The sequence below is a fragment of the Sphingomonas sp. GW821-FHT03E12 genome (assembly GCF_059420685.1).
Genome location: NZ_JBWKUF010000002.1, coordinates 781,656 through 839,326, shown reverse-complemented (window position 1 = coordinate 839,326; position 57,671 = coordinate 781,656). Strand labels below are relative to the sequence as shown.

The 57,671-nt window shown below is 65.3% G+C and carries 28 protein-coding genes (2 of these 28 cut by a window edge); 13 read left to right on the top strand and 15 right to left on the bottom strand.

Annotated elements, in window-relative coordinates:
• The 5 genes in view from AC07TU_RS09335 to AC07TU_RS09315 are tightly spaced (at most 10 nt apart) and all read left to right on the top strand, a layout consistent with a single transcriptional unit that may run on beyond the window.
• Positions 1-559 carry the 3' portion of a DUF58 domain-containing protein gene (locus AC07TU_RS09335; RefSeq protein WP_495187625.1) on the top strand. It extends 689 nt beyond the left edge of the window, so the window shows 559 of its 1,248 coding nt (coding positions 690-1,248); its start codon lies beyond the left edge, outside the window; its stop codon occupies positions 557-559.
• Positions 556-1,560, top strand: a complete 1,005-nt coding sequence (locus AC07TU_RS09330) for a stage II sporulation protein M (protein WP_495187624.1) — start codon at positions 556-558, stop codon at positions 1,558-1,560. The genes AC07TU_RS09335 and AC07TU_RS09330 overlap by 4 nt, the downstream gene beginning before the upstream one ends.
• 10 nt (positions 1,561-1,570) lie before the next feature.
• Positions 1,571-2,452, top strand: coding sequence for an RDD family protein (locus tag AC07TU_RS09325; protein WP_495187623.1), 882 nt, complete (start codon positions 1,571-1,573; stop codon positions 2,450-2,452).
• Positions 2,453-2,461: 9 nt separating this feature from the next.
• On the top strand, positions 2,462-2,959 hold the full coding sequence (locus AC07TU_RS09320; protein ID WP_495187622.1) for a methyltransferase family protein: 498 nt from the start codon (positions 2,462-2,464) through the stop codon (positions 2,957-2,959).
• Between the two features lie 10 nt (positions 2,960-2,969).
• Positions 2,970-4,058 (top strand): agmatine deiminase family protein, encoded by a 1,089-nt coding sequence (locus AC07TU_RS09315; RefSeq protein ID WP_495187621.1) that lies wholly within the window; start codon positions 2,970-2,972, stop codon positions 4,056-4,058.
• A gap of 3 nt (positions 4,059-4,061) precedes the next feature.
• Here AC07TU_RS09315 and AC07TU_RS09310 read toward each other — a convergent pair whose 3' ends face one another.
• Entirely contained in the window at positions 4,062-4,472 is a 411-nt protein-coding gene (locus AC07TU_RS09310) for an acyl-CoA thioesterase (RefSeq protein WP_066580508.1), read from the bottom strand.
• A 118-nt stretch (positions 4,473-4,590) separates the two neighbouring features.
• Here AC07TU_RS09310 and AC07TU_RS09305 point away from each other — a divergent pair, with 118 nt between their 5' ends.
• Positions 4,591-5,715 carry a zinc-binding dehydrogenase gene (locus AC07TU_RS09305; RefSeq protein WP_495187620.1) on the top strand — a complete coding sequence of 375 codons (1,125 nt, stop codon included), beginning with the start codon at positions 4,591-4,593 and terminating at the stop codon, positions 5,713-5,715.
• 138 nt (positions 5,716-5,853) lie between these two features.
• Here AC07TU_RS09305 and putA read toward each other — a convergent pair whose 3' ends face one another.
• The gene (gene putA, locus AC07TU_RS09300) at positions 5,854-9,453 is read right to left on the bottom strand and encodes a trifunctional transcriptional regulator/proline dehydrogenase/L-glutamate gamma-semialdehyde dehydrogenase (protein WP_495187619.1); all 3,600 of its coding nucleotides are present in this window, start codon (positions 9,451-9,453) and stop codon (positions 5,854-5,856) included.
• A 120-nt stretch (positions 9,454-9,573) separates the two neighbouring features.
• On the opposite strand from putA, the gene AC07TU_RS09295 reads away from it, so the two are divergent.
• The 4 genes from AC07TU_RS09295 to AC07TU_RS09280 all read left to right on the top strand — a co-directional run bounded on the left by AC07TU_RS09295 (position 9,574) and on the right by AC07TU_RS09280 (position 23,251).
• The gene (locus AC07TU_RS09295) at positions 9,574-10,056 is read left to right on the top strand and encodes an Lrp/AsnC family transcriptional regulator (protein WP_495187618.1); all 483 of its coding nucleotides are present in this window, start codon (positions 9,574-9,576) and stop codon (positions 10,054-10,056) included.
• 36 nt (positions 10,057-10,092) lie between these two features.
• The gene (locus AC07TU_RS09290) at positions 10,093-10,497 is read left to right on the top strand and encodes a hypothetical protein (RefSeq protein WP_495187617.1); all 405 of its coding nucleotides are present in this window, start codon (positions 10,093-10,095) and stop codon (positions 10,495-10,497) included.
• Positions 10,498-10,586: 89 nt separating this feature from the next.
• Positions 10,587-10,886: a hypothetical protein gene (locus AC07TU_RS09285; protein ID WP_495187616.1), complete on the top strand. Its 300-nt coding sequence runs from the start codon at positions 10,587-10,589 to the stop codon at positions 10,884-10,886.
• A 365-nt stretch (positions 10,887-11,251) separates the two neighbouring features.
• A complete protein-coding gene (locus AC07TU_RS09280; RefSeq protein ID WP_495187615.1) occupies positions 11,252-23,251 on the top strand; it encodes an autotransporter outer membrane beta-barrel domain-containing protein in 12,000 nt (3,999 codons plus the stop codon).
• Positions 23,252-23,294: 43 nt separating this feature from the next.
• Here AC07TU_RS09280 and AC07TU_RS09275 read toward each other — a convergent pair whose 3' ends face one another.
• From AC07TU_RS09275 to AC07TU_RS09250, 6 genes are read right to left on the bottom strand one after another with little or no spacing between them, the layout of a single operon-like run.
• Positions 23,295-24,461, bottom strand: coding sequence for a CaiB/BaiF CoA transferase family protein (locus tag AC07TU_RS09275; protein WP_495187614.1), 1,167 nt, complete (start codon positions 24,459-24,461; stop codon positions 23,295-23,297).
• Between the two features lie 4 nt (positions 24,462-24,465).
• Positions 24,466-26,001 carry a carboxylesterase/lipase family protein gene (locus AC07TU_RS09270; protein ID WP_495187613.1) on the bottom strand — a complete coding sequence of 512 codons (1,536 nt, stop codon included), beginning with the start codon at positions 25,999-26,001 and terminating at the stop codon, positions 24,466-24,468.
• Positions 26,001-27,839: a glycoside hydrolase family 127 protein gene (locus AC07TU_RS09265; RefSeq protein WP_495187612.1), complete on the bottom strand. Its 1,839-nt coding sequence runs from the start codon at positions 27,837-27,839 to the stop codon at positions 26,001-26,003. Before AC07TU_RS09265 ends, AC07TU_RS09270 begins: the two co-directional genes overlap by 1 nt.
• The gene (locus tag AC07TU_RS09260; RefSeq protein WP_495187611.1) at positions 27,823-29,964 is read right to left on the bottom strand and encodes a formylglycine-generating enzyme family protein; all 2,142 of its coding nucleotides are present in this window, start codon (positions 29,962-29,964) and stop codon (positions 27,823-27,825) included. The genes AC07TU_RS09265 and AC07TU_RS09260 overlap by 17 nt, the downstream gene beginning before the upstream one ends.
• A 12-nt stretch (positions 29,965-29,976) precedes the next feature.
• Positions 29,977-30,924 carry a ribokinase gene (locus AC07TU_RS09255; protein WP_495187610.1) on the bottom strand — a complete coding sequence of 316 codons (948 nt, stop codon included), beginning with the start codon at positions 30,922-30,924 and terminating at the stop codon, positions 29,977-29,979.
• A gap of 30 nt (positions 30,925-30,954) precedes the next feature.
• Positions 30,955-33,126 carry a TonB-dependent receptor gene (locus AC07TU_RS09250; RefSeq protein ID WP_495187609.1) on the bottom strand — a complete coding sequence of 724 codons (2,172 nt, stop codon included), beginning with the start codon at positions 33,124-33,126 and terminating at the stop codon, positions 30,955-30,957.
• Between the two features lie 227 nt (positions 33,127-33,353).
• On the opposite strand from AC07TU_RS09250, the gene AC07TU_RS09245 reads away from it, so the two are divergent.
• Genes AC07TU_RS09245 through AC07TU_RS09235 form a run of 3 tightly spaced genes read left to right on the top strand, consistent with a single transcriptional unit; the run spans position 33,354 to position 37,435 of the window.
• Complete coding sequence (locus tag AC07TU_RS09245; protein WP_495187608.1) at positions 33,354-34,175, top strand: HpcH/HpaI aldolase/citrate lyase family protein; 822 nt, start codon at positions 33,354-33,356, stop codon at positions 34,173-34,175.
• Positions 34,172-36,553 carry a sodium:solute symporter gene (locus AC07TU_RS09240; protein WP_495187607.1) on the top strand — a complete coding sequence of 794 codons (2,382 nt, stop codon included), beginning with the start codon at positions 34,172-34,174 and terminating at the stop codon, positions 36,551-36,553. The genes AC07TU_RS09245 and AC07TU_RS09240 overlap by 4 nt, the downstream gene beginning before the upstream one ends.
• Positions 36,554-36,568: 15 nt before the next feature.
• A complete protein-coding gene (locus tag AC07TU_RS09235) occupies positions 36,569-37,435 on the top strand; it encodes a LysR family transcriptional regulator (protein WP_495187674.1) in 867 nt (288 codons plus the stop codon).
• 68 nt (positions 37,436-37,503) lie between these two features.
• On the opposite strand, the gene AC07TU_RS09230 is transcribed toward AC07TU_RS09235, so the two are convergent.
• The 7 genes from AC07TU_RS09230 to AC07TU_RS09200 all read right to left on the bottom strand — a co-directional run.
• On the bottom strand, positions 37,504-38,040 hold the full coding sequence (locus AC07TU_RS09230; protein ID WP_495187606.1) for a toxin-activating lysine-acyltransferase: 537 nt from the start codon (positions 38,038-38,040) through the stop codon (positions 37,504-37,506).
• 9 nt (positions 38,041-38,049) lie between these two features.
• A complete protein-coding gene (locus tag AC07TU_RS09225; protein ID WP_495187605.1) occupies positions 38,050-53,268 on the bottom strand; it encodes an SPM autocatalytic domain-containing protein in 15,219 nt (5,072 codons plus the stop codon).
• Positions 53,268-53,792, bottom strand: a complete 525-nt coding sequence (locus tag AC07TU_RS09220) for a hypothetical protein (protein WP_495187604.1) — start codon at positions 53,790-53,792, stop codon at positions 53,268-53,270. The genes AC07TU_RS09225 and AC07TU_RS09220 overlap by 1 nt, the downstream gene beginning before the upstream one ends.
• A 218-nt stretch (positions 53,793-54,010) precedes the next feature.
• Positions 54,011-54,445, bottom strand: coding sequence for a hypothetical protein (locus AC07TU_RS09215; RefSeq protein WP_495187603.1), 435 nt, complete (start codon positions 54,443-54,445; stop codon positions 54,011-54,013).
• 392 nt (positions 54,446-54,837) lie between these two features.
• Positions 54,838-55,815: a hypothetical protein gene (locus AC07TU_RS09210; RefSeq protein ID WP_495187602.1), complete on the bottom strand. Its 978-nt coding sequence runs from the start codon at positions 55,813-55,815 to the stop codon at positions 54,838-54,840.
• A gap of 128 nt (positions 55,816-55,943) precedes the next feature.
• A complete protein-coding gene (locus AC07TU_RS09205; RefSeq protein ID WP_495187601.1) occupies positions 55,944-56,303 on the bottom strand; it encodes a hypothetical protein in 360 nt (119 codons plus the stop codon).
• 250 nt (positions 56,304-56,553) lie between these two features.
• Positions 56,554-57,671, bottom strand: partial view of an HlyD family type I secretion periplasmic adaptor subunit gene (locus AC07TU_RS09200; RefSeq protein WP_495187600.1) — the 3' portion only. It continues 277 nt past the right edge of the window; the window shows 1,118 of its 1,395 coding nt (coding positions 278-1,395); the start codon falls outside the window, past its right edge; its stop codon occupies positions 56,554-56,556.

The following is a 57,671-nucleotide window of genomic DNA, read 5'->3' as shown; positions in this document are numbered from 1 at the left end:
CCAGCCGCGTATCGACCGCGCCGTCTCCGCGGCGCTGCTCGCCGCCTTCGTCGCACTCAAATCGGGCGATCAGGTCCGTCTCTTCGGCTTCGCCGGCCGCCCCAGCGCGGATTCGGGCAGCGTTTCAGGCACAGCGGGCTTCGCAACCCTCCACCGCACGGCGGCTGAGATCGACTATGGCACCCAGGAGAGCAACTACACGCTCTCGCTGGTCACCCTCGATCAGCGGCTCCAGCGCCGCAGCCTCGTCATCCTGTTCACCGAATTCACCGATCCCACCGCCGCCGAGCTGATGATCGCCGCCGCGGCACGCATGCTCAAGCGCCACCGGGTGCTGTTCGTCCTGTTCCACGACACCGAACTGGACGCGCTGCTCGACGCGCGCCCGGCAGAGGCGGACGACGTCATTCGCACCAACATCGCCCACAGCCTGATCCGCGAGCGCCGCATCGTCATCGAACGTCTCCGCCGCCTCGGTATCGACGTGCTCGAAGCCGCGCCCGACGATCTCGCCCTCGCCCTCGCCGAACGCTATGTCCGGGACCGCGAACGTCCATGAGCAGCGCAGCAACCCCCGCCTTCGGCGTCCGCCATTTCCGTGCCGAGCGCGAGGCCGACTGGCAGCGGCTCGAAGCGCTGCTCGATCTGGTCGAAAAGAAATCACCGAAACGCCTCACCAACGATGATCTGGTCGAGCTTCCGCGCCTCTACCGCGCCACGCTGTCGGCGCTGTCGATCGCGCGCGAAACCTCGCTCGACGCGTCGATGACCGCCTATCTGGAGAGCCTCTCCACCCGCGCCTATTTCGTCCTCTACGGCTGCCGCGATCCGCTCTGGCGGCAGATCGGCGGCTTCTTCACCCATGGCTGGCCCGCCGCGGTGCGCGGCATGCTCGGCGAGACGCTGCTGATCGGCGCGCTGTTCCTTGCCTGCGCGCTAGCCGGATATTTCCTCGTGGTCAGTGATCCGGCGTGGTTCAACGCACTCGTTCCTGCCGAAATGTCGGGCGGGCGCGACATGAACGCCACTGCCGCATATCTCCGCTCGACCCTCTATGACGCGCCCAATCAAGGCGGGCTTGAGGTATTCGCAACCTACCTCTTCACCCATAATGCGCAGATCTCGATCCTGGCATTTGCGCTTGGTTTCGCCTTCGCCATCCCCACCTTCTTCCTGATCGCCAGCAACGGCGTGCTGCTCGGCGCCATGTATGCGGTGTTCGTGCCCAAGGGGCTGGGCTACGGCTTCACCGGATGGTTGCTGATCCACGGCTCGACCGAACTCAGCGCGATCATCCTCGCCGGTGCCGCGGGCCTGCATATCGGCCGCGCCGTCGCCTTTCCCGGGCAGCGCACCCGCATGGCCGCCGCGGGCGAAGCGGGCCGCCGCGCCGCGCTGGTGATGATCGGTGTGGTGATCATGCTGCTCGTCGCGGGTCTGCTCGAAGGGTTCGCGCGCCAGCTGATCACCGGCGACTCCGCCCGCTACGCGATCGCCGCGACGATGTTCGCGATCTGGGTCGCCTATTTCGCGCTCGGAGGCCGTCGCGCGCATGGCTAGACGTCCTAAGATGAAGCCGACCCGCGCCAGCGATATCGAGCGCCGTACGCGCGCGCTGGTGACGCCGGAGGGGGTGACGCTGCACCTCCGCCTCGCCACCGCCGGGGCACGTGCCGGTGCGTTCACGATCGATGCGCTGATCATGCTCGTGGTGCTGATCGCGCTCACGGCCGGGGCGATCACGCTCTGGGGCAGCACCGGCAGCGGCGGTCCGGCCGCGATCATCTGGCTGCTCGGCTTCTTCCTGCTGCGCAATTTCTACTTCACGCTGTTCGAAAGCGGCACGCGCGCTGCGACGCCCGGCAAGCGCGCGCTCAAGCTGCGGGTCGTCGCGCGCGACGGCGGGCGGCTGACCGGCGGCGCGATCCTCGCACGCAACCTGATGCGCGAGGTCGAGGTGTTCCTCCCTCTCATCTTCCTGATGGTCGCGCAGGCAGAGGGGTTCAGCAACCGATGGCTCGGCCTGCTTGGCCTGGGCTGGACCGCGATCTTCATCTTCATGCCGCTGTTCAACCGCGACCGGCTGCGCGCGGGCGACCTGATCGCGGGAACCTGGGTGGTGGAGAATGAGCGGCCGAAGATCGCGCCCGATCTGCTCGCCGCCAACGATCGCGACGCGATCGACGCCTATGGCTTCACGCCGCAGGAACTGGAAACCTATGGCCAGTTCGAGATCCAGCGTCTGGAGGATGTGCTCCACCGCAACGATCCCGACACGCTCATCACCGTCGCAGGCGTCATCCGCCGCAAAATCGGCCGCCGCGACGAAGGCGGCAGCTGGAGCCACGACCGCGATTTCCTCGAAGCCTATTATGCCGCGGCGCGCCTGCATCTCGAACGCCGCCTGCTGTTCGGTCAACGCAAGCGCGACAAGTTCGATTCCGCCGGTTAAAGGACCGGGATGACCGACACCACGCCCGCCGCCCAGCCCGCACGCGACACTGCGGGCGTCCTCGCGCCGCCCCCGCTGATCTATCTCGGCTTCCTGGCCCTCGGCCTCGCGCTCGAATTTCTGGTGGTGCGCACGCAAGGCCTGGACATGCCCGTCTCGCTGCGCTGGACCGTGGTCACAACCCTTATCCTTGTCGGCGCCGCCGTGATCGTAGCGGCGGTGCTGCGTTTCCGCCGCGCCGGCACCCCCGCCCCGCCCTGGCAGCCCACCACCGCGTTCGTCGCGCAGGGCATCTACCGCTTCACGCGCAACCCGATGTATCTGGGCATGACGCTGATCTATTGCGCGCTCGCCGTCGCGGCCAACGCACCGGTGGTGTTCTGGATGCTGATCCCGCTCTGCGTCACGATCCACTATGGCGTCGTGCTGCGCGAGGAACGCTACATGGCCGCCAAGTTCGGCGCGGCCTATATCGACTACGCCCACAGCGTTCCGCGCTGGCTGTAAGCGGGCGGGCATGACCCGGCGCGAAATCCTCAAGGCGGGTGCACTGCTCGCCGGCGGCGGTGCCACCGCATGCACGAAGGATGCCCCCGCACCGGCTCCACGCTACGAAATGCCGCTCGAAAGCGCGCCGCACAAACGCACGCTGATGCAATGGCCCGCCGCAGTCGGCGTCTATGGCGCGCGCGATCTCGCTGCCGTGCAGTCGGTGATCGTCGGCATCGCCAATGCGATCGCGGCGTTCGAGCCGGTGGCGCTGCTCGCCGCACCCGGCGCGCGCGGCCTCGATCGCGCCCGCTTCAGCCGCGATGTCGAATTCTGGGATATTCCCACCGACGACCTCTGGTGCCGTGACAGCGGCCCCACCTTCGTCCGCGCCCCGGATGGCAGGCTCGCCGTCTCCCACATCCGCTTCAACGGCTGGGGCAACAAGCAGCGCCACGCCAATGACGGCCGGATCGCGGGCGCGGTCGCCACGCGCCTCGGGCTGCCGCTGATCGACAGCGGCGTGGTAGGCGAACAGGGCGGCGTCGAGCATGATGGCGTCGGCACGATGCTCGCCCATGCCAGCTGCTGGGTGAACGACAACCGCAATCCCGGCCTCTCCGCCGATCAGATCGCCGCGCGGCTCGGCACTGCGCTGGGGGCGCAGAAGATGATCTGGGCGCCCGGCGTCAAGGGCGCCGACATCACCGACTATCATATCGATTCGCTCGCACGCTTCGTCGGTCCCGGCCGTGTCCTTATCCAGGTCGACGAGCAGGTCGACCGCGACGATCCGTGGTCGGTCGCCGCGCACCAGACGCTCGCAGTCCTCGAAGGCGCAACCGATGCGCGCGGCCGCAAGCTGGAGATCATCCGCCTGCCCGACCCGGTCGATATCCGCTCCGGCGATCCGGATTTCGTGTCGAGCTACATCAACTATTATGTCTGCAATGGCGCGGTCATCGCTCCGCAGTTCGGCGACGCGCATGCCGACGGCGAAGCGCGCAAAACGCTGGCGGCGCTCTATCCCGGCCGCACGATCGTCCAGTTGAACATCGATGCGCTGGGCGCGTCGGGCGGCGGCATCCACTGCGCGACGCAGCAGCAGCCCGCCTGAAGCTTACCCCTCGCGCTTCCCGAAGAAATGCTCGACGATATGCTCGGCGATCCGCGCCGGGCGCAGCGTCTGCGCATCGACACAGCACCAGCGCGACTTGACCTCGGCCAGCACCTCGTCGCCGCGACGGATCACCGTCTCGTAAAAGGCACTGACACCCTGCACTTTTTCGAGCAGCACCGTCGCCACCACCTCATCGTTCAGAAAGGCGGGTTTGCGGTAGGTGATCTCGTGCTTGAGCGCGACCCACAGATGCTTCGCCACCTCTTCAGCCGGCGCCAGCTTCTGCCAATGGCTCAGAACCGCTTCCTGTACCCATTTGAGGTAGCTGGCATTGTTCACATGCCCCATGAAGTCGATGTCCGCCGGATCGACGGGGATCGGAACATCGAACGGAGCAGAAGCGCGGGTCATGAACTGACCTTAACGTAAAGTGCTGCACGGGGCGAGAAGATTCGCAACGCGAATGTCCCGCTTGAAGAAATTTTAGAATTCACGGTATGCTGCAAGCGTATCCAGGAGGATTGCCAGCATGACCGACCTTCCCGCGCAAGCGCGCCAGCTTTTCTCGACCGTCACCGAGGACGGCCAGCTCCAGCTTTCCCTCCGCGACGTCCCCGTGCCCGCACCGACGGGCGACGAAGTGCTGATCCGGATCGAGGCGACCCCGATCAACCCGTCCGACCTCGCCGTGCTGCTCAGCGCCGCTGACGGCAATGGCTTCACCCCCACCGCCGACGGGGCCTCCGCGCCCATCCCTGAAGCCGCACGTCGCGCGGTCGCTCCACGCCTCGGCACCCCCCTTCCGATCGGCAATGAAGGCGCCGGTACGGTGGTCGCCGCGGGCGACGATCCCGCTGCACAGGCGTTGCTCGGGAAAACCGTGGCGGCGGCGGGCGGTGCCTTCTACGCGCAATACCGGCTGCTCCGCGCTCGCGACTGCCTCCCCCTCCCCGACGGTGTCAGCGCGGAGGAAGGTGCCTCGTCCTTCGTCAATCCGATGACCGCGCTCGCGATGATCGGCACGATGCGGCGCGAAGGCTATACCGGCCTCGTCCACACCGCCGCCGCCTCAAACCTTGGCCAGATGCTGGTCAAGCTGACCCAGAGCGAAGGCGTCCCGCTGGTCAACATCGTGCGCAGCCAGGCGCAGGCCGATCTGCTCCGCGGCCTCGGCGCCACCTATGTCATCGACAGCAGCGCGCCCGACTTCATGCCGACCCTCATCGACGCGATCGCAGAAACCCAGGCGTTCCTCGCCTTCGACGCGATCGGCGGCGGCAAGCTCGCCGGCCAGATCCTCAACGCGATGGAGGCCGCTGCGGTCCGCACCAACCCCGCCAATGGCCCTTACGGCTCCAGCACGATGAAGCAGGTCTATATCTATGGCGGCCTCAACATGGCGCCGACCGAGATCAGCCGTGGCTTCGGGATGAAATGGGGCGTCGGCGGCTGGCTGCTCACCCCCTATTTGATGAACGCTGGCGGCGAGGAGGTGATGCGGATGCGTGCCAAGGTCGCGGCGGAGATCCGCACGACCTTCGCCAGCGCCTATACCAGCCGCATCACCCTCGACCAGGCGGTTCAGCCCGACATCATCGCCGCTTACAACCGGCGCGCGACGGGCGAGAAATACCTGATCCTGCCCAACGGCTAGCGCCAATCGACATTCAGTTCAGGTGGAGGCGAAAGCGTGATTATCGAGTAACGGAGCGCAGCGTACTAAAGGTACGTGAGCACCGGAGCGCAGAGAATCGCGCTTTGCAGCCCCGCATGGGCTGAATGTCGGTTGGCGCTAGGCCACCGCCATCAGGCTGGCATTACCCCCGGCCGCCGTGGTGTTGACCGAGGTCGAGACTTCCTCGACCAGCCAGTCGAGCCGCGGCGTTCCGGCTTGCGCCAGCACGATCGGTCCGGGCAGCGCGGCGATATCGGCCAGCGCAGCCATCCGCGCTGCCGCATCGCCTTCGATCAGCGCACCGCTATACGGCCCGGCCTTGCGCCAGTCGTCCGCCCAGCTCAGGCGCGCAGCGACCCGCTCGGGCAGTCCGGCCAGTTCGCCACGCAACGCCGGATTACCGATCACGGCGCGATTGCCGGTCGCCAGCACCGCCGCGACCTGCTGGAGCAGCCCCACGCGCGTCCGCGGCAGCAGCAGGACATTGCCGCGCGGATGCAGCGCATAGATGTTGCGCTCGCCCACCGGCCCCGGCAGCTCGACCTCAGCCCCCAGCAGTGACGCCTCGCCGGCTAAGCGCGCCACCTCGCCTTCGTCGCCCAGCCAAAGCGCGAAGTCGCGCAATGCCGGATCGCTCCTGGCCGATGCCACGCCTGTCGGCACCGTCGCCGCCTGAACCAGCCGGCCGAGATAGAGCGGCCCGCCCGCCTTGGGTCCGGTGCCCGAAAGCCCGCGTCCGCCGAACGGCTGAACACCCACCACCGCACCGATGATATTGCGGTTGATGTAGAGGTTGCCCGCCTCCACCCGTTGGCTGACATGTGCGATCGTCTCGTCGAGCCGCGTGTGCAGTCCAAAGGTCAGCCCATAGCCGGTGGCATTGATCGCATCGATCACCCGGTCGAGGTCGCGGCGCTTGTAGCGCACGACATGCAACACGGGCCCGAACACTTCGCGTTCGAGATCGGCGATACTCTGAAGCTCGATGATCGTCGGCGGCACGAACGTGCCCTGCGCGGTATCGCCCGCCAGCTCGATCTGTTCGACGGCCCGGCCCATTCCGCGCATCTTCGCGATATGGCCCTCGATATTGGCCTTGGCTTCTGCGGTGATCACCGGGCCGATATCGGTCGAGAGGCTGTCCGTCCGCCCGATCGACAGTTCGTGCAGCGCCCCCTTGAGCATCGCCAGGATACGGTCCGCGACATCGTCCTGCAGGCACAGGACGCGAAGTGCCGAGCAACGCTGCCCTGCACTATCGAAGGCGGAGGCAATCACATCGCCCACCACCTGCTCGGCCAGCGCCGAGCTGTCGACGATCATCGCATTCTGCCCGCCAGTTTCGGCAATGAAGGGCACCGGCGCGCCGTCGGCGGTGAGCCGTTTCGCCAGCTCCTTCTGGATGATCCGCGCGACCTCGGTCGATCCGGTGAACATCACTGCCTGCGTCCCCGGCGCCGAAACCAGCGCCGCACCGATCCGCCCGTCGCCCGGCACCAGCTGCAACGCCTCCGCGGGAATCCCCGCCTCGTGCAGGATCGCAACGCCCTGCGCGGCGATCAGCGGAGTCTCCTCGGCGGGCTTGGCAAGGACGGTGTTGCCGGTCACCAGCGCCGCCGCGACCTGCCCAGTGAAGATCGCCAGCGGGAAGTTCCACGGGCTGATGCAGGTCACCGCGCCCAGCGGCTTGTGCGCCGTGCCCAGGGTCGCGCGTGCCTGCACGGCATAATAGCGCAGGAAGTCGATCGCCTCGCGCACCTCGGCGATGGCATTGGGCGCGGACTTGCCCGCCTCGCGCATGATCAGGCCCATGAGGATCTGCATCCGGTCCTGCATGAGGTCCGCCGCGCGATCGAGGGACGCGGCGCGCTCGGCGGGCGCCACCGCCGCCCAGTCCGCCGCGGCCGCCTGTGCCGCCGTCACTGCGGTCTGAGCGGCCTCGGGCGTCACCTCGACCACCGTGCCGACCACATCCTTGCCGTCCGCCGGGTTGTAGACCGGGCGCGAGGTGCCGATCCGATCCGCAGGTTCTGCCGCCCAGCCAGCGGCCGCGCTTGCCTCGAGCGCCTTGCCCAGCTTGGCCAGTACCACCTCGTTCGACAGATCCAGCCCGTCCGAATTGCGGCGTGCGCCATAGAGGCCGGCAGGCAGCGCGATCAGTGGATGCTTGGCACCGACGACATCCATCGAACGCACCTGATCGACCGGATCGGCGACCAGCTCGGCGATCGACACTTCGGGGTCAGCGATGCGGTTGACGAAGGACGAGTTGGCACCGTTCTCCAGCAGGCGCCGCACCAGATAGGCCAGCAACGTCTCGTGCGTCCCCACCGGCGCATAGATGCGGCACGGCCGGTTGAGCTTCGACGCGCCGACCACCTCGTCATAGAGTGGTTCGCCCATGCCGTGCAGGCACTGAAACTCATAGTCGCCGATGGCGAAGTCCGGCCCTGCCATCTGGTAGATTGTCGCCAGCGTCTGCGCATTATGCGTCGCGAACTGCGGGAAGATGCGGTCGCGGTTCGCCAGCAGCTTCCGCGCGCAGGCGATGTACGCGACGTCGGTGTAGATCTTTCGCGTATAGACCGGGAAGTCGGGCAGCCCGTCGACCTGCGCGCGCTTGATCTCGGCGTCCCAATAGGCGCCCTTGACCAACCGCACCATGATCCGCCGGTCGGCGCGCTTGGCCAGATCGACGATCCAGTCGATCACGAAGGGACAGCGCTTGCCATAGGCCTGCACGACGAAGCCGAGGCCGTCCCAGCCCTTGAGGTCAGGATCGAGCGCCAGGCTCTCGAGCAGATCGAGCGACAGTTCGAGCCGGTCGGCTTCCTCGGCATCGATGTTGAATCCGATGTCATAGCCCTTGGCGAGCACCGCCAGCGCCTTCACCCTGGGCAACAGCTCGCCCATCACTCGCGCCGCCTGCGCGCGGGCATAGCGCGGATGCAGCGCCGACAGTTTGATCGAGATGCCCGGCCCGCCGACCACGCCGCGCCCTGCCGAGGCTTCGCCGATCGCGCGCACGGCATTCTCGTAATCGCGATAGTAACGATCGGCATCGGCCATCGTCGTCGCCGCTTCGCCCAGCATGTCATAGCTGTACTGGAAGCCGCGCGCCTCCAGCGCCCGCGCCCGCTTGAGCGCCTCGGCGATCGTCTCGCCGGTCACGAACTGCTCGCCCATCATCCGCATCGCCATGTCCACGCCGCGGCGGATCACCGGCTCACCCGCGCGCGCGATCAGCCGCGTCAGCGCCGCGCCCAGCCCCGCATCGTTGACGCTGCCGGTCAGCTTGCCCGTGACCACCAGCCCCCAGGTCGCGGCATTGACGAACAGCGACCGCCCGTCGCCGATATGCGACTTCCAGTCGCCATCGGCGATCTTGTCGCGGATCAGCGCATCGCGCGTATCGTCGTCGGGGATCCGCAACAGCGCTTCGGCAAGACACATCAGCGCCACGCCCTCCTGACTCGACAGCGCATATTCCTGCACCAGCCCCTCGACGCCCGTGCCCTTGTGCTTGGCGCGCAGCGCGGTGATCAGCGTCGTCGCAGTGATCCGTGCCGCCTCACGCGACCCCTCGGGCAGGCTTGCCTGCTCGACCAGCGGCGGAAGACACTCCGGCTCAGGCCGGCGATAGGCAGCGGTGATCGCGGCGCGCAACGGGGTCTGCGGGCGGATCGGCGGGGCGAAGTCGGCGAAGGGCGCGGTCATCGAAGAACCTCGTGAACGGAGTGATCGCACCATCCTATCAGCTTTGCACGCCGCGATTGGACTTTTGAATGGCAAGTGACGTATCACTTCGCCTTCATTTCCAGGTACGCTAAGGCAAATATGGCCGAAAAATCCGCCGATCCGGTCATTCTGGACGCATTCGACCACAAGATCATCGACGTGCTGCGCGCCGATGGCCGTATCGCGATTACCGATCTCGCCGCGCGCGTCGGCCTGTCCAAGACGCCGTGCCAGGTCCGCGTGAAGCGACTGATCGCCAACGGCACGATCCGCGGCTTCCGCGCGATCGTCGACCCCGCCCGGCTCGGTCTCGACCATATCGCCTTTGCCGAGGTGAAGCTCTCCGACACGCGCGAGGATGCGCTCGCCGCCTTCCGCCAGGCGGTGCTCAGGATTCCCGAGGTCGAGGAATGCCACATGATCGCAAGCAGCTTCGACTATCTGCTCAAGGTCCGTACCGCCGACATCCGCCGCTATCGCGAGGTATTGGGCGAGCGGATCTCGAGCCTCCCGCACGTCGCCAGCACCTCCACCTTCGTCGCGATGGAGACGATCCGCGATTCCGGGATGGGGGGCGCTTAAGCTGACCTTCAGGTCGGCGTTCCTATATCCGCCACGATGACCGCGCCCGCCGCCTCTCCGCACGCCGCACGCCGCGCGCCCTGGGCGCTATGGACGACGCTGCTCGCGATACTGCTGGCATTGCAGGCGTCGACGGGCGCGATCCGCCCAGCCGCGGCCATCGAGACCGGCACCATTGCGGCGAAGCTCACCCTTCCCGCTCCCTTCGCCGCACAGTTCCGCGAGACCGGCCATGCGCTCAAGGCCGCCGGTCAGCGCCTCAACGCCGCCAAGCCGGACGACGGCCGTGACGGCCCGACACCGCCGCTTCCGTCCGGCATTGCCGCCCTTGCCATCCCGGCGGTGCAGAGCGGCCTCCACGCCCCCTCCGGCGCCACTGCGCCACGCGGCGACACCGCCGCCCGCGCCTATCGCGCCCGCGCGCCTCCACGCGCTGCCTGAGCGGCGCAGCCGCACATCCCGCTGACCATTGAAACCGGCCGCCTCCGCGCGGCCGCCGGCGCGTACGCGCGCTCGACAAGGAATCTATCATGGAAGAACAGACTGGCGCCGATCTCGCGCGCCGCACCCGCATCGCAGGCCTCCTCGATCACCACCCCAACCTCGCCCCTGAGGAGACCGCGGAAATCCTCGATTTCCTCAAGAACGGATCGATGATCGACATCGGCATGCTGCGCGGCGACCCCGCCTATCGCGCGAAGATCGAGACGGTGAAGGCGGCCAACCACCAGTCGTTCCGGCTCGGGATCGGCCGATCGGTGCTGATCGGGCTGGCGATCACCCTGCCCTTTCTCGCGCTCTGCTGGATGATCGCCGACTGGGGCGCCTGAAGGCACGGAACCCCGCCGCATGCGGCGGGGTTCCGATCCGTCACCGCATAACCCGCCACCAAAGAATCATGAGGAACGTAGCGTAAACCATTGTAAAAAGTATGCTGAATTACCCTCTGTTAACGATTTTCCCGCATTTCGGCTCCGCAACGTCCGGACCAAAGACGAGCGGGAGATCAGGTGATGCGTCGTAGCGTTCAGTATCCTGCCGTGCCGAGTGGTCCCGCCATTCCCGATTTCCCGACAGTTCGCGGCAACCATCCGTCGCCGCGCGCTCTCCCCCTTATCTCCGCATAACCCATTCCCGGCGGCGAACGGCCCTGCGGGCCGCGCGGCCGTACCGTACATCATCCAGGAGTATCAGCATGAACGCGTCGTCGGACAGCAAGAGCAACATCTCGCATTCCTCCGACGGCAAGCGCCGGCTGCTCGCAGGCGCAGGCGGCACCGCGCTGGCGCTGGCGCTGTTCCTGCCCTCAGCGGCCTCAGCCGCGGACTATACGGCGGCCACCGAAGCCGAGCTGCGTCAGGCGATCCTCGACGCCAACGCGGACGGCGATGCCAGCTCGACGATCACGCTGACCGGCAACATCGCGATTGCCGCGTCGCTGCCGAACAGCACCAAGCCGCTGGTGATCAACACGGGCGCCTTTTCGACCAACGGCATTGCCCTGACCGGCATCGTGACCGTGATCGGCGCAGTCAACGGCAATGACGATATGCTGACCGGCAACGGTCAGGCCGGCCTGCGCCTGATTACCTTTGGTGGTCTTCCGACCACTGTCACGAACAACGCGACCGTCACGGGGGGCGATGGTACCAACAACAGCACCGATGGGCTCGGCGCCGAGATCCAGCACAACGGAAGCCTGATCAACAACGGATCGATCACCGGCGGAAGCTCGGGCGGGCCGGGCTCCCTGAACGGCGGCTTCGGCCTCCAGATGACCGGCACCGCGTCGGTGGTCAACAATGGCCTGATCCAGGGCGGCACCGGCATCGGCGTGACGGGCGGCCGCGGCGCCTTTATCGGCGTCAACCCCAGCGCCGCGCAGACCTTTACCAACAATGCGACGGGTGTGGTTCGGGGTGGCGAAGGCACCGGCGGCGCGCTGGGCGGCGTGGGCATCTTCGTCAATTTGATCCGCACCCCGATCATCAATCTTGGCGTGATCGAGGGCGGCAACGGCGCGGCGGCGATCGTGAGCCGCCCGGAAACCAATATCATCAACAGCGGTATCATCCGGGCCGGCGCCGGCGGTACGGTGGCGATCGACGCGACGCAGTCCCCGCTCACGCTCATCGAGCTTCGGGCGGGGTCGAGCATCACCGGCCTCGTGCTTGCCAATGCGGGCGGCGCCTTCGCCCAGACGCTTCAGCTTGGCGGGACCGTCAATGCCGCCTTCGACATGTCGAGCGTCGGCGCGACCGCGCAATACCGGGATTTCAATCGCTTCGTGAAGACCGGCACGAGCAGCTGGACGTTGACGGGCAATGCTAGCACGATGCCGGGAAGCGTCTGGGAGCTTCAACAGGGCACGCTCGTGTTCGACGGTAGCGCAACCGGTCAGACCGGAAGCATGCTCGGCAACGGCGCGCTGATCTTCCAGCAGGACGGTGCCCTGTCCGTCGGCAACCTCAACGGCGCCATCTCGGTCCTTCAGAGCGGACCGGGCACGACGGCGCTGGTCGGAAACAATCATAGCCTCGGCACGACGATCACCGGCGGCACGCTCTCTATAAGCGCGGAAAACGCGCTCGGGTCCGGAGCCTTCACGATCAACGGCGGCACGCTCCAGTGGACCGGCGGAACCGCCTTCATTTCGCGGACGATCAATTGGGGAGCGAGCGGCGGCAGGTTCGAAGTCGCCACCGCCGGACCGAACTTGTCGATAGGACTGCCGTTGCTGGGCGGCGGCGCGTTGACCAAGTCGGGTCCAGGCCAGCTCACCCTGGTGGGCGACAACAGCTATACAGGCGGCACGACGATCGCTTCCGGCACGCTGAACATCGGCAATGGCGGCACCACGGGTTCGGTGCTGGGCGACATCGTCAACAATGGCACATTGGCCTTCAACCGTTCGGATGCCTTTACCTATGCCGGTGCGATCACCGGCATCGGCGGCCTGGCCAAGCCGAACGTCGGAACACTGACGCTCACCGGCCAGAACAATTATGGCGCCGGGACGAGCCTTTCCGGCGGACAGCTTCTCATCGCGGGGGGTGGGACGACCACATCCGGTGGCGCGTTGTCGATCAACACCATCAGCGGTACCGCGGTTACGCTCGGTGTCGACGGGGCGGGTTCCGCCTTCAGCGCCGCCTCGATCTCCGGAGCGGCGACCCTCAACCGGAACATCACCGTCAGCGTCACCAATGGCGGCCATCTCACCGCCACGTCCGGCGACATCTCGTTACGCGCTTTGACCCTCACGGCCAGTTCGACCAACACGGGCCAGCTCATCGTCGACGGCGCAGGTTCGCGCGCCGATGTGGCGGGCGGGCTGGTGCTCGCCAATTCAAGCACTACCAACGGCAAGCTCACGATCAGCGCGGGCGGCGCACTGAACACCGCGGGCGCGAGCGTCATCGGCTTCACGACGGGCAACACCCGCGGGACGCCGACGGCCACGATCACGGGCGCCGGATCGACCTGGACGAGCACCGGCATGCTGGTGATGAGCAATGGCGACTTCACCCTGGACCAGGGCGGCACGGCGAGCTTCACCAGCGCAACGTTCGGAACGGCCTCGGCGGTGCTGCAGGCAAAGCTGACCGTCTCGGGCGCCAACTCGCGCTTCTCCACCACCGGCGGCGATCTGACCATCGGCTTCGGCAGCGGCATGGGCGAACTCGTTCTCAGCGACGGCGGTGCGGTGGACCTGGCGGGGCTGCTGGTCCTGGCCAATTCCGGCACTGCGAGTGGTATCCTCAGCATCGGCGGTGCCGAGGGGCAAGCCGCCGCCGCCATGGGCAGCTTCACCGCGCCAAGCGTCATGTTGGGCAGCACGTCCTCGCGCATCAACTTCAATCACACCGGCACCGGTAATCTCTTCGGCGCGGCGATCTTCGGCGCGGGTGCGATCAACCATGTCGCGGGCGATACCAACCTCACCGGAAACAGCGCAGGCTTCACCGGCACCACCACCGTGTCGGGCGGCACGCTGCGCGTGAACGGCACGCTCGGCAACGCGGCGAGCATCGTCACCGTGCAGAGCGGCGGCAGGCTGGGTGGCAGCGGCACGATCGGCGGCAACGTGACCGTCACGAACGGCGTGCTCGCGCCGGGCAACAGCCCCGGCACGCTCACCATCGCCGGCAACCTCAACCTCAGCGCCGCATCACTGCTCGATCTCGAATTCGGCCAGTCCAATGTGGTCGGCGGGCCGCTCAACGACCTGATCGAGGTCGGCGGCAATTTGACGCTCGACGGCACGGTCGACGTGACGGTGACGCCCGGCGGCAGCTTCGACGTCGGCGTGTATCGCGTGATCAGCTATGCCGGCTCGCTTACCGACAATGGCCTTGCGGTCGGCACCACGCCGTCGGGCGGTATCGTCTCGGTCCAGACCTCGGTCGCCAATCAGGTCAATCTGGTGAATTTCGCCGGGGCCGACGTCAATTTCTGGGACGGCACCGGCCCGCGCGGCGACGGTATCGTCGCCGGTGGCAGCGGCGTGTGGCAGGCCAACAGCGGCAACGACAACTGGACTGTTGCCGACGGCAGCGTGAACAGCCCCTACCCCAGCGATGCCTTCGCGGTCTTCATGGCCGCGCCGGGCACGGTGACGGTCGATACCAGCCTGGGCGCGGTCAACGCGTCGGGCATGCAGTTCGCCAGCAATGGCTACACCCTCACCGGCGGTACGATCGGGCTGAACGGGGCGCAGTCGGTGATCCGGGTCGGCGACGGCACCGCGCTGGGCGCAGGTTTCACCGCAACGATCGCGTCGAACCTGACCGGCGCGGGCGATCTGATCAAGACCGACCTCGGCACCTTGGTGCTGAACGGGGCGAGCAGCTTTGCCGGCGAGGCCATCGTGAAGGTCGGCGGGTTACGCCTCACCGATGGCGGCACCCTCACCAGCCTGAACACCTTCATCGGCGGCGATACCGGCGAGCAGGCCGTCCTTACCGTCACGGGCAGCAATGGCGGTGGCAATGCATCGACCTGGACCACCGGCGGCCTGACGGTCGGCAACAGTGGAAACGGCACGCTGAATGTCACCCAAGGCGGCCATGTCGTGAGTACGAACGGTGCGATCGGGTACGACACCGGCGGCATTGGCGCGGCGCTGATCAGCGGCACGGGCTCCGCTTGGCAGAATAGCGGGCGGATCACTGTCGGCCTGTTCGGCACCGGAACCTTGCGCATCGAGAATGGCGCCCAGGTTTCGAGCAACGACGGGATCATCGGCGGCGCCGCTCAGGGCGATGCCGTCATCACCGGTCCGGGCAGTTCATGGACCAACACGACGCAGTTCACCGTCGGCAGCTTCGGCGCGGGCACGCTGCGCATCGAGAACGGAGCGAGCGTCACCAGCAACCAGGGCTATATCGGCGCCAACGCCGATGGCGCCGTCACCGTGACCGGCGCCGGCTCAAACTGGCTGATAAGCGATTTCAACCTCACCGTCGGCAATCAGGGGAATGGTGCGCTCACGATCGAGAATGGCGGGCGCGTCCAGGCATTGGGCGACGTGGTGCTCGGCCAAGCGGCAGGCACCAATGGAACGCTGACCCTGCAGGGCACCGCGGCCAATCGCGGGGTTCTGGAAACCGGCCGGATTTCGGCCGGTCTCGGGACCGTGAACGTCACCCTCGACGGTGGTCTGCTGCGCGCCACATGGAGTCAGAGCGATTTCTTCAGCGACTTCGGCACGCGTGACCTGACCCTCGCCGCAAACGGCGGTTTCATCGACACGAACGGCCACGATATCGGCATCGCGCCGCGCTTCGTTGGTACGGGCGGGTTGACCAAAGACGGCGCGGGCACGCTGACCCTGACCGGCACCAACAGCTATGCCGGCGCGACCGACGTTCTCGCCGGGACGCTGCTGATCAACGGCAACCAGTCGGCGGCGACCGGCCTCACCAGCGTCGCCGCGGCGGCAACGCTGGGCGGCTTCGGCACGATCGGCGGCAGCGTCGACATGAGCGCGGGCGGCACGCTGACGCCGGGCAGCGGCGGCGCGGGCACGCTGACGATCAACGGCAATCTCGTGCTCGGCGGCGGGTCGCAGCTCGCCTTCGAGTTCGGCCAGGCCAACACCGCAGGCGGCGCACTCAACGATCTCGTCAATGTCGGCGGCAATCTGACGCTGGACGGCACGCTGAACGTCACGGTCCCGGCGGGCGGGAGCTTCGGCATCGGCCTCTATCGTGTGTTCACCTATGGCGGCTCGCTGATCAATAACGGCCTGGCGCTCGGTTCGATGCCGGCGGGCGGGAACGTCTTTGTTCAGACCGGGATCGCCGGGCAGGTCAACCTCGTCAACACCGGCGGTGCGACGCTCAACTATTGGGACGGTGCGGCCGGACCCAAGTTCGACAATGTCATCAACGGCGGCAGCGGCATCTGGCAGAACAGCACCGGCAACAACAACTGGACCGACGCGAGCGGCGCAGTCAACGCGGCCTTCACCGACGACGCGGTCGCGATCTTCTCGGCCGCGGCGGGTACGGTGACGGTGGACAACAGCCTCGGCGCAGTTCGCGCCGGCGGCATGCAATTCGCCAGCAACGGCTATGTGGTCATGGGTGACTCGATAACCCTGGCTGGTGCGGAGGCAGCGATCCGCGTCGGCGACGGCACTGCAGCGGGCGCGGGTTACACCGCGACGATCGCGAGCGCGCTTATCGGCGCGAGCCAGCTGATCAAGATGGACAATGGCACGCTCGTCCTGACCGGCGCCAATAGCTATGCGGGCGGTACGCGGATCGACGGTGGCACGTTGCGGATCGGCAATGGCGGCGCGACCGGGAGCATCACCGGCGACATCGTCAACAATGCGGCGCTGGTCGTGAACCGCACAGGCACGCTCACCCTCGACGGTGCGATCTCGGGCAGCGGCGCGCTCACCCAGCTCGGCGGGGGCACGCTGATCCTGACCGGCATCAACAGCTATTCCGGCGGCACCACGATCGGCGGCAGCACGGTGCAGGTGTCGAGCGACGCCAATCTCGGCGACGTCGCAGGCACGCTCTCGCTGCAGGGCGGCACGCTGCGGGCAACCGCCTCCTTCACCTCGGGTCGAGCGATCCTGCTCGGCAGCGCAAGCTCGAACCGCATCGATACCCAGGGCTTCGACATCACCCTGAACGGTACGATCGGCAACGGGCCCGGAAACCAGTCGGGCAACTTCCTCGACAAGCTCGGCTCGGGCACGCTCACGCTGACCGGCGCCAACAACTACGCCAACCGCACCTTAATCGCCGGCGGCACGCTAGCTCTGGCGGGCGCGGGCACGCTCGGCGCCGGCAACCTCATCGTCGCACCGGGAACCGTCTTCGATATCTCGCAGACCAATAGCGGCGCGCGAATTGTCCAGCTCAACAGCGGCCCTGCGGGCACCATCGCGCTGGGTTCGAAGGTGCTGACGCTCGGCCTCACCGCCTCGTTCAGCGACTGGTCGGGCACGATCACCGATGGCGGCATCGGTGGCGGCATCGGCGGCCGGGTGGTGATCACGGCTCCCGGTGGAGCCGTGCGCTTCTTCCAGGCCAACAGCTATACCGGCGGCACCACCATCGCGTCCGGAACCCTTGAGCTCAACGGCAACGGTTCGCTCTATGCCGGCGGTGCGCTGACCATCAATGCTGGCCTCTTCAATATCGCGGGCCTCGCTGGAACCGGCACGACGATCGGCGACCTGTCGGGCGCGGGCAGTATCTGGCTCGGCGCCAAGTCGCTGACCCTCGGCACCAGCAGCGATTCGACCTCCTTCGCTGCAATCTCCGGCACCGGCGGCTCGCTGGTGAAAGCGGGCACCGGCACGTTCGTCTTCGCCGGAGGTGCCACGCATACGGGCGGCACGACCATCGCCGCCGGCACATTGCAGCTGGGTGATGGCAGCCTGTTCGGCAGCATCGCTGGAGACATCCTCAACAACGGCACGCTGGCGTTCAACCGCGCAGGCGAGCAGGCCTTCAACGGCCTGATCTCCGGCACCGGTACAGTCAATCAGATCGGAGGCGGCACCACGATCCTGACCGGCGCCAACAGCTATGCCGGGGCGACCACCGTTTCGAACGGCACGCTGCGCATCAATGGCGACCAGTCGGCGGCGACCGGCCTGACCAGCGTACTGAACGGCGCCACGCTCGGCGGCAGCGGAACGATCGGCGGTAGCGTGACGGTGGCCGATGGCGGGACACTTGCGCCGGGCAACAGCCCCGGAACGCTGACCATCGCCGGCAATCTCGCGCTATCGGCCGGCTCGCGCCTCGCCTTCGAATTCGGCCAGGCCAATCTGCCCGGCGGTGCGCTCAACGACCTGATCAATGTCGGCGGCAACCTGACCCTCGACGGCACGATCGACGTGACCGAGAGCGCGGGTGGCAGCTTCGGACCGGGCGTCTTCCGGATCATCAACTATGCGGGGATGCTGACCGACAACGGCCTGACCGTCGGCACGATGCCTGCGGGCAGTCAGGCCTTCGTCCAGACCGTGGTTCCGGGTCAGGTCAATCTGGTCAACACCGCGGGCCTGACGCTGGGCTTCTGGGACGGTGCACCCGGTCCCAAGAATGACGGCGCAATCCAGGGCGGAGCCGGCATCTGGCGCGTGAGCGGTGGGGAGAATAACTGGACCACTCCGACCGGCGCGATCAACGCCGACTATGCGCAGGACAGTTTCGCCATCTTCACCGGCAGCGGGGCCGCCGTCACCATAGACAATGGCAACGGCAATGTCCGCGCGGCGGGCATGCAGTTCGTTGTCAACGGCTACACGCTGACCGGCGGGTCGCTCGAGCTGACCGGCACGGGCGCCCGCGTACGGGTCGGTGACGGCAGCGCGAGCGAAGCGGCGATCAGCGCCACGATCGCCTCGGCGCTCACCGGCTCGGCGCGGCTGGTCAAGGATATGGGCGGCACGCTCGTCCTCACCGGCACCAACAGCTACACCGGCGGCACCGCGATCAATGGCGGCACCATCCGCGTCTCGAGCGACGCCAATCTCGGCGACGCGGCCGGCGGGCTCAGCTTCAACGGCGGCACGCTCCACACCACCGCCAGCTTCGTCTCGAACCGTGCGATCGACCTGACCGGCAACGGTACCTTCAATACCGATGCGGGTACCGTGGTCACGACAAGCGGGCCGGTCTCCGGCGCGGGCATGCTGATCAAGGACGGCGCAGGCAGGCTTCTGCTCACCGCCGCCAGCGCTCATACCGGCGGCACGACGATCGCAGCGGGCTCGCTCGAGCTTGGCGCAGGCGGCAGCCTCATCGGCAACGTGGCAAACAACGGCCTGCTCCTCGTCTCGCACATGGATGCGCTAACGCTGGCGGGGATGATCTCCGGGAGCGGCGCGTTCCGGCAGACGGGTTCGGGCATCACGACGCTTTCCGGAGCCAATGCCTATACCGGGGCGACCGACGTTCTCGCGGGAACGCTGCTGATCAACGGCAATCAGTCGGCAGCGACCGGTCTCGTCACCGTAGCCACGGGCGCGACGCTGGGCGGCGCAGGTACGATCGGAGGCAGCGTAACCGTCGCCGATGGCGGTACGCTTGCGCCGGGCAACAGCCCGGGGACGCTGACGATCAACGGTAACCTCGCGCTGTCGGGCGACTCTCAGCTCGCTTTCGAGCTCGGCGCGGCCAATGCCGTGGGCAGCCCGCTCAACGATCTCGTCAACGTCGGCGGCAATCTGACGCTCGACGGTACGTTGAACGTCGCGGTGCCGGCGGGAGGCAGCTTCGGCATCGGCCTCTACCGGATTCTGAGCTATGGCGGGACCCTCACCGATAACGGGCTCGCGATCGGCACGATGCCCGCGGGCGCCGAGGTGCTCGTGCAGACTTCGGTCGCGGGTCAGGTCAACCTCATCAACACCGGGTCGGCCGTGCTCAACTTCTGGGACGGCGCTGCCGGTCCCAAGTTCAACAATGCGGTCGACGGCGGCAGCGGCACTTGGCTGGCCGCGACGGGCGACAATTGGGCCGATATCACCGGTGCGGTAAACGCACCCTATGATAATGGCGCCTTCGCGATCTTCGCGGGTACCGCAGGGACGGTAACGATTGACGACGCGCAGGGCGCGGTCACCGCATCGGGGCTTCAGTTCGCCACCAGCGGCTACACGATCACCGGCGACGCTCTGACGCTGACCGGGCCGCAATCGGTGATCCGTGTCGGCGACGGCAGCGCCGCGAGCGCAGGCTATACCGCCACGATCGCCGCTGCGCTCACCGGCAGCACCCAACTGGTCAAGACCGACCTCGGCACGCTCATCCTCACCGGCGCCAACGGCTATTCCGGCGGCACCGCGATCAACGGCGGCACGATCCAGATTGCGAACGACGGCAACCTGGGCGCGGTCGCGGGGGGAATACGCTTCGACGGCGGCACGCTGCGTACCACCGCCGATATGAGCTCAGCCCGTACGGCCGATCTCGCCGGACAAGGGGCTTTCTCCACCGATAGCGGCACCACGCTTACGCTCACAGGCAGCGTCGGCGGTGCGGGATTGCTGACCAAGACCGGCGGCGGCACGCTCGTCCTCGCCGGAGTCGGCACCTACACCGGCGGCACCGACATCAACCAGGGCACGCTGCTGGTGAACGGCAACCATACCGCGGCAACCGGGCGCGTGAATGTGGCGGCGACCGCAGCGCTTGGCGGAACCGGCACGATTGGCGGCAACGTCAACCTCGCCGGCACACTCACGCCGGGCGCGAGCGGCACGGGCACACTGACGATCAATGGCAACCTGACGATCGCAGCGAGCGCCACGCTCGCCTATGAATTCGGCCAGGCCAATGTCGCCGGCGGCGGGCTCAACGATCTGGTCAATATCGGTGGAAATCTGACGCTCGACGGCACGATCAACGTCACGGTTCCAGCGGGCGGCGCCTTCAGCGCCGGCATCTACCGCGTGTTCAACTATGGCGGCACGCTCACCAACAACGGGCTGACGCTCGGCGCGCTGCCGGCGGGCAGCAACGTCGGCGTCCAGACCTCGATCGCCGGCCAGGTCAACCTGATCAACTTCGCGGGCCTCGCACTGAACTTCTGGGACGGCGCGGCCGGCCCCAAGAACAACGGCGTGGTTAACGGCGGCAACGGCATCTGGCAGCACAGCAGCGGCAACGACAACTGGACCGAAACAGCAGGCCTGGTGAATGCGGGCTATTCCGACGGCGCCTTCGCGGTGTTCGCCGGAACGGCAGGGACGGTCACCGTCGACAACAGCCTCGGCCAGGTCACCGCGGGCGGCATGCAGTTCGCCACCGGCGGCTATACGGTCACCGGCGGCGGTATCGCGCTGACCGGCGGTCAGGCGACGATCCGCGTGGGTGATGGCAGCACCGCCGGCGCGGGCTACACCGCCACGATCAACGCCGCGCTGTCGGGCGCGAGCGAGCTGGTCAAGACCGACGCCGGAACGCTCCTGCTCACCGGCGCCAACAGCTATACCGGCGGCACGCGGATCACCGGCGGCACGATACAGATCGCCAGCGACGCCAATCTCGGCGCAGCGGCGGGCGGCGTGGCCTTCGACGGCGGAACGCTCGCGACCAGCGCAACGCTGAGCAGCGCACGGAATGTCAACCTTCTGGGCACGGGCACCCTCTCGACCGCGAACGGCACCGTCTTCACGCTGAGCGGCACGCTCGCCGGCTCGGGCGCGCTCGACAAGGCGGGCGGCGGCACGCTGCTGCTGACCGGCAACAATGGCGGTTATACCGGCGCCACGCGGATCAGCGCAGGCACGCTGGCGGTGACGGGCGCGTTCGGCGGCGCGGTCGATGTCCGAACCGGTGCCCGGCTCGAAGGCACCGGCTCCGTCGGCGCGGTGACGAATGCCGGCACCGTGGCGCCGGGCCGCGACGGCTTCGGCACGCTGACCGTCAATGGCAGCTATACCGGCGCGAACGGCGTTCTCGCGATCGATGCCGAACTCGGCGGCGACGGCTCACGCGCCGATCGGCTGGTGGTCAATGGCGCCACGGCCGGCAACACGGTGATCAACGTGACCAACCAGGGTGGCCTCGGCGCGGCGACGGTCGACGGCATCAAGATCATCGACGTGACCGGCGCGTCGAACGGCGCGTTCACGCTTGGCAACAGCGACTATCTGTTCGAGGGCGCACCCGCACTGATCGCGGGCGCCTATGGCTATCGCCTATACAAGAACGGTGTCACGACGCCGGCGGATGGCGACTGGTACCTCCGCTCCAGCCTGTTGCAGGCGCCGGAGATCCCGCTCTACCAGCCCGGCGTGCCGGTCTATGAGACCTATGGTCAGACGCTGGCCGCGCTCAACCAGCTCGGCACGATGCAGGAGCGTACCGGCAACCGCCAATGGGCGGCGGGCAACGCCGGGTCGTTCGGGATCTGGGGCCGTTCGGAAAGCGTGCGCTCGCGGCCGCAGGCAGTGCGCTCGACCAGCCTCACCGATGCGAATGTCGACAGCTGGAAGATCGAGCTCGGCGCCGACAAGATCTTGAGCGAACGTAGCGACGGATCGTCGCTCGTTCTCGGCGTTCTGGGCAGCTATGGCGAAGCCAGCGCCAGCATCGCCTCTCCCTTCAGCAATGGCAGCATCAAGACCCGCGGCTACAGCGCCGGCGCAACGCTCAGCTGGTACGGGCCGCAGGGCTTCTATGTCGACGGCCGTGCGCAAGTGACCTGGTTCGACAGCAAGCTCAACTCCGCGGTGCTCGGCAAGCTCGCGGACAGCAACAAGGGCACAGGTCAGGCCTACAGCCTCGAAGTCGGCAAACGCGCGCCGATCGGCGGCAACCTCTCGATCACCCCGCAGATCCAGACGATCTACGCGACCGTCGGGTTCGACCGGTTCACCGATCCGAACGGCGCTGCAGTCTCTTCCAGGCTGGGCGACAGCCTCAAGACGCGTTGGGGCGTCTCGCTCGACCGGCAGGATAACCGCAGCCATATCTACGGTGTGGTGAACCTGAGCTACGAATGGCTCGACGGCACCGTTGCCGACGTGTCCGGCACGCCGATCGCCCGCGAGAATCACCGGTTGTGGGGCGAGCTGGGCCTAGGCGGCAGCCTGAAGCTCGGCAGCCGGCTCACGCTGTACAGCGAAGTGTCGGCCGACACCGCGATCAACGACTTCGGCAAGAGCTACACGCTGAAGGGCGTCGCAGGTCTGCGCATGGCATTCTGACCGTCGAGAGGCCGCTGGCAAGCACCGGCGGCCTCTCTCGACCTCAGCCCTTGCTGCGCTCGCGCAGCCGGGCGCTGTCCTCGTCCAGCAGAGGCGCGCTGAACGGATCAGGCCCTGGCGTACGGCTGAACTTGATCGCGCGCGCGACGCCGCGATAGCTGCCCAGCACAGGATGCGGGATGTCGCTCAACATCGCCTCGGCGGTGACCTGCGGGTCGTCGAACATGTCGTCGATCGACCGCGCCACTGAACAAGGGACGGCGTCCCCCAACAGCGCTTCCCATTCAGCCGCGGTCTTCTCCATCAGCGCCGCGCGCAGACGCGGGATGATCTCATCGGCATGTGCGGCTCGCCCCTTGACCGTATCGAGGCGCGCATCGTCGAGCAGGTCGGCGAGGCCGGTGCGTTCGCACAATGCGCGCCAGAAGCGCGGCGTATTGGCCGACAGGTAGAGATACCCGGCGGCGGTCGGGTGCAGGCCGGTGATCCCGCCCGAGCGCATGTCGCGCGAGATGCCGGGATCCTCGCCCTCTGCGCGGATCAACCGCGCCGATTGCATTGTCAGCGCGCTGCGCAGCAGCGACACGCCGACATACTGGCCAGAACCGCTGCGCTCGCGCTCATAGAGCGCGGAGGCGACTCCCGCCGCGACCAAAGCCGCCGCATAATAGTCGACCGGGGAGCCATAGGTGATCTCCGGCGTTCCCGGCGGCCCCTGCAGCACGCACATGCCGGTCATCGCCTGCAACACCTGATCATAGCCGGCCCTGGCACTCAGCGGCCCCTCCTCCCCATAGCCGGTCACCGCGCAATAGATCAGCCTGGGGTTACGCGCGGAAAGCGCCGCATGATCGATCCCGAGCCGCTCGGGCACGCCCGGCCGGAAATTGTGGACCAGCACATCGGCCTGATCGGCCAACTCGAGCAGCACCGCGCGGTCGCCGTCCTGCTTGAGATCGAGGACCACGCCCAGCTTGCTGCGGTTGACGCCCAGAAAGGCGCGGTTCTCCCCCAGCAGTGTCGATGGATACTGACGCAGATTGTCGCCGCCGGGGGGCTCGACCTTGATGATGTCCGCGCCCTGATCGGCGAGCAGGCTGCAGCCATAGGGCCCGGCGATATAGGCGCTCAGATCAAGCACTTTGATGCCGCTGAGCGGTCCGGCGGGACCGGTGCGTCGAGGGCTGGCGAAAGGAGAAGGGCCACGCATCAAGTCAGGTTCCGGGCTGGGTATAGGGATAGGGCGCGAACAGTCGCCGCTGCCATCCGCGCGGATCGCGGACCACACGCGAGTGGCGGTCGAAGATCATCGTCGCCCGGTCACGCGGGCGATAGACGGGCCATGACGGCAGGCCCGGAGCGTTGGGAGTGCCGGAGCGCGCAAAGGCGACGAACCGTTCCTGCATCGCAGCGCTGACCGCGCGCGCATCCGTACCGGTTCCGGCGGGCGAGTCCGCCAGCGTCCCGAACACGAACGGGATGTCGAGTGCGTGGAACGCGCCGCGCGCCGGCTCCACCGGCGAAGCGAAGTCGAATTGATAGACGAAGGCCGGCCGACCAGCGCGGACAAGTGCCTCGGCCTCCTCGAGCATCGGCCGCCAGCTGCGCCCGTCGCTGGTCGCGGCGAAGAAGACATCGGCCGGGGTATATGCCGGAAAGCCGCGGCGATATTCGGCGACGATGGTCTCAACCGGTGCCTTCACAGGAAGCTCGGCGGCGATCTTCGCGCCGACGGAGTCCCAGCCGAGCGTGCGCATCTCAGCGCTATCCGGGTCGAAATAGGCGCGGGTCTCGTCGCGGGTTCCGCCCAGCATCCATGCGAGCTCGCGTGCAGCGGGAGCCGCATCGGGAGTGAACGGGTGCCGCACCACATTCCGGCGATCGAGGACCGGGCCCATATAGACAGGGGAATCCTCGAAGGGATCACGGGTCGCGAGCCCCTCCAGCAGCCGTTCGACCGGGAGGGTCAGCAGCGGCGACAAGTCATGCGGCGATATCTTCAGCACGGAGAGGTATGCCCTTGTCCGTGCCGCCGAGCGCTCGACACCTGTCACCGACACCTGCTGCCCGCTCATCGTCGCAGCGCGATGAAACAGTCCGCGAGCTTCCGGCATTGCCGTGAGTGTCGCGATCTTGGCGCCGCCGCCCGACTGACCAAACATCGTCACACGCGAGGGATCACCGCCGAATGCCGCGATGTTCGCGCGCACCCATTGCAAGGCGAGAATGAGGTCAAGTTGGCCGTTATTGCCGCTGTCTGCGAAACGCTGGTCAAAGGGGGCGAGATAGAGATAACCGAGCGCGTTGAGCCGGTGATTGACCGTCACCAGTACCACGCCCTTCCCCGCCAGCGACGCGCCGTCATTCTCGGGATCGGTGACACTACCGTTCGCATAGGCACCGCCATGGACATAGACCATCACCGGCAACTTCGCGCGGGCGTCGGTCTGCGGAGTCCAGATGTTGAGGAACAGGCAATCCTCGGACTGCGGCCGGTACTTGCCGCGCTGCGGGCAGGCTGGACCGAAGGCGGTGGCGCGGACCGGGTCGCGCGACGGCGGGGCCGCGACGGCTCGGCGGAAGCGCCCGGCGCGGCCGTAGCCGATGCCGCGAAACCGCGAGATGCCGCCGATACGTTCGCCGACGAAGCGGCCGGCTGGACAGGTCACGGCCTCGCCCATTGCCCGGGCATAGGCCCGGCCGGAAAGCAGCATTGCCGGTCCGGCCAGGAAGGTACGGCGGGCGAACATCAGCCGATGTCCTCCGGCGTAAGCGGCATCCAGGTCAGCCGCCAGGCCCCGTCGCGTCGCCCGCCAGCGCTGAACCAAGGTTCGAACGGGATTGGTGCACGGCCAAGCGGCTTGAGGAACAGGATGCCGTCCACTTCCTCGATCTCCGGCTCGCTATCAAAGCGGAGCGTCTCGCTGAGCTTGTAGCCGTCGATCAGGCCTGTCGCCTGCACCAATGGCCCGCGCGTGATCGCGAGATAGTCGTAGCGCATCACTTGCTGCGCCACCGGCGATCCGTCGGGAGCGAGGGATTCCTGCACGTTGCGCTGTACGGCACGATGCACTGTCGGACGCATCGGCAGCGTCAGGGCTATGCGGTCGCCGGACTGCCAGCGTCGCATAAGGCGCACATAGTCCCCCGCCGGAGCCGGGACCGCTTTCCCGGCAACCGTCACGTGTGCACCATCGGCCCAATCGGGAATGCGGACGCGCAGCGGAAATTCCGTGGGACCGTCCGTTTCGACAATGATCTCGATCTTGCCGTCGAACGGGTAGCCGGTCTCCTGCCGCACCCGAACCGTGCCGCCCTCGGGCAGCGTCAGTCGTGTCTCCCCCGGCCCGAGCAGATTGACTGCGATGCCGCCGTCGCGCGTTGTCGCATAGGCGATACCAGGCAATTCCTCGATCGCCATCGCTCCGCTCGACTTGCAGCAGCGCCAATAGGTGGTGTGGACACGGCGGCCGTTGGGGAAGCAGTAATAGCACCAGTCCTCGCCGTCCGGTGCCTGCGCGCCGATCAGGTCGTTATAGGCGCTGCGCTCGATCTCCTGCGCGAACCGCGCTTCGCCGAGGATCGCGAGCAGCTCGCGGTTGAGCTGGATCCATGCCATCGTCGAACAGGTTTCAACATAGCCGTCGGGGTCGAACACCGCGGCCGGATTGAACACTTCACGCGATCGATGCGCGACGCCGCCCCACGGTCCGCCACCTAGGGTCAGATGATGATCGCGCACCGCTGTCCACAGGTTGCAGACGGCGGTGAGATACTTCTCCTCCCCGGTGGCACGATGGAGCTTGGCGAGGCCGACGAGGTTCCAGAGCAGCTGATAGGCCTTGCCGGTCGCGATCTCCGAAGGGTCGGCGCCAGCCAGCGCCTGGCTCAGCAACCGGTTGTGCGGCTCGCCCTCGGCCTGCTCGACAATCCTGAGCGCGAGATCGAGATAGCGCTGCTCACCGCTCGCGAAATACAGCTCCAGCGCCGGATCGAGCATCACCGTTGCCGACAGGCCGAAATGGTTGCCCATATCGGTGATGTTCAACCCGCCCTCGCTCAGCGTCCGCCACACGAGGTCGCCAATCTTCCGCGCGGCAGAGAGGTAGCCGCCCTCTCCCGTCACCCGCCACAGTTCGACGAGGCCCAGCGTCAGATAGGCATGGGTCCAGATATCCCAGGTGCGCAGGCTCGGCTCGCCGTTCCAGCTGACCGGCTTCTCCGGATGCTTCGTCGTGAAGCGGCGCGGCGGCGGGTAGTTGCCCAGATAGCCGTCCGCCGATTGATGTTCGATCAGCCAGTCGGCAACCCGGCGGACGCGTCCAAGCAAGGTCTTGTCACCGCTGCGTGCCGCCGCACGCGCCGCCGCCGCCAGCCACTTGCCGGCATGTTCGCCATACCAGTCGCCACCCTCGTTCGCCGCGACGGCTTCGGGCGCGAAGATCGCAATGGCGGGGCTGGTCTCGTCGGTGATGAAGTGGCTCAGCCGGCCATGATGATTGGCGGCCAGCGCCTCGCCCAGCGCCCCGTCCAGCGCCACCGCGCCGGGCGGCGCCAGGGTCTGGGCGAGTTCAGAGATCAACGGCACAACGGAACCCGATTCCGGCCGAACGATCCTTGGCCGGCGCCATCAGCAGATATTTGCCATGCTCGTCGAGGCGATAGGCCTGCGGGAAGTACCAGTGGCTGGTCTGCGGCTGATAGGCGCTGCCGCCCCGCAGCACCGCGCCACGGACATGGCGGTCGCGATACTCGTCGGTCCATTCCCAGACATTGCCGACCAGATCCATCACCCCGAACGGGCTGGCTCCCTCAGGATGCGCATCCACATCGGCGGGATCGGACATCGTCCGGTCGAGGCACGGTTCCGGCACCGCAGCCGGATTCCAGTCATTGCCCCAGGGGTAGAGGCGGCCGTCGTCTCCCTGCGCAGCATATTGCCACTCCCATTCGCGACACAGGCGCTTGCCCGCCCAGGCGGCATAGGCACGCGCATCCTCGATCCCGACCCAGGTGACGGGCTTGTTCTCCCACCCGGCCGGCGGCGCACCATCGACCCAATGAGCGAGGAAATTCTGCGCGTCCTTCGGGGCATAGCCGCTCGCGTCGAGAAAGCGTTTGAACATGATGTTGGTGACGGGGAACTTGTCGATCGCGAACGCCGGGATGCTCACCCGGTGGCGATGGGTACGGCGCGGATCGGGCTCCCACGGATACTGGATATCCACACCCGCGGTGGCGTACCCCTCGATCACCACGCCGCGCACCTTGAAGTCGAAATCGGCGGCGGGGATTGCGACCATCCCGGCCGGCGCAACGCCATAGGGCGCGGTCGCATCGATCTCGACCAGTTCCTGCGGGGCCGCATGCCAGGCGGACGAGAAGGACGACAGCGGCGTCGCCGCCCGATCGGCCATCGCCTTCAGGAAATCGGCAAGGCCGGGCTCGTCACCGACCGTCGCCAGCACTGCGCCAAAGCCGCGTCCGTCGATCGCCAGTTCGATGATCGCGCGGTCACCCTCTATCCGCGGCGACAGCTCGGTTCCGTTCCACACGTCGTAATAGCGCGTCCCCGCCACATGCGGGACGCTGAGCTGCTCGCCCGTCACCGCAAATTCGCTGCGGTTGATCAGCGTCCACAGCGTTCGCCCCTCACCGGGGAAGCGGCTGGCGAAGATCCCGAACTGCTGCGTCCGCTCGTACGGCCGCCAGTCCTGACTCACGAACAAGGGAGCGAACCGCCGCTGGACCATCGCCACCCGGCGCAACGTCTCGGCGTCGCGATCGGTGATCAGGTTGACGAAGCCGAAGACATTCTCCCACGCGACATAGCCGATGCCGTTGAAGAAGGCGTGCTGCAGGTCGTTGGTCCGGTTCCGGCTCCAGCGATTCTCGATGTTGATGATGTGGCGCGGCTCGAGCCATTTGAGCTTGATGACCGTCGGGATGCTCTCGTCCGGCACCCGCTTGGTCCAGCTCTGCAGGTTCCACGAGAGATGATGATCACCCGCCTGCGCGGTGGACTCGGGCTGGAGGATCACCGGCCGCCCGCGTGCCTCGCATGCGACGTGGAAGGCGCGCGGCACGCCCGAATAGGTGTCGCCGTTGATCCCGTCCGCGCCGGTCGCCGCGACCAAGTCCGCCATCCGCTCCCAGTCGGGCCGGTCGCCCTCGCGCGTGCCATTGTCCCACGGCATGGTCGGCAGGAACACCTTGACCCCGCGGCGGTGGAAATCGGCGACCACTTGTTTGAGCGCCTCGACCCCGCCGGGCAGCGCATCGGCCAGGTCGAACTGGCTGCGGTCGTCGATCCCGATATTGGGATAGATGTACCAGGGCAGCACGCTGTCGATCCCGCCGAACCGCGCCTCAAGATCATCGAGATAGCGGTCGACCGTGTAGCGGCCGGTGTCGGGATCGTAGAAGTACCGGTCCTCGACCATCAGCAGCGCATGGACGAAATTGCCCTGCGCCCAGACCAGATCGGGGTGGCGGTAGAGGGTGTCGTCGAAGCCGATGCGAATCAGATGCTCGCGCCGCCACTCGATCAGGCCCCGCACCCATTCCTCCGCCTCGCCGTCGGCATCCATCCGCCAGCGGCCCATTTCTTGAAACGGCCAGCCCAGCGCCTTGCCCGGAGTGGGCAGATAGGGGCCGGTCAGCGCGTGGCTGAACTTGTAGTCGCTGGTGGTGCGGATCGGGTGGTCGGTCATCGTGATTCTGATCTACTCGCTAATGCCGCAATAGGCGGCCAGTGTACGCGCATCGGCTTCGGCTGCATCGGCCAGGAAAGCGGCAACCTCCGCCGCCGTCGGAATGCTGGTCTGCGCGCCACTGCGGGTGGCCGACAGCGCCGCGGCGGCCGCTGCGCGACGCAACGCACCGAGCAGATCGGTACCGCCCGCCAGCGCGGCACCCAGCACGCCGCAGAAGGTATCGCCGGCCGCCGTCGTGTCGGTCGCCGTGACGGAGAAGGCGGCCTGCGAGATCAGGGTGCCATGATCGGCCGCGCAGCAGCCGCGCTCGCCCAAGGTCACGACGGTGGTGGCGACGCCGGTCCGCGCAACCCGCTCGGCAATACTTCCCTGCCTGCCGACGATCGCGGCCAGCTCTTCCTCATTCACCACCAGCACATCGATCAGCGCCAGCAGTTCGGCGGGTAGCGGCTGCGCCGGCGCTGCGTTCAGCATCACCCCGACACCCGCGACCCGCGCCGCCCGCGCATAGGCGATGACGGTCGCGAGCGGGGTTTCGAGCTGGAGCAACAGCCACGACACGCCGTCGAGCGACGGCAGATGCTCCGGCGCCAATTCGCCATTCGCGCCCTGGGCGACGGTGATCGCATTCTCCGCCCCGTCCGACACGGTGATCAGCGCGGCGCCGGTCGGGCGGGTGGCACGAATCAGATGGAGGCCGACACCGGCTGCCCGCAGCGAGTCCTCCAGCACGCCCGCGGAAGGATCGCTGCCGAGCGCGAGCAGCATCGCCGTGTCCGCGCCGCCGGCGCGGGCGGCGGCGACGGCCTGATTGGCGCCCTTGCCGCCCGGCACAACGGACAGGTCGCCGCCCAGCACCGTCTCTCCGGGCGCCGGGATGTGCGGCGCGCGGACGACGAAGTCGACATTGGCGGATCCGGCGACCAGCACCCGGCCGCCGGGTGTGGTCCCGGTCATAACGGTCCTCTTATCAAACGTGGCGCGCGCTCAGAAATCGCTCCTGAGCGTAAGCGACACCGTCCGCCCGCGACCTGCGAAATAATTCTGGAAGAAGTCGATCTGCGAGAAGGCGAGGAAGTAATATTTGTTGAACAGGTTCTCGACGCCAAGCGAGACCGTTCCGACGTCCTTCATCTTGTACTTGGCCGTCAGGTCGAACAGCGTCCGCCCCGTGGTCCGCTCGGTGACGGTCTGGCCCGTCCGCACGGTCCGGTCGAACGTCTTGTCCATCCCGAACGACAGCGAGATCGCATCGGTCGGCGTCCAGGTCGCACTGAGGTTCAGCTTGTCCGGCGCGATGTTGACGATGCCGAGCTGAACATTGAGCGGGCGCTCCTGGAAGTTGGCCGGCGTCGTATAGCCCTCCAGCGTGCTGTACACCGCATTGAAGCGCAGCTGCGAGATCGGCCGGATCTCGGCGGTCATGTCCCAGCCCTTGATCCGGATCGGACGGCGGTTGAGCACGAAATCGAGCGTCACCGGGTCGACGCCGTAGGTCGAACCCAGCTTCGAGAAGGAATTGTAGCGCGAGATGCCGAAGCTGCCCCAGCTGCCGCGCCAGTTCACGCCGACCTCCTTGTTCTCGAACACCACCGCCTGAAGCTCGGCAAAAGTGCTCGCGACCGACTGGTTCGGGATACTGATGTTGCGCAGCGGGATGCCGACGTTCGGCAGCGTGAAGCCTTCGCTGTACGAGCCGAATGCCGAGAAACCATGCCCCAGCCGGACGATGATGCCGCCGTTGATCAGGTTGTTCTCGTATTTGAGCTCGCCGCCCTTCACGGCCTGACGGCCGCGGAAGAAGGTGGTGGTATAGTCGTCGACCTTGATCGTACCATTCTCGTGCCTCAGGCCGCCCGAGAGCGTAACCGGGCCGATATCCCAGGAAAGCTGAACATACGGGCCGAAGCTCGTATAATCCATCGGAGGCACCCAGACGCGGTTGGTGAGCGCCAGCCGCTGTTCGGTAGTGTCGTGCACCGCGTCGATGCCGATGCGGACTTCGAGGCCGTCGATCAGGAAATTGGGGCGCGAGTATGAGGTGCGCAGGCCGTACTTCTCGGAGCGGATCTCCGATTGGTCGACCAGTGTGCCGATCGGCGCGATCAGCGGATCCTGCCGATCGGTGCTGTTCTCCCCGCCGAAGCGCATCGCCTGCTTCGCATAGTAGGCGGTCATGACGAGATTGCCGCCGAACAGGTTGGTATGATTGTAGTTCAGCGCGCCCTGAATGAACTCGTTGAACTCTTCGCGCAGCACGTCGCGGCCATTGACCAGCAGCGGGCCGGGCTCGGCGGTATCCGGAAGGCCAAGCGCGCGATTGCCGGCGACATAGTGATAGCCGCCCTTGCTCGCGAGCTTGAAATAGCTGCCCGTCGCTTCCAGCCGCTGCTCGCCGGCGGAGCCGAAATCGGTACCGACCTTGAGGAAGAAGTTGCGCTGCGTCGAATCGGCGAGCGAGCTCGATGCGGACAGGCCGATCCGGCGGCCTTTCGCGTCATAGGTCATGCCGCGATCGACATAGGCGGCGGCAGCGAACACGTCGAACGCGCCCGACTTGTAGGCGATGTCGCCCTTGATGCCCCACACTTCGCTATCATCGCGGAACTGGCTGCCCAGTCGTCCGCCGATATTGGCATGGAAGCCATCCTGCCTCGCGCGCCGCGAGATATAATTGATGACGCCGCCGGCCGCGCCGATGCCCTCGGCCGCGGAAGCACCGCCAATCACCTCGATCTTCTCGACCGTCGACATGTCGGTGAAGGTCGCGTTGCGGCTGCCGTCGCGCAGCGGGGTCGACTGGGGAACGCCGTCGAACAGATAGAGCGCGGTACGCCCGCGCATCGTCTCGCCCAGCGTGTTCAGCGTCTGGTTCGATTCCGAATAGCCGGGAACGATCTTGGCCAGCACCGCGGTATTGTCCTCGGTGAGCGCGAGCGATCGCTGGAGCTCGGCGGGCGAGATGACCGTGATCGCACCGGCGATCTTGTCGACTGCCTTGGGTGCGCGATTGCCCGTGACAATCACGTCCTTGGCATTTTCGTCGGTCTCTTCGGCAGCGGCCCCGCTATCCGGGGCATCGGCCTGCTGCGCCCAGGCCGGCATTGCGACCCCACCCAGCATCAACGCTGCAACCGTGGCGCGTGCGAAACTCCTCATCGTCCCCTCCCAATTCTTATGGTTCGTTATCTGCGCGCTATCCTATGCTGTGTGCAGGACGATAAAACCGGGGTTGCGCTGCGTTCATACCCGACAATTTGTGCGGTCCCGAATAGCTCTCAAATTCAGACCGCACATTTTCTGCGGTGTGAAAGCAGCATCAATTTCCTCCATGCGCGGTTATCGATGGCGCAGATCGGGATCGACCCGGCGGGGAGGATGTGTTGATGCGCAGCAAGCTGTTCGTACCCTGCTCGCGCCCCGAGTTTTTCGACAAGGCGATGGCGAGCGCGGCGGATGCGCTATCCTTCGATCTGGAGGACTCGGTGCCTGCGAACGGCAAGGCGGCGGCGCGCGAGCGGCTAGCCGCGTTTCTCGCCAGCGATGCCGCGCGTGGGAGCGCCAAGCGGATCATCGTCCGCGTCAACGATCCCGCCGGTCCGGATTTCCCGGCCGACCTCGATGCGATCCGGAGCTGCCGCGTCGATATGATCAACCTTCCCAAGATCGAGGATGCGTCCGGCGTGATCGCCGCGGCTTACCGGATCGACGCTCAGGCAAGTCTGCTCGTGAACATCGAGACCCCGCGCGCAGTGATGCACGCAGCTGAGATAGCGAACGCCCATCCGCGGGTCGCGGGGCTGCAGGTCGGCCTCAACGATCTCTTCGCCACGCTTGGCGCCGATCGCCGCGATCCGCGCAACGTGCATGCAGCGCTATGGCAGATCCGGCTCGGCGCAGCCTCAGCGGGCGTCTTCGCCTGTGACGGTGCCTGGCCCGATCTTGCCGATGAAGCGGGATTCCGTGCCGAGGCGGAGATGGCGCACGCGCTCGGCTATATCGGCAAGAGCTGTATCCACCCGCGCCAGATCGCTGCCGCCAATGAGGTATTCGACCGCGCTCTCGATCGCGCTGTGGCACAGCGGCTGGTCGCGGCAGCGCAGGCCGCGGCGCTGGACGGCCGCGGCGCGTTCCTGTTCGAAGGGCGCATGGTCGATCGGCCGATGATTGCACAGGCGCAGGCCCTGCTCGCCGGAGACGACGCATGACCGCCCGCCTTCTCTCATCGCCACTGGCTGTGCTGCTGCTGATCCTGGCCTGGATCGCTCCGGCAATGGCCGGCACCGGATCGCCGGTATCGAGCAAGGTGACCGCCCTGCCCGCATTGCCCGGCGCGGGAGCGCAGGCCCGGCTGGTCAGCGTGGACGGGCGACCGGTCGTGTTGGACGGGCAGCGCGGGTTCCGGCTGTCCGCGGACAAGCGCCGGTGGGAACCGTTGCGCGCAGACGCGCTCGCCGGTCTGGGCGAGATCACCGCCGCCAGTGACGGCAGCCGTACCGTGCTGATCGCAGACCGTGACGGCGTTGCCGAACGGATCGTCCGGTTGACCGTTGCCAATGACGCGCTTGTCGCCCAACCGCTACCGGCCCTGCCCGTCCCGCTGCACGCGGCGCAGGCGGCGGTCGGCGGGGACAGCATCTGGCTGGCCGGACTCGCCCCCGACGGCGCAGCCCGGCTGTACAAGGCCTCCTTCTCCGCCCCCGGGCGCTGGGCGGCGCAGGCCGCATGGCCGGGCAGCGCCGCGCCCGTCGCGCTGGGCGCGCAGAACAAGGGCGTGTTCGTGACGCTGGCGGACGGCGCACAATGGCGCTGGTTTTCCGACAAGGGCTGGCGCGCCGGGGCAAAGGCGCCGGCGGCGATCGTACCGGGATCGACCCGCGCAATCGGACAAGCTTATCTCCTCTATCTTGGCGCTGGTGCGGACGGCACGACGCGGCTCTACAGCTACAGCGCGATCACCGACGCATGGGCGGCGCTCGGCACGCCGCAGCCGGGCTCGCCGCGTGCCGCCGTCAGCTACGGCGATGGTCTGCTGGCAGCGCGGAGCGGCACGAACGGACTCGAATTCGTCGCGACCGAACTGGTCAGCGAACGCCAGTCGCTGGCAGTGCTCGATTGGCTGATCATCGGCGTCTACATGTTCGGGATGCTGGGCGTCGGTTTCTATTTCTACCGCGGCGCCAAGAACGGATCGTCCAGCGAATTCTTCCTGGGCAGCCGTTCGATCCCGGCCTGGGCGGCGGGGATCAGTATGTTCGCGGGCAGCATCAGCTCGATCAGTTATCTCGCCATCCCCGCCAAGGCGTACGAGACCAACTGGCAGTACATCATGTCGAAGATGTCGACGATCGTCGGCCTGATCTTCGTCGCGATCATGATCGTGCCATTGTTCCGGCGGCTCAATCTGGTGTCGGTGTTCAACTATCTCGAAACCCGCTTTCACCCTTCGATCCGCCTGTTGTCGAGCGCGCTGTGGATGCTGATGCAGATCGGCGGGCGGATGGGCATCGTCCTGTTCCTGCCTGCGATGGCGATCGGCACGATCACCGACACCAATATTGTCGCCTGCATCATCATCGTCGGCATCTTCACGATCATCTACACCGCGCTGGGCGGGATGAAGGCAGTAGTGTGGACCGACGTGTTCCAGGTGATGGTGCTGACCGGCGGCGCGTGCTTCGCAATCGGCTTCATCGTCTACCAGCTCGGCCTGATGCCGGTCGTCGAAACCGCACGCGCGTTCGAAAAGACCGACATGGTCAACCTCAGCTTCGACATCACCCAGCCGACGCTTTGGGGCTTCCTGATCCTGGTACTGTTCGACGTGGTGCTCACCTTCCCCAAGGATCAGGTGCTGATGCAACGCGTCCTGGCGACGCCGTCAGAAAAGGAAGCAAGCCGGTCGGTCTGGGTGTTTGCGGTGGTGCTGCTGCCCAGCGCGTTCATGTTCTACATCATCGGTACCGTGCTGTTCGCCTATTACCGGGAAAACCCCGCGCAGCTGAATCCGATGCTGCCGATCGACGCGGTGTTCCCGGCGTTCATCGGCACCGAGCTTCCCGCCGGGATCACCGGCCTCATCATCGCAGGCCTGTTCGCTGCGGCGATGGGCACGCTATCCGGCATCATCAACTCGGTCGCGACGCTGCTGTCGGTCGACTTCTATGGCAAGTTCCGCAATCCGACCCAGGCGCAGACGGTCCGCTTCGCCGAATGGATGAGCGTGGTCGTGGGCCTGATCGGTATCGGCATCGCGATCATCCTGTCGCGGATGGACATCCATTCACTGCTCGATCTCACCATCGAACTGTTCGGGCTGCTCGGCGGCAGCTGCGCGGGCGCCTATACGCTCGGCATGTTCACCCGCCGCGCCAACTGGCAGGGGGTGGCGATCGGCATCGTCGCCGCCTCGCTGCTGACGCTGGCGGTGTGGATCTTCGGGTTGATCCATCCCTATTGGTATCTCGCCCTCGCGATCATGGCCTCGATCGTGATCGGCTATGTGGCGAGCCTGCTCTTCCCTCCGCCCAGCCATTCGCTGGAGGGCCTGACCATCTACGATAAAGCGCGTAAGCAGGCGGCCTGACGGGAGAGAGACGCTATCGACATCAACTTTCTGCGCACCTTTGTGGCCGTCGTCGAGCACGGATCGATGGCGGCGGCCTCACGCGCGCTGACGCTCAGCCCCTCTGCAGTCGCGCAACAGCTTCACGCGCTGGAACGCGAGCTCGGCGCACCGCTGATCGTCCGCGTCGGGCGTACCGTGCGGATGACCGAGCAGGGCGATCGTATCCTCGCGCAAGCCCGGCAGTTGCTGCGCGATGCAGCCGATCTGCGCAGTCTCGCGCGCGACGGGGACCTCAGCGGCGAGTTGCGGTTGGGCGCCTGCACCACACCGCTGATCGGCATGCTGCCGGGGATTCTGGCACGCGTCAGCGCCAAGTTTCCGCAGATCAACGTCTATATCCAGTCGGGCAACTCGGCCCAGCTCTATGTCGAGGTGGAGGCCGGAAATCTCGACGCGGCGTTCGTGCTCGAAGCGCCCCACGCCCTGCCCAAGACCTGTGAGTGGCGCGTGCTGCGCGAGGAACAGCTGGTCGTCCTCGCTCCGCGAGCGATGGCGGACCGCGATCCGCTGGCCCTGCTCCGCGAAGAGCCGCTGATCCGCTACGACCGCAACCAATGGGGCGGCAGGCGCGCCGAGGAATATCTGCGTGCCTCCGGCATCGTTCCGCGCGAGCGCTTCGAACTCAACGCGCTGAACGCGATCGCCATGATGGTCGACCGCGGCCTCGGCGTGTCGCTGGTCCCTGACTGGATGGCACCCTGGCCGGAGGGGCTGGACCTCTGCCGCCTCCCCTTGCCCGGCACCCCGGTCGGTCGCCGCATCGGCATCGTCTGGTCACGTGCCACGGTTCGCCTGCGCCTGGTGGATGTCCTGCTGGATGAGGTCGAGAGCGAGCAGTAATAGTCGTCCGCCGGAACGTGGAACGGCCGTCGCCCCGCCAGGCTAGAGGCGCAGATCAGCCGGCGAGCTCAAGGGTGCTGGCCCGCAACCGCGACCAGGGCCTCCTTGAGCTTCGCACCCGCGTCGGCATCGATGGTCTGCACGGTCCGTTTCCCCGTGAAAGGATCGGTCTGATGGAATCTGAACTCCTGACCGGCGAGCGGTTTGGAAATCAGGTCCGCGATCATCACTTCACGGTGACGATTATCGGCATTGGCAAAGGGAGCGATCAGATCGACGAGCCAGATCTGATCACCGCCCTTCCATTCCTCAAGCGTCAGCCGGTTTTCGGGCTCGATCATCCCGCCATCAAGCTTCTTTGCAGCCTCAGGCGTGCATTTCGCCCACAGTGCCAGTCCCACGGGACGCTCCCCGTCGCGAAAGAGGTAGAATTGCTGATGGATCAGCGCCGGCATCACCAGCCATTCAAGGTCACCAATCGCCAGCGCGCGATGCAGCGGTGACTGCGTCAGCAGCCAGGTCATCTCACCCAGAAGGTGGCTGACGGTCGGTGCCTGCGAAGGCGCGGCATCCTTTGTCGATCCACCTGGCTTATTCTTGTTCATCACGCTTCCTTACGCCGCATTCACCGCCAGCAGATCCGTACCGGACTGACGCTCGGCCCAGCGCGATGACAAGCTGCCCTCGCTCATTCCGGCCCCGAAGCCGTTCATTGCCTGAACAAGGCGGGACGCGGCAAGCGCTGCAGCAGCCGCGTCCGGCGCCAGTTCCGGAACCGGTGCCTGTACCTCGCCGGTTCCAGCACGTGCCGAACTCGGATCAAAGGCCATGGCGACGTTGCCGATCGTGGCCGTGACCCCGTTCGCCCATTTGAACGTCGCGGTCGAAAGCGGCAGGTTGTCGCCCATGCCGCCCGTCTCTCCGCTGGACGTCGCGCGCAGGTTGATCTCGGTAATGCCGAGGTCCGCGAGCGACCGGAGCTCGTCCGCCTGCGACACGCCATCGCCATTGCGGTCGGCCCAAATCTTGAGTTCGCCGAACCGGGTGTCCTTGGCGTCGATCTTGCCGTCTCGGGAACTGTCGAGCACCGACAGCCCGTCCCATGCGCTGGTCGCCCCGTCCTTCTCTGCCAGGAATGACAGCTCCGACGCGTGGGTGATCGAACCGCTGCCGTCACGGTCGATGACGAGCATCCCGTCTCCTCCCGACGCCCAGCCGGTATTGTCGGCAACGCCATCGCCATCCATGTCGAACGCAGCGCGCGTACGGTTCGCGCGCTTCGCCTCAAGGCCGTCGCCGTCGAGATCGACCAGGATCGTCGACAGCAGCCCCACGGTGCGGTCATCGAAGGTCATCATGGCCGCCGCCGCGATCTGACCGGCATCCGGGTTCAGGATTCCCTTTGCATAGCGCGGCGTGACGCGGGCCGCAGTGGTGTTCCCGGTAACTGAGTAGATCCGCGCCTTGCCCCGCCAATGGCTGTCCTGGAACTCGATCGCGGGAAGCTTCGACATCGGGTTGAACGCCAGGCCGACGTCCAGCAGCGTCCCGCTCGCGCCGTTGGTGCGGGTAAAGCTTCCCTTGTTATAGATGATATTACTGCCCGGGGTGGCGGCCTCGCCGGTCGGCGTTCCGGTCAGCGAGATCGACACCACCCCTGCCTCGGCGAGGCTCAGCAGTTCACCGGCATCGGTCAGGCCATTGCCGTTCGCGTCGCGCCACGCGCGAAACTCGACGAAGCGGGTATCGGCGGCACTGAGTTTGCCGTCACCGTTGCTGTCGAACGCCGCCAGGCCTTCCAGGTCGGTCTTTGCACCCACCTTGTCCTTGACGAACGAGATCTCGTCGATCCCATCGATCCTGCCGTTGCCGTTGCGGTCGAGCGCAAGCAGCGCGTCTCCCGTCTCGATCCAGCCGGTCTTGTCCGCCAGGCCGTCGCCATTCATGTCGAACCGCGTCTTGCTGTCGGCCAGCGAGACCAGGCCCGCATTGTCCCCGTCGAGGTCGAGAACGATCGGAGGGGCAATTTCGGCCTCGCCCGGCAGCGCATCCTCACCCGGTTCCTCCGGATCGAAGGCAAAGCTCACGTCACCGATCAGCCCGGTCGTGCCGTCCATGCGCTGAAACTCCGACGTCGCGAACAGGAGGTTACCGTTGCTCAGTTCCTGGTTCGTCAGGTTCAGCGTGAGGTTCAGGCTCCGGATCCCGAGCGAAGACAGGGAGAAGAGTTCGCCCGCCTCGCTGATCCCGTTCTGGTTCGCGTCGCGCCAGATCTGGAAGCGGTTGAAGTCCGCGTCACCCGCATCGAGGAAGCCATTGTTGTTCGAATCCCAGGCGCGCAGGCCTTCAAGGTCGGTGACGGCCCGGTTGTCATCCTTCGCGAAGGACAATTCGCCCGCATCGTCGATGACGCCGTTGCCGTTCCGATCGAGGACCAGCAGGCCATCGTCGGCACCGACCCAGCCGGTCCGGTCGGCGACACCATCCTCATTCATGTCAAAGCGCACGTTCGACGTATCCGCGTCGACCATCTCGATACCGTCGCCGTCGAGATCGAGGATGATCGGAAGAACGTACGAATTGCCGTGCTTGAGGAAGATGATCTCGAACGACTGCTCCCCGCTCGCAACCCCCGAGGCATCGGTCATCGTGGCCTTCATGTTATAGACGAGCTGATAGCTCCAGCGCCCGCCATAGACAGGATGGTAGCGGATACCGCCCTCCCATTCGCCGTCGCCCGGGGTGTTGAAGTACAGGTCCCCGCTGCTCCAGTTCACCCAGACCGCAGGATTGCCGTTGTTGTCGATGTCCGAGCTTCCGCCCGGGCTGAGATACTGTTCTACGGCACTATCAAGCCTGACGCTGTAGCTGGACGCGAGCGCGCCGGTTTCCGGATCAGTGCCCAAAATCTGACCCAGCCAGCCGTTCGACTGATCGTCACGAACGATGAACCTCCGCCGGGTCGGATCGAGTATGGGCCCTTCGTTCACATCGGTCACACTGACCGTTGCCGTCGCATAATTGGTATGTACGCCGTCCGTCGCTTTCACGCCCAGATTGAAGGTCGCGCGCGAAGGATCGCGGCCCAGATAGACATACTGCCACTCAGGGATGCTCCCGCCATAGGGATCGGAAGGGTCCTGAACCCAGACCTCCTGCCATTCATAGACCGAGATCAGTTCCTCATAGTCGACCGAGCTGGAGGTCAGATAAATCCGCCCCGTAGATCCCTCGATCGACCAGATGCCATTGGTGTAGGATCCATCGGCGAAACTCCAGCTGACAGCCTCTGTTTCCAGGTTGGTCAGCATAAGCGCATTCAGGTCGTGATAAGAGGCCGGATCCTCTTCAGTCGGGTTGGGATAGGGTGTGTAAGACCCCTCGGCCCGCGAGATCGATACGTTGCTCAGGGTGAAATTCTCGTTCACATCCTGGATGAAGATGTACGTCGAGGCCGTACCCGATGCGAGCTGCCCGTCGCTCGACTGGACCGAGACGGTTCCGACGAGCGCCTCGAGGATGCCGTCCCCGTTCCAGTCATGGACGGTGTAGCCGGCATTTTTGAACCACTCGAAATTGAAGTCCAGGCCCGGGTTGAAGCGGACTTCGTTGCCGCTGATGTAGAACCAGTTGTGAGGGTTGCCACCCGGCGCGAACTGTAACGAAGGCGCGGTCCCGTCGGGATCATAGTGGCCGAACGTTGCCGCCACGACATAGGCATTGGCGGGGTTCGCGCCCAGGCCGGTCTCGTGGAAGTAGTTCCCCCAGCTGGCGTTGTTGATGACCGGCGTTTCGTTCTTGTTCTCGATCAGCACATTGTAGGTGAACGGATCCGACTGGGCGCCGGACGCGTCGACCGCGGCGAGGGTCAGCGTCGCGATGCGGATCTCCATGAGGCCGTCGCCATCGGTGTCGTAGTAGAAGCCGGCATCCTGCCCGTACTGGCCGAGCGTCGCGCGCAGCCAGTCGGCCGTGAAGTTGGGGGTATTGAATGCCAGATGACCGCCGGCGATCGTGAACCAGCCATTCTGATTCCCGCCCAGGATGGCAAGCGTCGGTGTTGTCTCGTCCGGATCGCTCAGTGTGAAGCGTACGATCAACTGCCCAGCATGCGCGGTCTCCCCGGCGAGGGTTTCCGAGAACAGGTTCTGCGCTTCCACGACCAGGTTGTTGGGCCGCTCGTTGACGTTCGAAATGAAGACCTGAGTCAGCGTGTCGGAAGACACGAGCTGGCCGTCATTGGCCCGTGCATAGACGTTCGCGATGTGCGCATCGAGCCGCCCGTCGCCATTCCAGTCATAGATGCCGAAACCGGCAGCCCTGAGGGCCTCAAAATCGAAGTTCAGGCCCGGCTTGAGCCGGATCTGATTGCCGACGACGTGGAACCAGTTCTGAGCCGATGTCAGTTCGAGCGTGGGCACGTTGCCATCCGGGTCGCTCAACCCGAGCGTCGCTACAACGACATCGGCGCTGGCCGGATTGGAGCCCAGCCCCGTCTCGTCGAAGAAGCTCCAGCCGCCGCCCGACGGCGCATTGGGCGCCTCGTTCACATTGTTGACGCCGATCGTGAAAGTCTGGTCCTTGTACTGGCCAGAAGCATCGGTCACGCGCACCGTCACATTGTGCCCGGTCGCGGCTTCATAGTTGAAGTTGGTGCCCGTCGCGCTGATGAGGCCGGTGATCGGATTGATGGTGAAACGCCCGCCGGCATCGTCCTGAAGCGAATAGGTATATTCAACCTTCTCGACCGTCGGCTGGTACCATTGGGCGCTATAGCCCGCACTCGCGCCGTAATAGCTGAAGAAGCGCAGACCGGTCTCCGTCGACGTCGATCCGAAGCGGAAGGTCGCGGTGATGTCGATCTTCTCGCCGGTGACAGTATCAAATACCCCGCCGAACGCCGAATTGTCGATCAGCGCATGGCCATAGGGAAGGATATAGGCTTCGATCCGGTACCAGCGGTCCTGCACCAGGCTCGAGGAATTGCCGGACCAGAAATACGGATTCGGGTTCGAAGCGCCCGAGATCATATTCTGAACATCACCGGAAGTCCCGAAGTACAGAATATGATCCATATTGTTTTCGGGCTTGAAGTAGATCGTGAACTTATAGGCTCGTGAAGTATCAGCATCGCCGGCGCTCGCCCAAGGCACGCCGCCGCCATACTGTCCATCCGCCATGTTGTTGCCCGTTTCCATCACCGCCACCGGCGTCCCGCCGGGTCCGGTGACGGTGATGATACGAGCTTCCGCCGGACTCATCTGAGGCAGGTTTGCAATCGCCGGAAAAGATTTACGAATCAAATCCTTGTCTGCAGAGTCGGGGTCAATCGGAACGACCACGCCGACGCGCATGCCATCCGGATTGGTCGTCGGGGTGAATTCGCTGACGGTCGGCGCTGCCGCCGTACCGAGCCCGCGCAGCGTCATGCCCGTCGGAGGCGCATTGATGACGACCGTCGTAGTTGCAGTGGACGACGCCGCGGTATGCCCCCCTTCGCTGGCGTACGCAGTGACGACCAGTTTCAGATCCTGGCTCCATCCCGCAGGCGCATTGACCCTGAGACCCTGCGTTTGCGCGGGGAGCAGTCTCCACAGCCCCGAAGCAGCGTCATAAGTCCCGGCGCTCAGGCTCACGCCCTGAGGCACGCCCGCGATCCAGATCTCCTGATATTCGGAGCCATCCCCATCCGGGAAGGAGACATTGAGCGCGAGCGCAATGCCGCCAGCCTGGCCTGCATTGCCCTCCCCGCCCGCGAACTGCGTGATGACCGGCGTATCTGCGACCGGGTTCACATCGACCCGGAACACGATCTGCGAAACCGCGCCGTTCGCGTCGGAGGCAAGCAGCGATATCCGCGCAAGCCCGTTCCGGTTCGCGACCGGGACGATCGTCAGCGTGCGCTCGCCTGCGCTGTTCGGCGCGCCCCAGCTCATCGAAGCGATGAGCGACGCTCCTTCAATGAGCTGCGAGCTGATCTGGATACCGGCGTTGGGCGTCGTATCGTCCGTCGCCTTGACCGTCAGCACAATCGTGCCGTCTTCGTTGACCACCTGATCCGTGATCTGCACGAGCACCGGGCGCTCGTTTCGTGCCCAATGCACCTCCCAGTTGACGCGGTACGCCGCATCATTGGCGAGCATGGCGTTGTGCGCGGCAAGGGTAGCAGGCTTGGTCCGCCCCTGCATCAGAGCCACAAGGGCTTCGACGTTGATATCCTTTGCCGTCTGCGCACCCGCCCCGACGAAGTCGATCTTGGCGCTGCCGCGCTGCTCGGTGCCGAGCTGATACCAGCCGACGATGCGTGCGCTTGCGGTCGAACCGATCACGCTGACCAGCACGTCGTCGCCGATCCGCTCGAACCAGAGATCCTCAGCGTTGATCGCCTGAACAGCATCCTGGAAGCCCAGGATGTCGGTTCCCGAAACATCGAAATTGTCGATGGTGTCGGCCCCGGTCGTGCGCCCGACGATATAGGTATCGTTGCCTTCGCCGCCGACCATCAGATCGTCATCAGCGCCACCGTCGAGAATGTCGTCGCCATTCTCTGCGTAGAGCTGATCCCGCCCGTCGCCACCGCGCAGCGTGTCGTTGCCGTTACCGCCATAGAGGATGTCGTCGCCGAGCCTGCCTTCGAGCAAGTCATTGCCATCGCCGCCATACAGCGTGTCATTGCCGCCGTCGGCACGGAGAAAATCGTCGCCGCCAAGGCCGTGGAGCGTGTCGTTCCCCTCCCGGCCGAGCAGCCGGTTGGCCGCCTCGTCACCGGTGAGGGTGTCGGCGAAGTTAGTCCCCCCGAGACCTTCGATGCTGGTGAGCAGATCGCCATATTGATAGGCAGTACCGGGTTCGTGCGGGAAGGGCCGCGCCGTCAGATCGATGCTCACACCGTGGGTGAATTGGGCATAGTCGGCAAAATCATTGCCGGAGCCGCCGTCTATACGATCCCAGACCGCACCGCCGTCCTGGTCCATGACGAAGACATCATCACCAGCCTCACCATAGGCCAGATCCACACCGCTCCCGCCGATGATGAAATCATCGCCGTCACCGCCCCATAGGCCGCCGTCGGCGACACCTGTTTCGCCGATGGCGTAATCATCGCCGTCGCCACCCTCGAGATGGTCATTCCCTGCGCCGCCAAGGATGCGATCGACCCCAGCGCCGCCGCGCAGCGTGTCGTCGCCATCGCCGCCTTCGATGACATCGTGCCCCGCACCGCCGTCGACCGTGTCGTTTCCGCCATAAGCATAGATCAGGTCGCGACCCTGCTGACCCGTGATCGTGTTAGCCGCGCCGTCGCCCTCGGCGATGTCATCCGCGTCCGCGACGGCAATCGTGATGCTCTTCTGGATCGAATGAGGGTTCGCGCTGCGGTCGGTCGCGGTGACGACGAGAGAGACCATGCTGCCGGCCTCATAGTCCAGCGCTACGCCCTGCTTCAGGCGCAGGACGTTGCCGACGATCTCGAACCGGTCATCCGAGACGGAATAGACGTAGCTGCCGTTCGCCAGCGCGGCGATGTCGGGATCCAGGACACCAAGCGAACCAATCACCACCGCTGGCAACGGAGTGCCGGCTGCAACACGGTCGCGCTCGGCAACGGATGTGACCACCGGCGTCCATTGGACTGCGGTCGGTGCCTCGTTGACGTCCTCGATACGGATCGACGCCGTTACATCCCCCGGCGACGCAAGGCTGCCGTCGGTCGCGCGTACTCTTACGTTCAGCGTGACTTCAAGCAGTCCGTCACCGTCGCTGTCCGACGCCGCCAGACCTTCGCCATACAGCGTCTCGAAGTCCGGCGTGTAGCCGTCAGCAAAGCGCAGTTCATTGCCGACGATCTTGAAACGGCCCTGGGGATCGGAGACCAGCTCCAACGCAGGCGTCGTGCCATCGGGGTCAGCGACGCTGAAGCGTGCGACCCAGCTATTGGCGAGGCCGGAACCGGCTTCAGCCACCATGCCGCGGCTTTCCGTGAGCAACGGTGTTCCTGGCGCTTCGTTCACGTCGCGGACGACGACGGTGAAATCCTGCTCGAGCGTCGCACCAGAGGCGTCGCGCACCCGCACGCGGATCGTATGCGATGCCGCAACCTCGCGGTTGAGCTGGGCAGGATCGTTGACGGTGAGCCATCCGATGCTGGAGATCGTGAAGATGCCACCCGCATCGTTCGCAAGCGAATAGGTAAGTGCATCGCCCTCGACGTCAGTCGCGGCGAAGCGGCCGATGAAGCTGCCCGGCTGCGTCGACGAACCCGGGGCCTGCTCCTCGATGCTGAGCGTATGCCCGCCCTGTACGACCAGGTCGCGCGGCGCATCGTTCACCGCCGCCACGGTCACCTTGACGTTGACTGCGACGACTTGGCCGTCGGCGTCTTTCGCAAGGATGGTGAAGGCGTCTTCGCCGTTGAAGTCGGCATTTGGCGTGTAGGCGAACTGCCCGGTGCCCGCATTGAGCGACACGGTGCCGTTCGCCGCCTGCGCCTGCAGCTCGTATCCGGTGATGTTGTCGTCGTGATCCACGACGCCTGCGCCAGTCAGCGCCGTCGGATTATCCTCGGTCGTGCTGAGTGTGATGGCACTGGCGGTCGGCTTGGCCTTGCCTCCGGCATGCCAATAGGCGGCCGCCTGCGTCTTGATCGCATCCGGCATCGCATCCGGAGTCGCCACTTGCGTCGCCGTCATCGCGCTGATGAGCGGCGCAGCATGCGCGAGGAACAGCGTGTGAGTGGCCGTCGAGACCGAATGCATGACGGTCGGCCAGGATGCCTGGAAATAGTTCTGAAGCCAGATCCGGTCTGAAGTTCCGGTGATGCCGATCAGAAGGCTGTTTCCAGACCGGCTGAACCAGACCTGGTCGAAGTTCACGGATCCGCCGAGGACGATCTTGTTCTTGCCGGCGAAGTCGACGATCGTATCGGGGCCAAATCCCGCCTCGAAGACATAGACGTCGTCACCGTCACCGCCGGCAAGCGTGTCTATACCGGCGCCAGCGGTCATCGTATCGTTGCCCGCGCCGCCATCGATATAGTCGTTGCCGCGGCCGCCCACGATAACGTCGTCGCCTTCTCCGCCGTAATAGCCGCCGCCCTCACTGCCCCCGGTCAGCGTGTCATTACCGTCTTCGCCATAGAGCTCGTTGTAGCCTTCGCCTCCATCGAGCCGATCGTTACCTGCGCCACCGTAGAGCGAGTCATTACCGCCCCCGCCGGCGATCGCGTCGTCGCCGTCATCGCCATAGAGCCTGTCAAGGCCCGAGCCGCCGATCAGGACGTCGTCGCCACCTTTGCCATAGATGAGGTTGCTGCCATCGAGACCGTCGATGCGGTTGGCGCCGTCGTCGCCCGTCAGCGTATCGCCAAAGACCGATCCGGTCAGATTCTCGATACCGGTCAGGATATCGCCCGCTGCGTCACCTCCGGCCTGCCCGGTCGTGGTGTTGCGCAGATCGACCCGAACCGCCGCCGAGGAACGCGCATAGCGCGCGGTATCGCCCCAGCCGGTGACGGTCGTAGCCGAATGAGCGCCCCCGTCGATCACATCGGCGCCCGCGCCGCCTTCGATCACATCGTCACCGGCCCCGCCCGACAGCGCGTCGTTCCCGCCGCCGCCGCTCAGGACATCGTTGCCGGCGCCACCATCGAGCTGGTCCGCCAACGCGCCGTCCTGACCGACCAGCAAATCATCGTTCGCGGTCCCGGTCAGCAGCGCCCCGCTGCTCGCGGTCAGGATGCTGGCAAGCGAAACCCCAAGCCCGTCCCGGAACTGGAGCGTCTCAATCCGGCTGTTTGTCGTGAAATGGTTGCGAATGGTGATCTGGCTGGCCGCCGACCCGCCGTAACGGACGATCAGATCGTTGCCGCTGACGATGAAGCTGAGATCGGAAAGGCTGATCCCCGGCCCCATTTCGAGCACATCGTCCCCGGCATTGACCGTTGCGTCGAACTTCTCGCGGGTAACCTGCTGTCCATTGGTGCGGGCAAATCCGCCAAGCCAGCCTGACTGGATATAGGCCGCAGGTGCGGGCTGCGGCGGTGCCGCGCCGGTCGGTGCAAAGAGCGCGGAATCGTAGATGAGCTGGCCCGACGGGTCCGTGATCTTCAGGCGCCAGTAATAGCGATCAAAGAAGCCCGGCTGGAGTTCGCCGGTCGACTCCCAGGTAGCGGTGAAGCCGTCGGCAAGCGCTCCGGCCGCGGTGACCGCTTCCTGAACGACGAAACTGCTGTCGTCGATGATATCGGCGCCGTCCGAGACGTTCCATACATAGGTGTCATCGCCCTCGCCGCCGAGCAGCGTATCGTTGCCCAGGCCACCGGTCAGCTCGTTGTCGCCATCGTCGCCGCCGAGCAGATCGCCGCCGCCGCCGCCCAGCAGATTCTCGATCCCGTTATACTCGTCACCCGCAGCATCGCCGCTGTTGGCCAACGCGGCCGACAGATGCGCGCGCACCGCCGATCCGGACGAGGCGTAGGAGGCCGCGTCGAGACCCGAGCCGCCGATCAGAACGTCCTTGCCGGCACCGCCGTCCAGCACGTCGTTGCCAGCACCGCCATAGAGGACGTCGTCGCCGAGCTCGCCCTTCAGCGTATCCGATCCGCTGTTGCCGGCCAGGATGTCGTCGCCGCTGCCTGCTGCGATCACGTCATCGCCCGCGCCGCCGGTGATCCAGTCGGCAATGGAGGTGCCGGTGAGCGGCGCGGCGGCGGTACCGTCGGCAAGGTCAGTGCCTGCAATCAGATTGGTCGTGGAAATGTCCAGCACGCCGGTCTGGTAGAAGGCCAGCTTTTCGATCTGCCCGGGCGCCGCATACCAGTCCTTGAGCGTGATGCTGTCGGTGAATGAAGAAACCGACGAGAATTCGGCATTCTCCTGACCGATCGCCAGCACCAGATCCTTGCCGTCTGCCGACTTCGTCAGCACCACGTCCTGAATATTGATACCCGGCGCGAGCTCGATCGTGTCGACGCCGCTGTTCGTCGCGATGGCGGCGCCGGCAGGCGGATTGAAGACGCGGAGTGTCTTCGTCGCGCGATCGAAATCGAACTGCCCGAACCATTGCAGGTCGGGCTTCTCGGCCGTCCCGACATTCTTGCGCAGATAGACGCCGCCCGGACCGGTTACCTCACCGGTCGCGCCGTTATAATGATAGCCCCCTGCCTCGTTCCACTGGCCATTGATCGACACGGTCTGCCAATGGTCGGCATACTCGTCGAACATGACGTCGCGGCCGTCGCCGCGGGAGTATTTGAAGGTGTCATTTCCGGCACCACCGACCACGACATCGCCGTCTCCGCGGCCGCCCGAAAGGATGTCGTCCGCTTCACCGCCATAGAGATCGTCGCCGCCGCCGTCGCCCGACAGCACGTCCTTGTCCTTGCCGCCGAGCAACTGGTCGACGCCCAGTCCGCCGATCAGCAGATCCTTGCCGTCATGGCCCGCGACCATGTCGTTGCCGGTGCCGCCATTGCCGATATCGTCACCACCGAGCAGAAGGATCGCGTCGTCGCCTGCGCCGCCATAGACGAAATCATTCCCCTCGGTGCCGATCAGCACATCGTTGCCGTCGCCGCCGATGATGAAGCTGGTGATGTCGCCGATCCGGATCTCGGTGCCATCGATGAACTTCAGCCATTCCACACGCTTGAAGCTGTTGGCGAACCAGTCCTTGACGGTGATCTGAGTGCCTGAGAAGACCTGAACGCCGTCCTCCGTCTTCATCACGCGAACGAGCAGATCGTCGGCGTCGGTGCTCGAGCGGGCCAGATGGATATCGCCCATGTCGATGCCGGTGCCAAAGACGATCGCGTCCTCGCCACCCGCAATCACTTTGCCCGAAACGCCCGAGGCCGTTCCCGTCCAGTTCTTGCTGATTGCGCCGGAAAGAAGGCCCGCCATGCGCTGGCTGACATAGTCGCCGCCACCGGCCTGTGCCGCGGGAGTGCCTTCCGCATCCTCCTCGATGATATCGGCACCGTCGCCCTGGCGAACGATATACTGGTCGGAGCCGACGCCGCCCTTGAGGTCATCGCCATCGCCGACACCGCCCGCGAGAATGTCGTCGCCCGCGCCGCCGGTCAGCGTGTCGGTGCCGGCGCCACCCTCGAGCCAGTCGGAGCCTTCGCGGCCGTGGAGCGTGTCATTGCCCGCGCCGCCGTCGAGATAATTGCCGTCGCCGCCAAGCCCGCCCATCTGCGACCCTGCGTCGAGCGTGTCATTGCCATCGCCGCCAAGCAGCCAGTCGTCGAGCCGGCCGCCATAAAGGGTATCATTGCCGATGCCGCCTAGGACGTTGTCACCGCGATCGGAAGCTTGCACGATGTCGTCGCCGTCACCTGCGTCGATGCTCGCGATTACGTCAACTTCGGTTGCTGTACCATTATGCGCCGCTCCATTAACGATAAGGCTCGCGTTGACCGCACCGGATGTGGCAAGAATCCGAGTTCCAGAAAGACTAATCGTGTCGTTGCCCGCGGTTCCTTCGATCAGCGTATGCGCAGATGCCTCGATTTCATCATAGGCTATCGTGCTGATCATGCCTTCAGCATCGTAGATGATCCAGGAGCGCTCATTGCTCGCACTATTCAGGATAAGTCCGACATTTGAAGCTGCGACGGCTGTTCCGCCAATTTCTCGGTCCAAGGCTACGTCGAGCCATACCGAAAAGCCGCCCGTCCAGTCTGTACTGGCGCGGCGATGAAGGCCGAGTTCGCGCGCGCGCTGCAATGTGATCGTCCATCCAGCAGAGAAGCTGCTGTTCGGCTGTGCGGCGATCATCGCCAGGATGCGTTCCGGGTCATCGAGGAACATGCTGTAGTCTTGTGCGACCGCAATATCGCCGGTCAGTGTCTCCAGCGAGAAATCACCGTTCGATCCAGACTGGTTCGCTCCCGAGGTGCCGCTCGCGTTCGCCAGATTTGCGAGGATCGCTCTTTTAACGATGGTATCGCCCGCAGCCATTTGCCCGATCATGCTGCTCAGGCCGAGATAAGTACCATGTGCAATCAGGCTTGCGGCGCCGTCCGTTCCCTTGAAGCGGGCGGAGATTGCGTTCGTGTCCTGTGTTGAAAACGCCCGATAAACGAAATCGCTTTTGCGCATGCCGTAGTTTCCGACCTGCACAGCGTGTGCGTTCAGAAGCGTCGAGCCGCTGGCCGCAAGGACAGAATTGTAGCTCTCGGCAACAGCCGATGCGAGCTTGATAGCGGTTTCCTTTGAACCTCCCTTTCTCGCATATGCATTGGCGACGACGAACTCACCCTGGGATTCATTCCATTCAACATCGGCGCCTGAGCGGGGCGTGCCACCGAAAATCGAACCGATCAGGCCACCGATCAATTGCCCGACAAACGACCCGATTACGGCGCCCACAAGGGTTCCGAGCGGCCCTCCCAATGCGCTGCCGAGCAGCTTTCCAATCAGCTTGCCGCCTACGAGAGAACCGACAGCACTGCCCACGCTGGCGCCAAGCTGCCCGCCGATGGTATCGAATGTCGCGACCTGACTCGCGAGTTTCGATCCGATAAAGGACCCCGCTACGTTCGCGACGTTGACGGTGCCGAGAACTTCAGAGAGGCTCATTGTGCGATTAATCAGCGCCGGAAGCGCCTGGATGATTGCGCTGACATAGGCACCGCTGATGGCCTGGCCAAATTCTCCGAGCGTCCCGTCCAGGCCGAGCGCATCGAACAGTTCCGCGGTCAGGAATGATGAGAGTGCGCCGACCCCCGCTGACTTGAGTTGTGCCAGCAGATCCTCAGGGAGGTTGCTGAGCGCCTCGTCGATTTTCTGTGAACTGCTGAACTTCCCTTGTCCATTTGCGGTGGAAGGATTGTTGATGAAATTGTCTGCGAGCTCCCCCAAATTGGCCGTGACGGTGCCAAGTAGCGCGCCAAGACCGATCTGAGCAGCGACACTTTTGCCTGCGAGCTGCTTCCCAAGCGCGGATCCAAGGATTCCGCCGAACTGCTCGAACGTGATCAGCTGTTTGGGATACTCGATCGATATCTCGGGATCTATTCTGCCGAAATTCGCCCGAACCGGACTGCTGTTCACTCGCCGTTCCGTCACCGTGGCATCTCTGCCTACGCGCGTGATGGTTTGTTCATACGCGAAAGTCTGGCCTGGCCGGTAGATCAAGACCTGCGTCACGGCGTCGCCATAACCTGAGCCGCCGTTCTCAACGTGAAAGCTCAAATATACGGTCTTGGTGCCGTCGGCTGCGATCGAAACGCGACTCTCGACCGGCCCGTCTGGGTCGACTAGGCCTTCCGTAGGATAGAAGGTGCCCGGCGCCGTACTGGCGACCCGCCCCCCCAAGCCGGGGATCTCCAGCAGCTCGGCCACGCCCTCCACGCCTAGCAGGTCGTTAAATACGTACTCCGGTTGCCTCGTGCGCTGGGTAACGGTGAACTGGCCATCGCCGGTCGCCAGGAAGAACGCGTCCCCGTTCCGCCGGACCGTAGTGCCATTCGCAGCTGTGTACACGATCTCGACTGGGTGATCGACGCCGTCCCGGCTCAGATAGCGTACCGTCGACCCGTTCGACATCGCGTAGGTGACCGATCCGTCCGCCCCTCGCGAGATGGTGAAGGTGGGCGCGCCGGGTCCCGCGTCAAACGCTCCGACGGGGCGACCGAACTTGTCCATGACGAACGTACTGCGAGGCCGCTCCGTGTTCTCAATGGCAAATGAGTAGAATGACCCGCCAGCATCGGCGATAATGTGCGAGGTACCGACGGGCGTGTCGGACGGCGTGAACGTGCCGGTGATGCGGTTTGGTATCGTCTTCGGCAGAAACACCGATTGGTAGCGGCCCGGCCCCGCCGCATAGACCGTCGAGAGCCAACTCAACGGAGTCTGAGTCTGCTGAGCGATCGATGCCAGACTGTCATTCCCGCTGTAGGAAACGAAAATCCCGTTGTTGCGGGTGACTTCGTCGATCTGCTGCTTGAGGGCATTCATCTGACTATCAAAGTCACCAAGGAGACTGGCGGGAAGGGCCGCTCGCTTGGCATCAATGCTTGGCTGCCAGCGCTGGAGCGCGTCGACATAGTCGAGCGCGGAGGTCAGCGAGAGGTAGGCAGCATCCCCCGCTGCCACCCGTCCGAAGACGGCGGCATTGATCATCGGCCGCTCGTTGCCCGACTGGCGGACCTGGGTGGTGAAGGCCAAGATGACATACGCCTCTTCGAAGCGTCCAGCCTTGATTGCCTGGTTAAAGGTAGCCGTCGTGATCCCATTGTACACGGCGGATAGGATAACCGCGCGCTCAACCGACTCCGGAATGCCGTCGAAGATTCGTGTGACCTCACCCTCGTAGTTCAAGCTGTCTGCGGTGACTTGGAAAAGCCGCACCGCTTCAGCACGCGTGATACGGAAACCGGCGCCATTCAGTTGCGTCATCAACTGCTGGGGCGTGACCCGGCTTCCCCGTGCATCATAGCTCTCAAGGATCGCGCGGACTTGCGGCGAGAGGGCAATGCGAGCCGCCCCGAAACGCTCTATGAAATGCCCGCGCTGATATACGAAATCGAAGCCGAAACCGATGACCGGTCGGTTGTCACCGTCATACTCGGCATTGAAATTGGTGGCCGTCCCGATAAACGCTGTCGCCTGTTCAAGCGCAGCGATCATTGCAAATCGAAAGCCTTTATAGTCTCTGGGCAATGCATCCAGCGTCGCTCGCAGCCGCGCCCGATCTTGCGTTCCCGCGTACATCGGCGACTGCGCCAGTTCCTGATAGAGTCGTTCGAATGCCGCGCCGTAGTCCGCGGTGCTGTTGGCGAGATTCTGATAGCGACCACCTGCGCGGTTCCGGCTGATTCTGGGCATTATTCAGGATCTTTCCGCAATGTCCCGCAGGACGCATATGTAGCCTTGACCGAGCCATCGCTCAGCCTTGCAACCCAACCGGATCGCGTTGCGAAATAGGTCGCGTCCGGCGTGCGCCCGAACCGTATCCCCCGCAGCGAGACGGGCTCGTTGAGGACCGGTTTCTCACCGCCACAGGACTGACAGTAATACCAGGTTCCGACACCCGACGGCCCGGATGTCTGTTCGAGAAGCCGGTCGAAATCGACGTAAGCCGTCTTGCGCTCAGCAATTTCTGCGGCGGCGGCATCAGCCTTTCCGCCAGTTGCCAGAAACGTCAGCACACTCATAAATGCGCGAGTGCGCCCGTCTTTTATCAAAGAGACGTATGGATCTTCATTTTCCCCTGAAGACACCTGGTAACAGAAGAAATTTCCCATTGACTCTTCTGGCCAGCACTTGTCCCGGTCTTCAAAATAAGCAACGTCGCGGAGAACTTTCTGCGGCCCGCTGCCCAGATCGACGTTCGCATCGACATCCGTCATCACCAGAGCGATCCGGCCGTCCCCGCGCGGCAGCTCCGTCGTGCTGTAACGAGCCTCGATTACACGGCGATCGTTCCGTATATGCTGGGGTTTGGCTGGGAGGAGCGATCCACGCGCTTCATCGCAAAGCTGAGCTTGCGACCAGTTTGCTCCCATACCGCAAGCTTGACTGCTCAAGGCAGAAACCAAGCATGCGAGCGCCCGGATCCCAAACTGCCTCATTGTCCTCGCCCCCGTTTGTTTCTCTCGAGGCGGTCAAGTCGCGCATGTGCTTCAGGAATACCCGGCGCCCCCGCTCCCTTTCGCACCGACATGACTTGGCCGCGCACCTGACCAACCGGGGGAACGTAGACATAGGTCACATTCGGGCTCGTCGCAGCGGCACGGCGGTAGAGCGCCTTCGCGCGATTGATATCCCTGGTGACGCCGCGACCTTCCTCATAGCGTATTCCCAATTCCAGCTGCGCATACTTATCCCCCGTCTGCGCACGCATCGCGAGAGATTGAAGGTCGGGATCGGCGGCGCCCGGCGCGAGCGGAATGCCGGCATAGGAACCGGTCGAACAAGCAGAGAAGAATGGCGCGGCAGACAGCAGGATGAGCGCCGCGGCGGCGCGACGGAAACTCCGGCTGAGACAGCCGCCCCCTCTCATATCCGCTCCCTCACCCAAGTCGTTTCGTGCAAGATTCGACTATGCCCAACTCAGCTTGCCGCGCTCTCGCTGCAAGCGTCAAGGCAAATAAAGATGCAATATTCTCTACGGAAAACAATGATCCAAATCAGATTATTTCTATCCAGAAACGAGCGTCCGAGTGCGGCTCATTCAGCCTGAAACCCCCGGCTCCCGCGCTACCACCTCAGCCGAAAACGGCAGCACTGCGGCATCCCTGCCCCCACTTCAACCTGCCCTTCCCCATGAACTGACGCCGCCCACCGGATCCGCCGATCGGAATACCGCGAGCGATCACGCTACTGCGCATCATGATAGGAGACTCCTTCGGCCGCCCGAAGAAGCTCATAATATGACGAGAGACGGATCGACATTTAGCAGTCCTTTTCCAGAGGCGCTGATTGGAACAGCTTCAGCAATGCGGCACGGGAGACCGTCCGGCTTGCGCCCACTCCAATCGAAAGCGCCGAAATTTGGCGCACAGGGACAAGGCGGAAGTTCCCGCATCCGAAACCGTCCCGCATGGCACGGCGCAAGCTCGGGAGAACAAAGGATTTTCGCGAAATGAACAGCGCAGAATCCTGCGCGCCGCCGCCCGGCGTGAGCACGATCGCACCCGCCCACGCATGAATCTCAGAACCAGACCGGCGTTCCAGCAGCCAGGCGCCAATATTCTCGTCAGCGTAGCGCAATTCCAGAGCTGGAAAGGCGAGCGAGAGCCTATCGACCCTTCCCTGCTCGTTCGACGTGATCGATAGCGGGTAGCTGCCCTCACCGATCTTGCCCTGGCATGCGGACAATCGGGGGCAGCCAAGGAGGCTGAGCCGGCGGACAGTCACGGCGCTCAGCATCACGGAAGGCGTGCGAAACAGATCGTACCCGCAGTTTCTCGTGCACTCGCCTGCAGGGCCACTACTCACATGCCCCACTTGACAGCGGATAGAGATAACCGGGCGCATCCCAGGCGCTATTTCAGCTCCTATGACGCCACCGAAGCCCGATCGCTGGGTGCAGCGCCTCGCCACAACCTGGTCGACTTCGGCCATGGGAATTGCCCGACCATTCGCTTTATGATCACGCTCGTCCGCGGGCCTGATCGGAGCCGGCATATGTTTCTGAAGGGGATGCTCGACACGCCCGAGCATCGACACCATTCGCGCTGGCGCATCACGGGCGGATATCACATCCTTCAGGTACAGATCGGAAGCAAAGTCGATCGCCCTGGCGGCCGCCCGTTTGACCAGTTCCATTTGCCCGGGCCGCGCCGGTTGCGCAGCGTTATCGGAGACTTCCGGCGCCAGATTCGCGCGGCAGCCGCCCAGCGCGGCCCCGGCGACACTTGCGAACAGCAAGACCGATAAACAGCGCCTCACGCGGCAGCCTCCATGTACTCAAGGGTGGGAAAACAGCCCGATCGGCCTGATACGCCCCTCCGTCGCCGGCCCTGCGGTGCGGGCAGGGACATTGTGCCCCGCGCTCATCACCGCGCTCCGTCGTGACGCAGGGCCTTCAGTCGTCGAGCCGCCTCTGCGAGGCCGGGTTGCGCCGGGCCTCGATCGATTGGGATCACCCGGCCGCTTTCGCCCTTCCTTACCGGGGGCGAGTAAACCCATATCGTGCCGCCGGCATCGGCCGCCGCCAATGCATAGAGACGTTTTGCCCGCGCCAGATCGCGCGGCAGCCCCCGCCCCTCTTCATATCGAATACCCAACTCAAGCTGCGCGTATTTGTCGCCTGCCCGCGCGCGGCCGGCGAGGCTCTGGAGTTCGGGCTCGGCTGCACCTGGCGCGAACTCGATGCCAGCAAAAGAGCTTGTCGCACAGCCCGCGAGCAAGATCATTGCCAGCGAGATAACGGCCATACGAAGGCTCAGATCAGAACGGCTTCCCCCCTCCACCCTGACCTCTCCACCAGATCGCTACGCGCAAGATTCGGCTAGTTCTGCGCTCAACTTGCCGGGCTCGCTTGACACCCGTCAAGACAAATAAAAGTGCAATAACGCGCTAAAAGAACGACCTACTCAAATCGGATCATTTCTACAGTGCAACAGTATGTCCGGACGCCGACCATCCGGCCGAGAACCCGTCCCTTCAGCGTTCCCGCCCGGCCTGCGACACGGTCGATTGCAACGGGCTCAGCAGATAGCTGATGATGCTTCGCGTGCCGGTACGGACGTCGACCGTCGCGGAAAGTCCCGGTGAGAGCAGGGTGCGCCGCCCATCGGTATCGACATGGGAACGATCGAGCACGATCGTCGCGATATAGACAAGGCCCAGTTCCTTGTCCTGCACGGCATCGCGGCTGATCGCGCGGACGCGGCCGGGAACCGCACCGTAACGGGTGAACGAAAAGGCTTCCAACTTCACCGCGGCCTCCTGCCCGACGCGAACGAAGCCGATATCCTTGTTGAGGATCCGGGCTTCGACCTCGAGCCCCGCGCTGGCAGGCACGATCACCATCAGCGGTTTGGCGGGCTCGATCACGCCGCCGATCGTGTGCACTTCGAGTTGCTGCACGGTGCCATCCACCGAGGATACAAGGCGCTGGAACCGGCTTTTCTGACGTGCCTTGGTCACTTCCTCGCGCCGCAGGATCGCCTCCGCCTCAGCCTTGGCCAGATCGGCGAGCGCGGTGCGCCGCGCCTGTTCACGGGTTTCGCGGAGTTGACCGTCGAGCTTGCGCGCTTCGGCTTCGCCGCGGGTGATCTGGGTCAGCGCGACGTCGCGCTCGCCCGCCTCCGCCCGCCGCTGGCGCTGCAGTTCGATCAGCCGCGCGCCGGGCGCATAGCCCCGCGCATCGAGGCGGTTCATGCTGGCGATCTGGCGGTCGAGAAGCGGCACGGTATCGGACAGCTTAGCCACCTGCGCGCGCGCCGCATTCGCATCCGAAAGCGCGGTGATCCGTGCGGCGTTGAGGCTCGCCGTCGTGGCCTCGATCTCCGCGAGTTGCGCGGCGATCAGCCGGTGCTGGGTTTCGGCGACATCCGGCGGCGTGCCGGCCGGCGCCGCAAATCGAAGCCCCTTGCCCGACAGCGCATCGGCGATCGCGCGGTTGCGGGCGATCTCCAGCTCGGCGGCGGCAAGCGCCTTTTCAGCCTGAGCCAGATCGGCGCCGGCCAGTGTGGGGTCAAGGTCGAGCAACGCCTGTCCCTTGCGCACATGATCGCCATTGCGGACATGGATGGCGCGCACCACACCGGCATCGGGAG

What these genes read in the sequence shown, in the direction of transcription:
- AC07TU_RS09330 (WP_495187624.1), top strand. Translation starts at nt 556, where the DNA reads ATGAGCAGCGCAGCAACCCCCGCCTTCGGCGTCCGCCATTTCCGTGCC.
- AC07TU_RS09325 (WP_495187623.1), top strand. Translation starts at nt 1,571, where the DNA reads ATGAAGCCGACCCGCGCCAGCGATATCGAGCGCCGTACGCGCGCGCTG.
- AC07TU_RS09320 (WP_495187622.1), top strand. Translation starts at nt 2,462, where the DNA reads ATGACCGACACCACGCCCGCCGCCCAGCCCGCACGCGACACTGCGGGC.
- AC07TU_RS09315 (WP_495187621.1), top strand. Translation starts at nt 2,970, where the DNA reads ATGACCCGGCGCGAAATCCTCAAGGCGGGTGCACTGCTCGCCGGCGGC.
- AC07TU_RS09310 (WP_066580508.1), bottom strand. Translation starts at nt 4,472, where the DNA reads ATGACCCGCGCTTCTGCTCCGTTCGATGTTCCGATCCCCGTCGATCCG.
- AC07TU_RS09305 (WP_495187620.1), top strand. Translation starts at nt 4,591, where the DNA reads ATGACCGACCTTCCCGCGCAAGCGCGCCAGCTTTTCTCGACCGTCACC.
- putA (WP_495187619.1), bottom strand. Translation starts at nt 9,453, where the DNA reads ATGACCGCGCCCTTCGCCGACTTCGCCCCGCCGATCCGCCCGCAGACC.
- AC07TU_RS09295 (WP_495187618.1), top strand. Translation starts at nt 9,574, where the DNA reads ATGGCCGAAAAATCCGCCGATCCGGTCATTCTGGACGCATTCGACCAC.
- AC07TU_RS09290 (WP_495187617.1), top strand. Translation starts at nt 10,093, where the DNA reads ATGACCGCGCCCGCCGCCTCTCCGCACGCCGCACGCCGCGCGCCCTGG.
- AC07TU_RS09285 (WP_495187616.1), top strand. Translation starts at nt 10,587, where the DNA reads ATGGAAGAACAGACTGGCGCCGATCTCGCGCGCCGCACCCGCATCGCA.
- AC07TU_RS09280 (WP_495187615.1), top strand. Translation starts at nt 11,252, where the DNA reads ATGAACGCGTCGTCGGACAGCAAGAGCAACATCTCGCATTCCTCCGAC.
- AC07TU_RS09275 (WP_495187614.1), bottom strand. Translation starts at nt 24,461, where the DNA reads ATGCGTGGCCCTTCTCCTTTCGCCAGCCCTCGACGCACCGGTCCCGCC.
- AC07TU_RS09270 (WP_495187613.1), bottom strand. Translation starts at nt 26,001, where the DNA reads ATGTTCGCCCGCCGTACCTTCCTGGCCGGACCGGCAATGCTGCTTTCC.
- AC07TU_RS09260 (WP_495187611.1), bottom strand. Translation starts at nt 29,964, where the DNA reads ATGACCGACCACCCGATCCGCACCACCAGCGACTACAAGTTCAGCCAC.
- AC07TU_RS09255 (WP_495187610.1), bottom strand. Translation starts at nt 30,924, where the DNA reads ATGACCGGGACCACACCCGGCGGCCGGGTGCTGGTCGCCGGATCCGCC.
- AC07TU_RS09250 (WP_495187609.1), bottom strand. Translation starts at nt 33,126, where the DNA reads ATGAGGAGTTTCGCACGCGCCACGGTTGCAGCGTTGATGCTGGGTGGG.
- AC07TU_RS09245 (WP_495187608.1), top strand. Translation starts at nt 33,354, where the DNA reads ATGCGCAGCAAGCTGTTCGTACCCTGCTCGCGCCCCGAGTTTTTCGAC.
- AC07TU_RS09240 (WP_495187607.1), top strand. Translation starts at nt 34,172, where the DNA reads ATGACCGCCCGCCTTCTCTCATCGCCACTGGCTGTGCTGCTGCTGATC.
- AC07TU_RS09230 (WP_495187606.1), bottom strand. Translation starts at nt 38,040, where the DNA reads ATGAACAAGAATAAGCCAGGTGGATCGACAAAGGATGCCGCGCCTTCG.
- AC07TU_RS09225 (WP_495187605.1), bottom strand. Translation starts at nt 53,268, where the DNA reads ATGCCCAGAATCAGCCGGAACCGCGCAGGTGGTCGCTATCAGAATCTC.
- AC07TU_RS09220 (WP_495187604.1), bottom strand. Translation starts at nt 53,792, where the DNA reads ATGACGGATGTCGATGCGAACGTCGATCTGGGCAGCGGGCCGCAGAAA.
- AC07TU_RS09215 (WP_495187603.1), bottom strand. Translation starts at nt 54,445, where the DNA reads ATGAGAGGGGGCGGCTGTCTCAGCCGGAGTTTCCGTCGCGCCGCCGCG.
- AC07TU_RS09205 (WP_495187601.1), bottom strand. Translation starts at nt 56,303, where the DNA reads ATGATCTTGCTCGCGGGCTGTGCGACAAGCTCTTTTGCTGGCATCGAG.